The 55,458-nt window shown below is 47.8% G+C and carries 67 protein-coding genes and 2 pseudogenes (1 of these 69 running past the window's edge); 46 read left to right on the top strand and 23 right to left on the bottom strand.

Annotation, left to right across the window (positions count from 1 at the left end; genetic code table 11):
- Nucleotides 1-232, top strand: the 3' end of a protein-coding gene (locus IPL71_RS05735; protein WP_345319703.1) for an aldo-keto reductase family protein. 329 nt of this gene lie to the left of the window's left edge; 232 of the gene's 561 nt are visible here — the last part of the coding sequence; the start codon falls outside the window, past its left edge; its stop codon occupies nucleotides 230-232.
- Between the two features lie 54 nt (nucleotides 233-286).
- Nucleotides 287-709: a hypothetical protein gene (locus tag IPL71_RS05730; RefSeq protein ID WP_345319701.1), complete on the top strand. Its 423-nt coding sequence runs from the start codon at nucleotides 287-289 to the stop codon at nucleotides 707-709.
- A 47-nt stretch (nucleotides 710-756) separates the two neighbouring features.
- Here IPL71_RS05730 and IPL71_RS05725 read toward each other — a convergent pair whose 3' ends face one another.
- The gene (locus IPL71_RS05725) at nucleotides 757-969 is read right to left on the bottom strand and encodes a hypothetical protein (protein WP_345319699.1); all 213 of its coding nucleotides are present in this window, start codon (nucleotides 967-969) and stop codon (nucleotides 757-759) included.
- Between the two features lie 102 nt (nucleotides 970-1,071).
- Here IPL71_RS05725 and IPL71_RS05720 point away from each other — a divergent pair, with 102 nt between their 5' ends.
- Nucleotides 1,072-2,760 (top strand): spermidine synthase, encoded by a 1,689-nt coding sequence (locus tag IPL71_RS05720; RefSeq protein WP_345319697.1) that lies wholly within the window; start codon nucleotides 1,072-1,074, stop codon nucleotides 2,758-2,760.
- Nucleotides 2,761-2,828: 68 nt separating this feature from the next.
- On the opposite strand, the gene IPL71_RS05715 is transcribed toward IPL71_RS05720, so the two are convergent.
- Both IPL71_RS05715 and IPL71_RS05710 read right to left on the bottom strand, forming a co-directional pair.
- Nucleotides 2,829-3,548 carry a hypothetical protein gene (locus IPL71_RS05715; protein ID WP_345319695.1) on the bottom strand — a complete coding sequence of 240 codons (720 nt, stop codon included), beginning with the start codon at nucleotides 3,546-3,548 and terminating at the stop codon, nucleotides 2,829-2,831.
- A 63-nt stretch (nucleotides 3,549-3,611) separates the two neighbouring features.
- A complete protein-coding gene (locus IPL71_RS05710) occupies nucleotides 3,612-4,352 on the bottom strand; it encodes a hypothetical protein (RefSeq protein WP_345319693.1) in 741 nt (246 codons plus the stop codon).
- A 111-nt stretch (nucleotides 4,353-4,463) separates the two neighbouring features.
- On the opposite strand from IPL71_RS05710, the gene IPL71_RS05705 reads away from it, so the two are divergent.
- Nucleotides 4,464-5,750, top strand: a complete 1,287-nt coding sequence (locus IPL71_RS05705; RefSeq protein ID WP_345319691.1) for an NAD(P)/FAD-dependent oxidoreductase — start codon at nucleotides 4,464-4,466, stop codon at nucleotides 5,748-5,750.
- Between the two features lie 269 nt (nucleotides 5,751-6,019).
- Entirely contained in the window at nucleotides 6,020-7,927 is a 1,908-nt protein-coding gene (acs, locus tag IPL71_RS05700; RefSeq protein WP_345319689.1) for an acetate--CoA ligase, read from the top strand.
- Nucleotides 7,928-8,078: 151 nt separating this feature from the next.
- Here the strand turns inward: acs and ftcD are convergent, their stop codons facing one another.
- Nucleotides 8,079-9,614, bottom strand: a complete 1,536-nt coding sequence (gene ftcD, locus IPL71_RS05695; RefSeq protein WP_345319687.1) for a glutamate formimidoyltransferase — start codon at nucleotides 9,612-9,614, stop codon at nucleotides 8,079-8,081.
- Nucleotides 9,615-10,249: 635 nt separating this feature from the next.
- Here ftcD and IPL71_RS05690 point away from each other — a divergent pair.
- The 31 genes and pseudogenes from IPL71_RS05690 to IPL71_RS05540 all read left to right on the top strand — a co-directional run bounded on the left by IPL71_RS05690 (nucleotide 10,250) and on the right by IPL71_RS05540 (nucleotide 36,503).
- The gene (locus IPL71_RS05690; RefSeq protein ID WP_345319685.1) at nucleotides 10,250-11,047 is read left to right on the top strand and encodes a hypothetical protein; all 798 of its coding nucleotides are present in this window, start codon (nucleotides 10,250-10,252) and stop codon (nucleotides 11,045-11,047) included.
- A 200-nt stretch (nucleotides 11,048-11,247) separates the two neighbouring features.
- Complete coding sequence (locus IPL71_RS05685; protein WP_345319683.1) at nucleotides 11,248-11,577, top strand: DHCW motif cupin fold protein; 330 nt, start codon at nucleotides 11,248-11,250, stop codon at nucleotides 11,575-11,577.
- 38 nt (nucleotides 11,578-11,615) lie between these two features.
- Nucleotides 11,616-12,266 (top strand): HAD family hydrolase, encoded by a 651-nt coding sequence (locus tag IPL71_RS05680; protein WP_345319681.1) that lies wholly within the window; start codon nucleotides 11,616-11,618, stop codon nucleotides 12,264-12,266.
- A 170-nt stretch (nucleotides 12,267-12,436) separates the two neighbouring features.
- A complete protein-coding gene (locus IPL71_RS05675; protein ID WP_345319679.1) occupies nucleotides 12,437-13,498 on the top strand; it encodes an acyltransferase family protein in 1,062 nt (353 codons plus the stop codon).
- A 117-nt stretch (nucleotides 13,499-13,615) separates the two neighbouring features.
- Nucleotides 13,616-14,173, top strand: a complete 558-nt coding sequence (locus tag IPL71_RS05670; protein ID WP_345319677.1) for an MOSC domain-containing protein — start codon at nucleotides 13,616-13,618, stop codon at nucleotides 14,171-14,173.
- A 145-nt stretch (nucleotides 14,174-14,318) separates the two neighbouring features.
- The gene (locus IPL71_RS05665) at nucleotides 14,319-15,053 is read left to right on the top strand and encodes a DUF8692 domain-containing protein (protein WP_345319675.1); all 735 of its coding nucleotides are present in this window, start codon (nucleotides 14,319-14,321) and stop codon (nucleotides 15,051-15,053) included.
- Complete coding sequence (locus IPL71_RS05660; protein WP_345319673.1) at nucleotides 15,050-15,307, top strand: cytochrome b5 domain-containing protein; 258 nt, start codon at nucleotides 15,050-15,052, stop codon at nucleotides 15,305-15,307. The genes IPL71_RS05665 and IPL71_RS05660 overlap by 4 nt, the downstream gene beginning before the upstream one ends.
- A gap of 7 nt (nucleotides 15,308-15,314) precedes the next feature.
- The gene (locus IPL71_RS05655) at nucleotides 15,315-17,039 is read left to right on the top strand and encodes a glycoside hydrolase family 13 protein (RefSeq protein WP_345319671.1); all 1,725 of its coding nucleotides are present in this window, start codon (nucleotides 15,315-15,317) and stop codon (nucleotides 17,037-17,039) included.
- A gap of 296 nt (nucleotides 17,040-17,335) precedes the next feature.
- The gene (locus tag IPL71_RS05650) at nucleotides 17,336-17,878 is read left to right on the top strand and encodes a ribonuclease FAU-1 family protein (RefSeq protein WP_345319669.1); all 543 of its coding nucleotides are present in this window, start codon (nucleotides 17,336-17,338) and stop codon (nucleotides 17,876-17,878) included.
- Between the two features lie 396 nt (nucleotides 17,879-18,274).
- Complete coding sequence (locus IPL71_RS05645; protein ID WP_345319667.1) at nucleotides 18,275-18,634, top strand: hypothetical protein; 360 nt, start codon at nucleotides 18,275-18,277, stop codon at nucleotides 18,632-18,634.
- On the top strand, nucleotides 18,621-19,628 hold the full coding sequence (locus IPL71_RS05640; RefSeq protein ID WP_345319665.1) for a CBS domain-containing protein: 1,008 nt from the start codon (nucleotides 18,621-18,623) through the stop codon (nucleotides 19,626-19,628). Before IPL71_RS05645 ends, IPL71_RS05640 begins: the two co-directional genes overlap by 14 nt.
- A gap of 4 nt (nucleotides 19,629-19,632) precedes the next feature.
- Nucleotides 19,633-19,980 carry a DRTGG domain-containing protein gene (locus IPL71_RS05635; RefSeq protein ID WP_345319663.1) on the top strand — a complete coding sequence of 116 codons (348 nt, stop codon included), beginning with the start codon at nucleotides 19,633-19,635 and terminating at the stop codon, nucleotides 19,978-19,980.
- A complete protein-coding gene (locus IPL71_RS05630; protein ID WP_345319661.1) occupies nucleotides 19,977-20,738 on the top strand; it encodes a PHP domain-containing protein in 762 nt (253 codons plus the stop codon). Before IPL71_RS05635 ends, IPL71_RS05630 begins: the two co-directional genes overlap by 4 nt.
- A gap of 88 nt (nucleotides 20,739-20,826) precedes the next feature.
- Nucleotides 20,827-21,333, top strand: coding sequence for an NADH-quinone oxidoreductase subunit NuoE family protein (locus tag IPL71_RS05625; RefSeq protein WP_345319659.1), 507 nt, complete (start codon nucleotides 20,827-20,829; stop codon nucleotides 21,331-21,333).
- Nucleotides 21,334-21,335: 2 nt separating this feature from the next.
- Nucleotides 21,336-21,905 carry an ATP-binding protein gene (locus IPL71_RS05620; protein ID WP_345319656.1) on the top strand — a complete coding sequence of 190 codons (570 nt, stop codon included), beginning with the start codon at nucleotides 21,336-21,338 and terminating at the stop codon, nucleotides 21,903-21,905.
- Between the two features lie 12 nt (nucleotides 21,906-21,917).
- The gene (locus IPL71_RS05615; RefSeq protein WP_345319652.1) at nucleotides 21,918-22,286 is read left to right on the top strand and encodes a (2Fe-2S) ferredoxin domain-containing protein; all 369 of its coding nucleotides are present in this window, start codon (nucleotides 21,918-21,920) and stop codon (nucleotides 22,284-22,286) included.
- Nucleotides 22,287-22,311: 25 nt separating this feature from the next.
- Nucleotides 22,312-24,097, top strand: a pseudogene (locus IPL71_RS05610) (NADH-ubiquinone oxidoreductase-F iron-sulfur binding region domain-containing protein).
- A 115-nt stretch (nucleotides 24,098-24,212) separates the two neighbouring features.
- On the top strand, nucleotides 24,213-24,710 hold the full coding sequence (locus IPL71_RS05605; protein WP_345319650.1) for an NADH-quinone oxidoreductase subunit NuoE family protein: 498 nt from the start codon (nucleotides 24,213-24,215) through the stop codon (nucleotides 24,708-24,710).
- A gap of 9 nt (nucleotides 24,711-24,719) precedes the next feature.
- Nucleotides 24,720-26,084: an NADP oxidoreductase gene (locus tag IPL71_RS05600; RefSeq protein ID WP_345319648.1), complete on the top strand. Its 1,365-nt coding sequence runs from the start codon at nucleotides 24,720-24,722 to the stop codon at nucleotides 26,082-26,084.
- Nucleotides 26,017-26,367 carry an NADH-ubiquinone oxidoreductase-F iron-sulfur binding region domain-containing protein gene (locus IPL71_RS05595; protein ID WP_345319646.1) on the top strand — a complete coding sequence of 117 codons (351 nt, stop codon included), beginning with the start codon at nucleotides 26,017-26,019 and terminating at the stop codon, nucleotides 26,365-26,367. Before IPL71_RS05600 ends, IPL71_RS05595 begins: the two co-directional genes overlap by 68 nt.
- Nucleotides 26,368-26,433: 66 nt before the next feature.
- Nucleotides 26,434-28,335: a molybdopterin-dependent oxidoreductase gene (locus IPL71_RS05590; protein ID WP_345319644.1), complete on the top strand. Its 1,902-nt coding sequence runs from the start codon at nucleotides 26,434-26,436 to the stop codon at nucleotides 28,333-28,335.
- 104 nt (nucleotides 28,336-28,439) lie between these two features.
- Entirely contained in the window at nucleotides 28,440-28,982 is a 543-nt protein-coding gene (locus IPL71_RS05585; protein WP_345319642.1) for an NADH-quinone oxidoreductase subunit B family protein, read from the top strand.
- A gap of 84 nt (nucleotides 28,983-29,066) precedes the next feature.
- Nucleotides 29,067-30,494: a Ni/Fe hydrogenase subunit alpha gene (locus IPL71_RS05580; RefSeq protein ID WP_345319640.1), complete on the top strand. Its 1,428-nt coding sequence runs from the start codon at nucleotides 29,067-29,069 to the stop codon at nucleotides 30,492-30,494.
- Nucleotides 30,495-30,506: 12 nt separating this feature from the next.
- On the top strand, nucleotides 30,507-31,052 hold the full coding sequence (locus tag IPL71_RS05575; RefSeq protein ID WP_345319639.1) for a hypothetical protein: 546 nt from the start codon (nucleotides 30,507-30,509) through the stop codon (nucleotides 31,050-31,052).
- Nucleotides 31,053-31,192: 140 nt separating this feature from the next.
- Nucleotides 31,193-31,639, top strand: a complete 447-nt coding sequence (locus IPL71_RS05570; protein ID WP_345319637.1) for a CBS domain-containing protein — start codon at nucleotides 31,193-31,195, stop codon at nucleotides 31,637-31,639.
- Nucleotides 31,640-31,687: 48 nt separating this feature from the next.
- The gene (locus tag IPL71_RS05565; RefSeq protein ID WP_345319635.1) at nucleotides 31,688-32,050 is read left to right on the top strand and encodes a hypothetical protein; all 363 of its coding nucleotides are present in this window, start codon (nucleotides 31,688-31,690) and stop codon (nucleotides 32,048-32,050) included.
- A gap of 43 nt (nucleotides 32,051-32,093) precedes the next feature.
- Complete coding sequence (locus IPL71_RS05560) at nucleotides 32,094-33,362, top strand: M23 family metallopeptidase (protein WP_345319633.1); 1,269 nt, start codon at nucleotides 32,094-32,096, stop codon at nucleotides 33,360-33,362.
- Between the two features lie 41 nt (nucleotides 33,363-33,403).
- Nucleotides 33,404-33,781 (top strand): hypothetical protein, encoded by a 378-nt coding sequence (locus IPL71_RS05555; RefSeq protein WP_345319631.1) that lies wholly within the window; start codon nucleotides 33,404-33,406, stop codon nucleotides 33,779-33,781.
- Nucleotides 33,715-34,509, top strand: coding sequence for a LasA N-terminal domain-containing protein (locus IPL71_RS05550; RefSeq protein WP_345319629.1), 795 nt, complete (start codon nucleotides 33,715-33,717; stop codon nucleotides 34,507-34,509). The genes IPL71_RS05555 and IPL71_RS05550 overlap by 67 nt, the downstream gene beginning before the upstream one ends.
- A gap of 25 nt (nucleotides 34,510-34,534) precedes the next feature.
- Nucleotides 34,535-35,023 carry a M23 family metallopeptidase gene (locus IPL71_RS05545; protein ID WP_345319930.1) on the top strand — a complete coding sequence of 163 codons (489 nt, stop codon included), beginning with the start codon at nucleotides 34,535-34,537 and terminating at the stop codon, nucleotides 35,021-35,023.
- Nucleotides 35,016-36,503 (top strand): LysM peptidoglycan-binding domain-containing M23 family metallopeptidase, encoded by a 1,488-nt coding sequence (locus IPL71_RS05540; RefSeq protein ID WP_345319627.1) that lies wholly within the window; start codon nucleotides 35,016-35,018, stop codon nucleotides 36,501-36,503. Before IPL71_RS05545 ends, IPL71_RS05540 begins: the two co-directional genes overlap by 8 nt.
- A 59-nt stretch (nucleotides 36,504-36,562) precedes the next feature.
- Here IPL71_RS05540 and IPL71_RS05535 read toward each other — a convergent pair whose 3' ends face one another.
- The 3 genes from IPL71_RS05535 to IPL71_RS05525 are packed head-to-tail and all read right to left on the bottom strand — an operon-like array spanning nucleotide 36,563 to nucleotide 37,567.
- A complete protein-coding gene (locus tag IPL71_RS05535; protein WP_345319625.1) occupies nucleotides 36,563-36,988 on the bottom strand; it encodes an OsmC family protein in 426 nt (141 codons plus the stop codon).
- 16 nt (nucleotides 36,989-37,004) lie between these two features.
- On the bottom strand, nucleotides 37,005-37,370 hold the full coding sequence (locus IPL71_RS05530; RefSeq protein ID WP_345319623.1) for a TlpA family protein disulfide reductase: 366 nt from the start codon (nucleotides 37,368-37,370) through the stop codon (nucleotides 37,005-37,007).
- Between the two features lie 26 nt (nucleotides 37,371-37,396).
- Nucleotides 37,397-37,567, bottom strand: a complete 171-nt coding sequence (locus IPL71_RS05525) for a hypothetical protein (protein ID WP_345319621.1) — start codon at nucleotides 37,565-37,567, stop codon at nucleotides 37,397-37,399.
- 402 nt (nucleotides 37,568-37,969) lie between these two features.
- Here IPL71_RS05525 and IPL71_RS05520 point away from each other — a divergent pair, with 402 nt between their 5' ends.
- The gene (locus IPL71_RS05520; RefSeq protein WP_345319619.1) at nucleotides 37,970-38,425 is read left to right on the top strand and encodes a Crp/Fnr family transcriptional regulator; all 456 of its coding nucleotides are present in this window, start codon (nucleotides 37,970-37,972) and stop codon (nucleotides 38,423-38,425) included.
- 17 nt (nucleotides 38,426-38,442) lie between these two features.
- Nucleotides 38,443-38,688: a NifU family protein gene (locus IPL71_RS05515; protein WP_345319617.1), complete on the top strand. Its 246-nt coding sequence runs from the start codon at nucleotides 38,443-38,445 to the stop codon at nucleotides 38,686-38,688.
- 92 nt (nucleotides 38,689-38,780) lie between these two features.
- On the opposite strand, the gene IPL71_RS05510 is transcribed toward IPL71_RS05515, so the two are convergent.
- From IPL71_RS05510 to IPL71_RS05465, 10 genes and pseudogenes are all read right to left on the bottom strand, one after another.
- On the bottom strand, nucleotides 38,781-39,542 hold the full coding sequence (locus IPL71_RS05510; protein WP_345319615.1) for a hypothetical protein: 762 nt from the start codon (nucleotides 39,540-39,542) through the stop codon (nucleotides 38,781-38,783).
- Nucleotides 39,543-39,574: 32 nt separating this feature from the next.
- Nucleotides 39,575-40,372 (bottom strand): toast rack family protein, encoded by a 798-nt coding sequence (locus IPL71_RS05505; protein WP_345319613.1) that lies wholly within the window; start codon nucleotides 40,370-40,372, stop codon nucleotides 39,575-39,577.
- 1 nt (nucleotide 40,373) lies between these two features.
- Nucleotides 40,374-40,772, bottom strand: a complete 399-nt coding sequence (locus IPL71_RS05500) for a hypothetical protein (protein ID WP_345319611.1) — start codon at nucleotides 40,770-40,772, stop codon at nucleotides 40,374-40,376.
- Nucleotides 40,763-40,903: a hypothetical protein gene (locus tag IPL71_RS05495; protein WP_345319609.1), complete on the bottom strand. Its 141-nt coding sequence runs from the start codon at nucleotides 40,901-40,903 to the stop codon at nucleotides 40,763-40,765. Before IPL71_RS05495 ends, IPL71_RS05500 begins: the two co-directional genes overlap by 10 nt.
- Nucleotides 40,904-41,040: 137 nt before the next feature.
- Nucleotides 41,041-41,877: a class I SAM-dependent methyltransferase gene (locus tag IPL71_RS05490; protein ID WP_345319608.1), complete on the bottom strand. Its 837-nt coding sequence runs from the start codon at nucleotides 41,875-41,877 to the stop codon at nucleotides 41,041-41,043.
- A 7-nt stretch (nucleotides 41,878-41,884) separates the two neighbouring features.
- Nucleotides 41,885-42,471: pseudogene (locus IPL71_RS05485) on the bottom strand (nucleoside phosphorylase).
- A 228-nt stretch (nucleotides 42,472-42,699) separates the two neighbouring features.
- A complete protein-coding gene (locus IPL71_RS05480) occupies nucleotides 42,700-43,827 on the bottom strand; it encodes an oligosaccharide flippase family protein (protein ID WP_345319606.1) in 1,128 nt (375 codons plus the stop codon).
- 58 nt (nucleotides 43,828-43,885) lie between these two features.
- Nucleotides 43,886-44,824, bottom strand: coding sequence for a B12-binding domain-containing radical SAM protein (locus IPL71_RS05475; protein WP_345319604.1), 939 nt, complete (start codon nucleotides 44,822-44,824; stop codon nucleotides 43,886-43,888).
- Nucleotides 44,784-45,110, bottom strand: coding sequence for a hypothetical protein (locus IPL71_RS05470; protein WP_345319602.1), 327 nt, complete (start codon nucleotides 45,108-45,110; stop codon nucleotides 44,784-44,786). The genes IPL71_RS05475 and IPL71_RS05470 overlap by 41 nt, the downstream gene beginning before the upstream one ends.
- Nucleotides 45,111-45,124: 14 nt before the next feature.
- A complete protein-coding gene (locus IPL71_RS05465; protein WP_345319600.1) occupies nucleotides 45,125-45,985 on the bottom strand; it encodes a hypothetical protein in 861 nt (286 codons plus the stop codon).
- Nucleotides 45,986-46,085: 100 nt separating this feature from the next.
- On the opposite strand from IPL71_RS05465, the gene IPL71_RS05460 reads away from it, so the two are divergent.
- Genes IPL71_RS05460 through IPL71_RS05425 form a run of 8 tightly spaced genes read left to right on the top strand, consistent with a single transcriptional unit; the run spans nucleotide 46,086 to nucleotide 52,377 of the window.
- Nucleotides 46,086-46,334, top strand: a complete 249-nt coding sequence (locus IPL71_RS05460; RefSeq protein WP_345319598.1) for a hypothetical protein — start codon at nucleotides 46,086-46,088, stop codon at nucleotides 46,332-46,334.
- A gap of 1 nt (nucleotide 46,335) precedes the next feature.
- Nucleotides 46,336-47,241, top strand: coding sequence for a glycosyltransferase (locus tag IPL71_RS05455; RefSeq protein ID WP_345319596.1), 906 nt, complete (start codon nucleotides 46,336-46,338; stop codon nucleotides 47,239-47,241).
- Nucleotides 47,242-47,285: 44 nt separating this feature from the next.
- A complete protein-coding gene (locus IPL71_RS05450; protein ID WP_345319594.1) occupies nucleotides 47,286-49,442 on the top strand; it encodes a putative glycosyltransferase family protein in 2,157 nt (718 codons plus the stop codon).
- Nucleotides 49,420-49,803, top strand: a complete 384-nt coding sequence (locus IPL71_RS05445; protein ID WP_345319592.1) for an O-antigen ligase family protein — start codon at nucleotides 49,420-49,422, stop codon at nucleotides 49,801-49,803. The genes IPL71_RS05450 and IPL71_RS05445 overlap by 23 nt, the downstream gene beginning before the upstream one ends.
- On the top strand, nucleotides 49,743-50,231 hold the full coding sequence (locus tag IPL71_RS05440; protein ID WP_345319928.1) for an O-antigen ligase family protein: 489 nt from the start codon (nucleotides 49,743-49,745) through the stop codon (nucleotides 50,229-50,231). Before IPL71_RS05445 ends, IPL71_RS05440 begins: the two co-directional genes overlap by 61 nt.
- Complete coding sequence (locus tag IPL71_RS05435; protein ID WP_345319590.1) at nucleotides 50,221-51,228, top strand: glycosyltransferase family 4 protein; 1,008 nt, start codon at nucleotides 50,221-50,223, stop codon at nucleotides 51,226-51,228. Before IPL71_RS05440 ends, IPL71_RS05435 begins: the two co-directional genes overlap by 11 nt.
- Before the next feature lie 49 nt (nucleotides 51,229-51,277).
- On the top strand, nucleotides 51,278-51,541 hold the full coding sequence (locus IPL71_RS05430; RefSeq protein ID WP_345319588.1) for a hypothetical protein: 264 nt from the start codon (nucleotides 51,278-51,280) through the stop codon (nucleotides 51,539-51,541).
- On the top strand, nucleotides 51,496-52,377 hold the full coding sequence (locus IPL71_RS05425) for a glycosyltransferase (RefSeq protein WP_345319586.1): 882 nt from the start codon (nucleotides 51,496-51,498) through the stop codon (nucleotides 52,375-52,377). The genes IPL71_RS05430 and IPL71_RS05425 overlap by 46 nt, the downstream gene beginning before the upstream one ends.
- On the opposite strand, the gene IPL71_RS05420 is transcribed toward IPL71_RS05425, so the two are convergent.
- Genes IPL71_RS05420 through IPL71_RS05395 form a run of 6 tightly spaced genes read right to left on the bottom strand, consistent with a single transcriptional unit; the run spans nucleotide 52,361 to nucleotide 55,337 of the window.
- A complete protein-coding gene (locus tag IPL71_RS05420) occupies nucleotides 52,361-52,822 on the bottom strand; it encodes a DUF2214 family protein (RefSeq protein WP_345319584.1) in 462 nt (153 codons plus the stop codon). The two genes, IPL71_RS05425 and IPL71_RS05420, sit on opposite strands and share 17 nt — an antisense overlap.
- 8 nt (nucleotides 52,823-52,830) lie before the next feature.
- Nucleotides 52,831-53,070: a Rossmann-fold NAD(P)-binding domain-containing protein gene (locus tag IPL71_RS05415; RefSeq protein WP_345319582.1), complete on the bottom strand. Its 240-nt coding sequence runs from the start codon at nucleotides 53,068-53,070 to the stop codon at nucleotides 52,831-52,833.
- 13 nt (nucleotides 53,071-53,083) lie between these two features.
- Nucleotides 53,084-53,779, bottom strand: coding sequence for an NAD-dependent epimerase/dehydratase family protein (locus IPL71_RS05410; RefSeq protein WP_345319580.1), 696 nt, complete (start codon nucleotides 53,777-53,779; stop codon nucleotides 53,084-53,086).
- Nucleotides 53,780-53,799: 20 nt separating this feature from the next.
- On the bottom strand, nucleotides 53,800-54,108 hold the full coding sequence (locus IPL71_RS05405) for a DUF2306 domain-containing protein (protein WP_345319578.1): 309 nt from the start codon (nucleotides 54,106-54,108) through the stop codon (nucleotides 53,800-53,802).
- Entirely contained in the window at nucleotides 54,083-54,508 is a 426-nt protein-coding gene (locus IPL71_RS05400) for a DUF2306 domain-containing protein (protein ID WP_345319576.1), read from the bottom strand. The genes IPL71_RS05405 and IPL71_RS05400 overlap by 26 nt, the downstream gene beginning before the upstream one ends.
- A 19-nt stretch (nucleotides 54,509-54,527) precedes the next feature.
- Nucleotides 54,528-55,337: a zinc-binding dehydrogenase gene (locus tag IPL71_RS05395; protein WP_345319574.1), complete on the bottom strand. Its 810-nt coding sequence runs from the start codon at nucleotides 55,335-55,337 to the stop codon at nucleotides 54,528-54,530.
- Nucleotides 55,338-55,458: the final 121 nt, after the last annotated feature.

The raw sequence follows: 55,458 nt of genomic DNA, 5'->3' as shown, positions 1-55,458 counted from the left end.
GCAGAACCGCACCACCTGGTATCGTCCGCTGGAAGAGCAGGCCGACATTGACCTTGCCATGCATTGGGTCTTTGGCAATCCGCAGGTTTTCCTGAACACGGCCGGCGATATTAACCTCCTGCCCCGCATCCTGAATCCGCTCATCGTTTTATGTCCTCCCCCACAGATCATCAAATGCAGGCTCTCAGTCAGCGGCTTCAAATGGAACCACTTTTTGAATAGTAGAAGTTAAAATGCGGCTAACGATGGACAAACGCGGCGGGAGAAGTTGCGCCGAAGGAGAATTATGAAAACCAATAAGTCATTTATTTTAATAACGGTATTGCTGATCTCAACTGTCTCTTTCGCCTGCTCCCTGTTCACTCGTACAGAAACGACTCCCACTCCCGACCCATATATTTTTCAAGAGGTGACCACTCCGCTTAAGATCGAACCCGATGCCCTGCCGAATGCACAAACAGGTGTGGAGTATGAGGTTGAGATTCTCGTCAGTGATAACGTCACACCTCTGAACAGTGTTTTCATTTCAGACGGAATCCTTCCTGCGGGACTTGAGCTTATATTTGTAGATGGCGAAAATGGCGCAAAGATCAGCGGCACGCCGCAAGAAGCAGGGACTTTCACTTTCAAGATATTTGTATCCTGCAAAGGGACCATGGTCAGCGGGCAGACTTTGGAAAAAGAATATCAAATTGTAGTAGAGAAATAAATTTTAATAACTGAAGGGTATAAGTATTTTATTTTTTCATTACTACCTTATAATACAAGTATGATCGGAATGGCAAAAGGTTTTACCCTAAAGTAGATCATTTTTATGCCGTAAGCCAAAGATGCCGGGCTGACCGAAGCCATGGTCACAAAAGTACTGGCTGAGATCAACGCCCGCAAGTAATCGTCGCATCTCATCAAATAAATAAAAAATGGCGCAGGTCTGGTGACCGTGCGCCATTTTTCTTCATCCTTCATCATTATTCCCCATTCATCATTTCCTCATCCTTCCTCATTCATCATTCATAATTTCCCCGCCCTTCCTTGTTATAATCCGCACCTATCTTATTTAACGGGAAAACAATGAAAAAATATTTACTCTTCACAGTTTTTGTCTCCGGCATGACCACCCTTGCCTCCGAACTCGCCGCCGGGCGTTTGATCGGCAATGTCTTCGGCACCAGCAATCTGGTCTGGGCCAGCATTATCGGCTTGATCCTGATCTATCTCACACTGGGATACTTCCTCGGCGGCAAATGGGCCGACGCAAATCCAACGGCGGGCGCCATGTATCGCATCCTGGCTTGGGGTGCATTCACAATTGGGCTCGTACCCTATATCGCCGGACCAGTTCTCAGGTCCGCTGCGACCGCTTTTGAAGCGTTGAGCGTTGGCATTATGGCAGGATCATTCATCGCCGTGTTAATTCTGTTCAGCGTCCCCATCACATTGTTGGGCGCCATCTCACCCTTCGCCATCCGCCTCTCTGTCGATGACACTTCAAAGGCCGGGCAAATTTCCGGACAGATCTATGCCATCTCAACCCTCGGTTCATTTATTGGAACTTTTCTGCCCACGCTCGTTACCATTCCGACGATCGGCACAAAATTAACTTTCTTTGCCTTCGGTTTCTTTTTATTGATCGTGGCCTTGATTGGACTTGCAAGATTCGCAAGTCAACGCGAGATGATCCAATTGATCTGGATGCCGATCGTGCTGGTGATCGTGGCCGTGCTTTCTGCGGGACAGTCGCTCAAGAATAGCGCGGGGCAGGTGTACGAAACCGAGTCTGCATATAACTATATTCAAGTGCAGGAACAAAGCGGCTTCACACTTTTAAAGTTGAATGACGGGCAGGGCATTCATTCCATTTATCATCCCGACACCCTGAATTACGGCGGCCCTTGGGAGCAGTTTTTGGTCGGCCCGTATTTTTACGCCAACCGCAAAACTGCGGATGTAAAACGCATGGCGATTGTCGGGCTTGCGGCTGGCACGGCTGCGCGTCAGGCCACTGCGGTTTATGGTGATATTCCAATTGACGGATTTGAACTTGATGAAAAGATCGTTGAAGTCGGTAAAAAATATTTTGGATTGAACCTGCCGAACTTAACCGTCCACATTGGCGACGGTCGGCTTAATCTTGATCGAAGCGAATATAAATATGACATCATCGCTGTGGATGCCTACCGCCCGCCCTACATTCCGCCGCACATGACCACACAGGAATTCTTCGAAGTTATCGCTTCGCACTTAACTGACGATGGGGTGCTGACCATCAACGTTGGCTCAGTCCCCGGCGACCGCCGCCTGATAGACGGACTCGCCACCACGATGGGCACGATCTTCCCCTCCATTCATATTATGGACATCCCCGGCACACTCAACACAATGATCTTCGCCACCAAACAACCGACAGTCCGCGAGAATTTTTCAGCGAATCTGATCGCGCTCAACGCAGACCCAAAAACAAATCCATTGTTAATCGCGGCCATGTCATCTACTTATGTGAATCTCAAAGACGGCTACACCACAACTACAGTATTCACTGATGACCTCGCCCCCATCGAGTGGATCGTAAATGACATGGTTGTCAGCTTTGTCTTGCAAGGCGGCCTGGAATTTTACAGTAATCACTATCTACACCCTGAGCGGAGCCACATCCGGCGGAACCGCACTTTGCGAAGTCGAATGCATCCTGAGCGGAGCCGCGCGCACTTGCGGCAAAGTCGAATGCATCCTGAGCGGAGCCGCATGAACTTTGCGGCGTAGTCGAAGGACACACACACTTACAGCACAGCCGAATGCATCCTGAGCGCAGTCGAAGGGCACTCAACCGGTCAAACTAAAGCAACCTGGGTTTTATCTTGCGGGTTGAATTTGACAGTGACTTTTTTGCCAACCGTATATTTATGCAAACCTGCATTCATAAAAGTATTTTGAACTTCTGCTTGAAATGGCTCACCTGTTTTAGGAGTTACTTCTAATTTCAGACGCAAGACTGATTTCATTTCCTTATGGTAGGAATGTACCAATTCCAAATCTTCTACTTCGAGGATCGTGGCAATCGCTTCTTCACCTGTTTTGCGAATCACTATATTTTGTTTTTCCAGTTTCGCAAAGGCCGGGTAACCCAGATAGTATTTATGGTCTTTATCATGGTGTTCAAACAACATTTCAGTAACGTCCTCAGGGTTGTATGTGACCCAGATTTTTTTACCAACTTCTTCGGGTCTATCACCCCAGGAGACAAAATGTCTGCCAACTGGCAGCCAATCTTTAAAAGTTGTGACAAATTTTGAACGCCCCTCAGGCTGAACTTCAACCTCAAGTGTCATTTGCATGAGGCGATTCCCACTACCCGAATTTACAATTCCGTTTTTTGCAGAAACAATTGTTGCAGGTGCTGTAATTCCGCGTTTGCGAAGGTCCTTGAGTTTCAGTTGTATTCCTTGTCGATGATTCTTGTTTGAATAAAAAATCCATCCGCCTATAGCAAGTATCAATCCAATAACAAGAGGGGTATTAAAGCATCCAGAAAAAGATAACAACGATTCCATTTTATTCTCCTTATTAAGGTTTTTTACTCTTTTCTATAGAATCTTAACCTAGGGTAAATGTTATTATTCAGCAGAACGGTCAAGCGCGACCTGGGTTCTATCTTGAGGGTCAATTTTCACATACACTTTTTTACCAACCACATATTTATGAAGAGAAGCATTTGCAAACAATGCTTGTGTTTCAACTGGAAAAGTTTGACCATCCTTTACAGTCACTTCTAACTTCATACGCATAATTGTTTGTTTTAAGTGGTCTCGCTCTATTACATTGGTTATTTCCAAATCTTCTGTTTCTAAAATAACAGCCAGGCCTTCTTCACCTGTTTTGCGAATCGCATCATATCTTTTTTGCAGTTTATCAAAACCAGCCCGCCCAAGCAGGTGTTTGCGGTCTTCATCATAATATTCAAACATCATCTGGCTTGTATCGTTCAGGTCATACGTCACCCAAATTTTACGTCCCGCATCATCCGCGCGATATCGATAGCCTCTGCCTGGCACCCAATCTTGAAAAGTTGTTTGAAAAGCAGCGCGCCCTTCAGGCTGAACTTCAAGCTGAAAAGTAATCGATGTTTCCTGGCTTCCACTATCTGGACCGCTGCTAAAACCATTCTTCGCAGAAAGTACGACAGCCGGGGCGGTAACGCCTTTTTTACGAAGGGCGCTTAATTGTTCAAAACGCTTCCGGGCGCGTTTATTTTTATCAGCTTTATTTAATCGAAAAATCCATATGGCAAGTAAAACAATCCCCACACCCACAACAGGTAACGCAAAACAACCGGCAAGAGATAACAATAAATCCATTCTATTCTCCTCAATAAAAATATAAAATTTTTCAGGGATTTTATCTTGTTTTAGAATATTGTGGCACAATTGAAGTTAATGAGGTAAGTTCAAAGAAAGGCACAATACACTATGGCTACAAATCAACAAATCTACTGGCACACCACTATAAAAATGCCCGATGATTCAAATCTGACACCCATCCCTGAAAAAGTGGATGTGGCAATCATTGGCGGCGGCTATACAGGATTAAGCGCAGCGCGGACTCTGGCAAAGCGCGGCGTGAATGTAGCTGTTTTGGAAGCAGAGACAATTGGCTGGGGAGCGAGTTCCCGTAACGGCGGCATGACGTTAACCGGCCTCAAAGTGCCAATGCAGACCATCATCAAAAATTATGGGCGGGAAATAGCAAAAGAGTTATTCCAATGCTCCATTGATTCCGTAAATACTGTTGAAGAAATCATAAAAGAAGAAAACATAAACTGCGGATTTGCGCGCACAGGTCACTTACTGGCAGCCAACAAGCCCAAACATTTTGATGCACTGAAAGATGAAGTTGAATTCATGGCGAAGGAATTCAATCACAAGGTACATCTTGTTGCGCCGGGCGAACTAAAAAACGAAATCGGCACAGATGTTTATCATGGCGCTTTGGTGGATGATGTCAGCGGCGGATTGAACCCGGCTCAATATGTAACCGGCCTCGCAAACGCAGCTGAAAAGGCGGGAGCGAATCTCTGCGCGCGAGCGCGGGTCAACAGGCTGCGGCGGGGAGAGAACCGTTTTGTGCTTGAGACAGAGAGAGGCTCATTAAGTGCAGAATCCATTTTGGTGGCAACATCCGGTTATACAGGAAATGTCACACAGAAACTGCAAAAGAAGATCATTCCGATCGGGTCGTTCATTATTGCAACGGAAAGATTGTCAGACGAACTCGCACATGAACTCAGCCCGAAAAACAGAATGATCTTTGATTTCAAGCATTATCTAAATTATTTCAGACTGTGGGATAACCGCATGATCTTCGGCGGACGCGCAGCATTTTTTCCTGAAAATAAAAATACGATCGCGCAAAGCGGAGAGATATTAAGGCGCGAGATGATTCAGGTCTACCCACAATTAAAGGATGTAAAAGTGGATTACGTTTGGGGCGGCACTCTTGATTTTGCATTCGATCAAATGACACATGTCGGCGAGTTGGATGGTGTGCATTATTCACTGGGATACGCCGGCCATGGTGTGGCAATGGGCACCTATTTAGGGAAGACCGTTGCTGAAGCCATGCTGAGCGGAAACATCAAGGAACATCCATTTGCAAAATTTGATTTCCCCAATGCGCCGTTGGGATTGTATGATGGCCGTCCGTGGTTTCTGCCATTTGCGGGCATGTGGCACAAGATTTTGGATTGGGTGGAGTAAACCATTAAACACAAAGTTTTTTTCCTTAGAGACTGTTTCTTAAGTACACGGATTACACTGACGCTTCGCGCACGGAAAAGAACGGATTTTTTTAGGATTTATCCGTGATTGCCCGTGCAATCCGTCAAATCCGTGTACAAAAAAGAACTTAAGAAACGCTCTCTTAGTACCTTAGTACCTTAGTGCCTTTGTGTTTAAAGGGTGTGGCTAATTATGATAAAGCCGATTAAAATAGCCGCTACTATTCTCACCAAATTCAGGAGGCACTTATGGCAAAAACCAGCAAGCCGAAGGAAATGGAAGGCGAAGTTTATTACCCCTCAGAGGAAGTCATCTCTCAAGCACGTTTGAAAGACTGGGACGCGCTTGCTGAAAAGGCAGGCAAGGACTTGCAAGGTTTCTGGGCTGATGAAGCCTCTGAACTGGAATGGTTCACAAAGTGGGACAAAGTTTTAGACGACTCTAACAAGCCATTTTATAAGTGGTTCGTTGGCGCGAAGACCAATATCGTACACAATGCAATTGACAGACATCTCAAGACACATCGCAAAAACCAACTTGCCTTGATCTGGGAATCTGAAGACGGCAAGATCGAGCGCACATTCTCGTATTACGCCATGAACCGTGAAGTCTCGCGCATGGCGAACATCATAAAATCGATGGGCATCCAAAAAGGCGAGCGTGTCACCATTTATATGGGACGCGTGCCTGAGATCGTCTTTGCCATGCTGGCTTGTGCCAAGATCGGCGCGATCCACTCAGTGGTGTTCGGCGGCTTCTCCGTCGACTCGTTGCAAGGCCGCATTGACGACAGCCAATCCAAGCTGGTGATTACCTGCGATGGTTCATATCAAAACGGCAAGGTCGTTGAGCTAAAAAATATTGTAGATGATGCGGTCAAGCGCTGCCCGTCAGTGGAAAATATGATCGTCGTCAAGCGAACAGGCCAACCCGTCAATATGGAAGCGGGACGCGATCACTGGTATCACGATATGTGCTCACTTCCAGTCGCCAACGGCAAATGCGCCACAGAAGTCCTCGATGCGGAAGATCCGCTTTTCATTCTTTACACATCCGGTTCAACCGGCAAACCAAAAGCTATTCTGCACACGCACGGCGGATATATGGTCGGCACGTATTCCACACTTAAGTATGTCTTCGATGTGAAAGATGAAGACCGCTGGTGGTGTACCGCTGACCCCGGCTGGATCACCGGCCATTCATACATTGTCTACGGCCCGATGATCGCCGGCGCGACTTCGATGCTCTTTGAAGGCGGACCAACCTTCCCCTATCCGAATCGCTGGTGGCAGGTAGTCGAACGCTATGGGATTACGATCTTCTACACAGCGCCGACTGCCATTCGTGGACTCATGCGCTTTGGGGAAGCGTGGCCCAACAAACACGATCTTTCTTCCCTGCGCCTGCTCGGCTCTGTCGGTGAGCCGATCAACCCTGAAGCATGGAAGTGGTACTACCGCGTGATCGGGAAGGAAAAGTGTCCCATCATGGATACCTGGTGGCAGACCGAGACCGGCGCATTCATGATCGCGCCGACTCCTGTGGTGCCGCTCAAGCCCGGCTCGGGCACTCGCCCATTCTTCGGTCAGGAAGCTGAAATCGTTGATGAGCAAGGGAATCCTGTTCCAGATGATACCGAAGGTTATTTGACCTTGAAGAATCCGTGGCCGGCCATGCTGCGCACGATCTACGGCGATGATGAACGCTATGTAAGTCAATACTGGTCAAGATTCCCTGGAAGATATACAGCGGGTGATTCTGCCAAACGTGACCCGGATGGCTATTACTGGATCATTGGCCGCGTGGATGATGTGATCAAGGTTTCCGGTCACCGCCTCGGCACCGCGGAAGTTGAGTCTGCGTTGGTGAGTCACCCGGCTGTTGCGGAAGCCGCCGCGATCGGGCTGGCGCACGAAGTAAAAGGACAGGCGATTTATACCTATGTAATTCTGCGCTCAGGATTTTCTCCCTCTCCTGAATTGGCCGAGGAATTACGTCAGCATGTTTCCAAACACATGGGACCCATCGCCCGCCCCGAAGATGTCAAGTTCCTTGATAAACTTCCCAAGACCCGCTCAGGCAAGATCATGCGCCGTGTGTTGAAAGCCAGAGCGCAGGGATTGCCCGAAGGTGATATTAGTACGTTGGAAGAGTAGTGACTTGAGTGACGAGTAATAAGTGAGAAGTAAAAAGGAAGAGCCGGGTGATTGCGTCACTCGGCTCTTCCTTTTTATGGAGTCAGGCGGCTTGCCGCCGTTTTTTTATGTTAAAAAAAAGTGAAACAGCAAGCTGTTCCACTCCATAAGGCTAAATTCCACCGCGAGATTTCATTACTGCGCGGATTTCTTTTTCGAGTTCGTCGGCTCGTTCTTCAAGTTCGGCGAGTTCCCTTAGCATCTTATCGCCAAGGGACTTATCTTCGAGGGAGTTAATATTAATCCGCACGTTGTAGCCGGCGGCGGTTAGGGCGGCGCGGGCCATGGCGAAACCAGACATCGAGTCGCTGATGGCGTTGAGATTGGCGTCTTTGGCACATTTCAGAGCGAGTTCCATGACCTTGACCGAATCACCGGCCACGTGCAATGGGACATGTGCCGCGTTCAACGTGGCTTGCGCAATGGCGGCGGAACGCAAGAGTTTCTGCTCGTCGGTTTCTTTTGGCATCTTGAATGTGACCATCAAGACTTCAAACGATGATGCGTCATCGTCCACGGCTTGTGTTAATTCCTTGCGTAAACTTTCAGCCATGACGCGAATGGCCTGCATTTCGGCTTCCACTTCGGCGTATTTCTTTTTGCCAATCGTCAGCCCTGCAACCATCGCAACGAGACCTGCGCCCATCGCGCCGGCGTAGGCTCCGGCAGAACCGCCGCCGGGGGTTGGCGTGGGAGCGGCTAAATGTTCAATGAAAGAGAACCCGTTATCAGCGGAGTCTGATGCGGCTGCGGCGGGCGTAGAGAAAAGTCTGGATTCAAGAATCTGCTCTTTGTCAAATTGATCCAGTTGGGTGTACCAGACCGCAGCATCCACCAAAGCTTCCTGTGGAATCAGCCCAACAAGTTCGCTGTGATGAATTCCCACGCCGTAACGTTGAGCTTCACGCCGGATAAATTCAACTACGCGGGCAATGGGCGTTTCGCGGAAGTTGGTGAGGTTCATCGAAACTTGTGCGCGGCCATCCACCAGCAGGCCGAGTCCCTTCACGTAACGCAGCCCGCCCGATGACTGGCGCACGGCCTTGGCGATCTTCTTGGCAATATCAACATCTTCGGTGGTGAGATAAACATTGAAGGCGATCAGCGGATTGCGCGCACCGATGACGGTTGCGCCAGCCGCACCAAGTTTTGCGGGACCAAAATCAGGTTTGCGGTTTGGGTCTTTTTCAACTTCGACTTTCAATCCTTCATACTGGCCCTTGCGGATATTTTCAAGATTGGCACGTTCGGGACGAGTGGCCGCCGCTTCATACAAGTAGACGGGGATGCTGAGCTCGCCTCCGATGCGCATTCCCAACCTTTGGGCAATCGCAACACATTCTTCCATGCTGACATCACTCAGCGGCACAAAAGGTACAACATCCGTTGCGCCAATGCGCGGATGTGCGCCGGTGTGCTGGTTGAGGTCGATCAATTCGGACGCGGTCTTGATGGCACGGAAGGCGGCTTCTTCCACTCCGGCGGGCGTGCCTGCAAAGGTAAGCACGGTGCGGTTGTGATCGAGATCGGAGGAGCGGTCGAGCATTTTTACTTCGCTGACCGATTCAATGGCAGCGACGATCTGATCTATCACTTCAGGTCGTCGCGCTTCGGAGAAGTTGGGGATGCATTCGATGAGTTGGGTCATTTGATTTCCGATTTTTGGATTTTTGATACTTCGACAGGCTCAGTACAAGTTTTGGATTTACAATTGACGATTTTTGGTTGGTATTGTCAAAGTATAATCCAATTCATTGGTTGGGCAATTTTCAAAAACATCATTTCTAACAGGGAAAATACATAATGAAAAATCTTGCAAACAAATTACATATTACGCCGCCGGTTGTATTTATTTTTATATTTATTCTTATTCAAAACTTCTGGCTTACCTTATATGCTGTTTTTAGCAGAGAGACTCCGTCTGCTTTCACTTTCATGGATGGGATCATATTTATATGGTTAATAACCTGGTGGGTAAAAGAAGATAATAAAAAATACGACCTAATTGATTGGACTTTATCGGAAATAAAATCGGGACGCTGACCACTTCGCGCGCAGAAAACGCAGATTTTTCTTTTTTACGCAGCCCCCCCGGTATTACTGATAAGGTCTAATGGATAAGGAATATTCACCGCCCCCCAAGTTTTAACCTTTAAATTCGCAAAATTCGTTCATTCGATAAATTCGCGTTAAAGGTTTTCTGACCTTAAACCAATATGGGACTTTTGTCTTCCCTGCCGCGTTGCACATCAACTTATAATCGCGCCACAGGAGACAGTCAAAATGAAACTCTACAAGTTCTGGGCTACTCACAAACAAAAAATTTCGATCCACGGAGAAACAGTGGAAGTCCGCTGTTATGGCGGATCCAATCTCTCACCCGAAGATGCCGCGCAAAACGCCGCTCAAAAGATGGGACTGATCGAGCGCAAAATCAATGGCGAGCACGGAGTCTTTGAAGATTACGAAGTGGAGATCCGCGAAGAAATATTGGAAGAGATACACAGTAACGCGGTCATCACCAGAAATCGCTACGGGGCCAGAGTTTTGAATGTATCCAATTTATTAATTCTCGATATAGATAAGCCCAAAACCAGCTTTATCGGCCTGTTCAGCAAAAAGGACCCGCAGCAGGATAAAGCCAAAATATTTGAAATGGTCAGAAAGCTTGCTTCCAGCTCCAAATACAGCGGACTGGGCTTTAGAGTGTACGAAACCTTTCAAGGCGCAAGAGTGATCGTCAGCGGCAGGGACTTTGACCCGCGTGACTCTGACACAACAAAACTAATGAACGAATTCAACTGCGATTCTCTTTACACAACCCTCTGCGTAAAACAGGATTGTTTCAGAGCCAGATTAACACCCAAGCCCTCACGCATCAAGATGCGCAAACAAAAAGTAAACTTCCCGCGCGAGACCGACCCGCAAGTGGAGCAATGGATCGAAGCCTACGAAAAAGAAAGTCACAACTTTAGCGTCTGTAAATTCATTGAGCAGATCGGAGCAAACGCCACAGGCAGCGACCTGATCCGCTTGCATGATGAATTAACAAAGGCACATACCAATCTACGCCTTGCTTGATAATGCTGGCTGCATATCAAGCATTCCGTATCAACTTGCTCGCGAACACTTTGCACCGAGCGCCAGTCGCGCTGTTGCGCTAATTTACACGGATTTTTTAAAAATTCGCGCTCATCTGTGAAATCTGCGGCAAAAAAGAAGAGGGCAGGTCGTCTGGCTATACATGGCAAAGAGAAAATAGAAACCCAGAGGAAACCATCATGGAAATGAAAAACATCCCATTTGGAATAACAGACTGGTCAGAGATCACTCCCACCGAACACAAAGGCGAAACCGGAACCGCACTCTGGCACACGCAGCAATTTGACACGATCCGCGTGCGCATGGTGGAATACAGCGCCGGATACCTGGCCGATCACTGGTGTTCAAAAGGTCACATTCTGTTTTGCATTGCAGGCGAGTTACATACCGAGCTGGCCGATGGTAGAACCTTCATCCTCACACCGGGCACAAGCTATCAAGTGGCCGATCAGGCCGAAGCCCATCGTTCCTACACAAGCACCGGAGCAAAGCTTTTTATCGTTGACTAAAAATAGGAGCAGGGAATTCATGTATAATCCCCGCTCCTATGAACACAAACCCATCCTATGATCTTGTCATTTTTGATTGCGACGGCGTTCTCGTCAACAGTGAACCGCTTGCCAATCAAGTCTATGTAGAAATGCTCGCAGAACACGGCTTCCAGGTCAACGCAGAAGAATATCTTCAGAAGTACTCCGGCGCTGCCATCCACAAAAGACTCGAAACCACTTCACAACAACTAAACTGGGTCCCGCCCGCAGATTTTTATCCGGTCTTTAATTCGCGGCTGGCCGTGCTCACCGAAAAAGAGCTCAAACCCTTCCCCGATATTCACGCGCTGATCGAAAGCCTGTCCGTTCCGGTTTGCATCGCATCCAATGGCAGCCGCAGCGAAGTCATCCTGCGCCTGAAAATTGCCAGACTCACCCAATACTTCGGCGAAGCCATCTTCAGCGGGCTGGAATTACCGCATCCCAAACCCGCCCCCGATGTCTTCCTCGCCGCCGCCCAATCCTTCAACATCCCACCCGCCCGCTGCATCGTGATCGAAGACAGCATCCTCGGCGTCACCGCAGGCGTCCGCGCCGGAATGCGAGTCTACGGTCACGCCGCATTTACACCCGTAGACTCCCTGCGGGAAGCGGGCGCGATTCCCTTCGCAAACATGGCGGAATTAAAAACCCTCATCGCGCAATAGACATAAGAACCGCATCCTTCTTAACCTCCAGCCTGACAGCCCAATTCTTTGAAATTCCCCACCCTGTGACTGTCAGGCTTAAAAAGCATCCAAAAATCTCTATGCTATAATTTTCAAATTCAACGACAGGCCGCGCAGTTCACCCGCCGTATGGATCAGGTCAGCTATTGATGAAAGATACCCCGATCACCAAACACGATTATATTGACGCACTAAGAGGGTTTGCGATTCTGGCTGTCGTCTTTTATCACTCCCTGCAATGGGTCGTGCCAACATCAGGACTACTTAATGTCATTGCAGAACAGGGTGCGCGAGGTGTGCAATTCTTTTACGTCGCCAGCGCATTGACCTTGTTCCTGTCACTCGGCACCCGCAAAAAAATTGAAACTCGTCCGGTTCTTAATTTTTTCATCCGCCGCTTTTTTAGAATTGCCCCGCTCTTCTACCTCGCGATCATCCTCTACACCTGGTACGACGGAAACGCCCCGCGCTATTTTGCGCCGAACGGTATTCAATGGTGGTACATTCCTCTCACGGCTTTCTTCTTAAACGGCTGGCTGCCCGAAACGATCAACTCCGTAGTCCCCGGCGGATGGTCTATCGCGGTTGAAATGATCTTTTATTTAACCGTCCCCTATCTTTTCTCAAAGCTGAAAGATGTATCCTCCACCTTGAAATTTATCTTCATTTCACTGGTTGCTTCAAAAGTATTTTCTATCCTCGCAGTCAATTTCTTTAATCCCTTTCTTCAAACAGACCAACAATATCTGGTGACAAGCTTTTCAAATTTCCCCCCCTGGTTCTTTTCACAACTACCTGTCTTACTTTGGCATGGGCATTCTGCTTTATCAAGTTGTCACTCAATATCCCGAACAAAACTCGAAACTGGCATGGCCCTCCCTCTCCTGCTCTCCTTTTTTCTTTTTTTCTCTTTTCTAAAAGCTGAAACTTATCAAACTTTCTACCCCATTACTTCCTGTACGGAACTGTATTTTCCTTTTTTCCTTGTCCCTGCATTTTTCCCCGCTAAAATATTTGTCAACAAAATAACCACATTGATCGGCAAGTTAAGTTTCAGTATCTATCTGGTCCATTTTATTGTCCTGAAAGTCGTAGGGGCATATATTCGGCAAACCGCTACACCCTGCAGGAAATTCCGGTTTCCTGGCCGCCTTTTTGATTATTACGATCCTGTCCATTGCCGTTTCATTTATCACCTATCAAGTTATTGAACTCCCCGGGATCAATCTCGGAAAAAAGGGTTAAAATTTTCCAGAAAAACACCAGCAACAGGTATAAAGTAACAGAAGTTTGGCAATCGTCCCAGTAACCCTAAACCGGAGCAGACAATGAACGAGATCAAATATCTGGAAATGCATGAACTCGAAGAAGGACTTGAAACCATACGCCAATCGCCAAAGGATCATGGGATATTAAATCTCATCGTCCGCAGACCGGATATTGAGCAGCGCGAAGTTCTAAACGAAGCGCAGCTCGATCTGCACGAAGGACTGATCGGCGACAACTGGAAACTCCGTCCCAGCTCCCGCACCGAAGATGGAAGTCCGCACCCGGAGATGCAGCTCAACATTATGAATTCACGTGTGATCGCATTGCTGGCACAGGATGAAGAACGCTGGCAGCTGGCAGGCGATCAGTTATTTATCGACCTTGACCTGAGTGAAGAGAACCTGCCTGCGGGCACACAATTGTCCATTGGCGAAGCGGTAATTGAGATCACCGCCCAACCTCACACCGGCTGTAAAAAATTTGCAGCCCGCTTCGGAAGAGACGCGATCCTTTTCGTCAACTCACAGCAGGGAAAGGAACTTCACCTGCGCGGCATCAACGCCAAAGTAGTAAAAGCAGGAAGCATTCACAAAGGTGATATTGTCATAAAAATATAACTGCTCGCGCGCACTACCCGATGCGCATCAATCCCATCACAAGAGAAGTCTTTATGAAATCAATCTATGTAAATGGGCAAAAAAAGGTAATATCAGCTACACTGAAATGCCCATCAAACTTACACTGAAATTAAAGGAATAATAAATGTCAAACTCCACACCTGTCGTCAAGATCAACCCTACAAAGGTATTGATCGTTCTGGGCGGTATGATCGTTCTCCTTGTTGCGTTCAGCATTTGGGGTCAATACTTGAGATTCAATCCGGGGGCGTTTGATATCAACGGACCCATCGACGAGTTTATGATCGACTTGCTCATGCGCGCCTTTTATGTTGACCTTGAAGCCAACGTCCCAACCTACTTCAACACGATCATCCTTTTTATCCCCGCCCTGCTAATGGGAATTATTGCCGCGTGGAAGTATTCGATAAAGGATAAGTTCAAATTTCAGTGGATCGGACTGTCGCTCATCTTCTTATATCTATCCATGGATGAAGCCGCCGTCCTGCATGAACGCTTGATCAAACCTGTGCGCGCCATGCTGAATATTTACGAAGGCTGGTTCTACTTTGCATGGATCATCCCCGGCATGATCGCTGTTGCGCTCTTCGGCCTGGCTTACATCACCTTCTTTCTGCACCTCAACACAAAATTCAAGTTGTTATTTTTTGCTTCCCTTGCCATCTACATCGGCGGCATCATTGGCGGAGAACTGGTCAGCGGGCATTTCGCACAAGCCACCGGCCTCAACAATTTCAGATACGCCATGTTCACCAGTCTTGAAGAATCGCTGGAGTATATTGGCTGCTCCCTTTTGATCTACTCCCTGCTGACCTACATAAAAGAGTACCTGCCCGAAGGAATTACAATTTCCGCATGAACATACCTGATAAAATTATTTCAATGCTAGAAGTAAAACGCAACACGGGCGAACGCGGCACCCGCATGTGGATCGCGCACGCAGGGATCGTCTACGATGTAACTGACTGCCCCAAGTGGCGCACCGGTATGCATGAATTCCTGCACTTCCCCGGTCAGGATCTTACCGGTGAACTTTCTGACGCTCCGCATAAAAACGAAGTCTTCACACACGACTGTATCAAGATCATTGGAAAACTAGAATCTCAAAATTGAGGAAAAAATGTCAAATTTAAAATGGTGGCAAACTGCTGTTTTCTATCAGATATATCCGCGTTCCTTTGCCGATGGCAACGGTGATGGTATCGGAGATTTCAAAGGCATCACTGAAAAATTAAACTACATTGCCGCCCTCGGCGTGGATGCCCTCTGGCTTTCTCCACACTTTCCCTCGCCCAATTGGGATTGCGGCTACGATATTTCGGATTACTGCAACGTTGCGCCGGAATACGGCACAATGGAAGATTTCAAAGTCTTTTTGGATGAATCTCACAAACGAAATATCCGCGTCATTCTGGACCTGGTACTGAATCACACATCCGATGAGCATTCGTGGTTCGTTGAGTCAAGATCCAGCCGCGATAATCCCAAAGCAGATTGGTACGTCTGGGCTGATACTCCCCCGAACAACTGGCAATCCTGTTTCGATGGCGAAGCGTGGACTTACGTCCCCGAACGCAATCAATACTATTATCACTACTTCATGAAGCAACAGCCGGATCTAAACTGGCATAATCCAGAAGTTAAAAAAGCCATGTGGGACGCAGCCCGTTTCTGGCTTGATCTCGGCGTGGATGGTTTCCGGCTCGATGCGCTGGGCACTATTTTTGAAGATCTCAATCTCACACCACACACCGTCCCCATGACACTGGCTGAATTGCGCCGCTTCTCAGATCTTGCCAAAACTCCTGAAGAGCTGGAGCTCAAAGATAAATACTGGCATGATATGTTCAAGAACCAGTGGGGACAGTTGGGCGTTCACGACCTGATGAAGGAATTACGCGCGATCCTCGATGAATATGAAGGCGACCGTATGCTGGTCGGCGAAGACGACAATATCGACTATATGGGCAGCGGCAATGATGAACTTCATCTTGTTTTCAACTTCCCATTGATGCGCACAGAAAAGATCACACCAGACCATGTACGCGAAAACCAGACAGAGCGATTAAAACAACTGGATGCATTGTCTGCTAAAAAAGGCTGGCCGTGTAATACGCTCGGAAATCACGACTGCTCACGCATCTACACCCGATACGGCAATAAACTTTATCACGCTGAGCTGGCACGCCTGCACGCCGCTTTGGTGTTGACCATGAAAGGCACCGCTTTCCTTTATAACGGTGAAGAGATCGGCATGACCGACCACATGCTGACCGATATTTCACAGGTCAAAGACACCATGGGAAGTTGGTATTACCACGCCATCGTGACTGACATGGGCGTTCATCCCGATGAAGCCATGGCGCGTACCGCCGAAATGACACGCGACAAGAACCGCACCCCCATGCAATGGACAAGTCACCCCAATGCAGGCTTCTCTCCGATGGAGGTGTCCACCTGGCTTCCTGTCAACCCAAACTATAAAAATGGAATCAACGTCAGGGATCAGGAGCAAAACCCAAGCTCCCTTCTGCATTATTACAAACATCTTCTGCGCGTACGTACATCATCTTCCGCGCTCAAAGAGGGAGAATATATCCCATTACACACCGAGCAAAAAGATTATTTTGCATTTGTGCGCCAAGCAGATAAACAATCAGTGCTGGTAATTTTAAATTTTTCAAACAACCACCTTGAATTAAATTTCTCCACGACAAAAGAAGTGGGCGGCTCAAACTTGAAAATCTTATTCTCCAGCGCCGAAAGACGTATAGAGGAGATTTCATCCACTCTTAAACTCAACCCCTTTGAAGTATTTATCGCAGAAGTGGTCCATTCAAAGTAAATCATGGCAAAAGCAGAAAGCGCCGCAAAAGTTCACAAAAAATTCGTCACCCTTTGCGGGCGAATCTTCCGTGAAACTGACCCTGCTTATTTTCCGCGTGCTCAATATCGAGGCAGGACAATTTTTCTTTGCACAGAGTCCTGTCTCGGCGCATTTCTGGCAGACCCCGATGTTTTCTACAAAGTCCACCGCAATTCAGAGAAAAGTAAAGGCCGGCCATAAATGAGAAAAACAGATTTTGGAACGAAGGCGAAACCATACTCCTGCGCGGCGTATATGATGGTCGTCCAGTTTATATGCAATCAGCGCGGGTCATCAAAGACACTGCTGAAGAGACCGCCCTGCTCGTCTGGCCGGGTGCGGAATGCATGGTTCCCGATGGTTACATCCATCATGCGCATGATGCATCCAAATGGGATCGCTGGCAGGAAACAATGACCAACACAATACGGCTGGAAAAGTTCATCTGGCACACCAATCGTTTCCTGATCCTGCTGGAACCGGAAAAATTCTATTCAACAATATATATCTGGAATGCAGCCTCTGATGAATTCGTATCTTATTACATTAATTTTCAACTTCCCATTCAACGCACCCGCCTGGGATTCGATACTCTTGACCTTGATCTGGATATGGTGATCGAAGATTCACACGCCTGGCAATGGAAGGACATGAATGAATATGAGCGCGGAATCCACACAGGTGGAATACAGCCAGACTGGGTAAAAAATATTGAACAGGCTCAACAGGAAGTATTCATCTGCATAAAAGAGCGCGTTTATTTGCTGGATGCATCCTGGTTAAATTGGCGTCCTGACCCAGCCTGGGATTTACCGTGATTACCTGAAAACTGGGATCAAACCGCTTAACCCTCCTTACAAAAAAATCAGATTGCAGACTTCAATCCGCTTCTTACTTAAAAATAGACAAGCTGTTCAAAAAGCATATGGTAAGTAATTAATATCAACGCAACCATCGCTGAAAATTTACACTGTACACAAGAACTTGAAAAAATAAAAAAGAAACTCCCTGCATATTGCAAAGATTACAAAACAAAATAGACCGCCTGCTCAAGGCAGTATTTTCTGTTATACTTAATTGTGAAAATTATCACTATGTAAAGGACAATCATCCCTGCAAAGTATGAAGAATGAAACTTACCTAAATAGACAAACTAAAGAATAATTAGCACATCAAAAAATCTTAATAATGGTTATAAAAGGAAATCTCAGGTTATGAACTTAAGAGAAATTATAAAATTAGCAAATGGCGTTCTACTCACACCAGATGTGGAGACCAACATACAGATCAGTGGCGGCTATGGTGCAGACCTAATGAGCGATGTACTGGCCGCCAGCCAACCAGGCGCAATTTTACTGACCGGCCTCACCAACCCGCAAGTAGTACGCACGGCAGAAATGGCTGAATTCCGCGCGATCATCTTCGTACGCGGAAAACAACCACAGGCTGAAACCCTGTTAATCGCAGCGCAGGAAAATATTCCATTGATTACCAGCCCACTGGGAATGTTTGAATTAAGTGGCCGTCTCCATCAAGCAGGCCTGCCGAGTTTTGAATCCAATGTGCCCAACTAGAACACCCACCCGTCAGGAAACCCACGGCAGACAAGGCCGCTCGATCACAGATCACGATGCGAATGAGATTAACCGCGTCGAGGAGCTTTCGTATGATCTAAAGATCCAGGAAGTGATGACGGTAAAACTACAGACCGTCAGCCCGGAGATGCCGCTCTCCAAAGTGTTGGAGATACTGCGCATACACCGCATATCAGGTGTGCCAGTGATAGAGGATGGTCAACTCATTGGCATTCTCAGCCTGGAAGATATCGTCCGCGCCATGGAAAAGAACGAACTCTCGGCTACTGTCAGCCAATACATGACCCAAAAACTTATCACAGTTTCAAGTCACGACTCCATAGTGAGAGCCATCCAAACATTTACAGAAAGCAGACTGGGACGACTGCCTGTTATCAATGAAGATAACAAACTGGTGGGCATGATCACCAAAGGGGATATCACCCGGGGAATTCTGACCGCCCTGCAAAAAGATTACAAAGAAGAGGAAGTGCGCAAGTACAGAGCCAGTCATCTCTTTGAAGATATTATCTCCGACCGCACTACACTCGTACTACGTTACAACATCAAAGCGCACGATTTCACACGCGGCGGCAATGCATCCAGCCATATCAAACGCGCACTCTTAAGACTCGGCGCAGACCCGCAAATTGCACGGCGCTGCGGAATTGCAGTGTACGAAGCAGAAATGAATCTCATCATCCACACCACCAACGGCGGCATTCTCAAACTCGAAGTTGAGTCACACCGCATCACCATGTCCACCACTGATGATGGCCCCGGAATTGCAGACATCGCACAGGTCCTTCAACCCGGATATTCAACCGCCACAGAGCAAGTACGCGAGATGGGATTTGGCGCCGGCATGGGATTGGTCAATATTAAACGCTGTGTCGACAAAATGGAAATCGAATCCACTGTAGGCAAAGGCACAAAACTTGTAATGCGGATTCACATACCCACTGAAAACTTTAACGGACGCAAGGATGGATAACCCAATGAACCTTCAAGAAATCATAAACCGCCTCAACCTCACCGTTCTAACTGATCCCCGCGATTTTACATCAATCCAGCCTGACGGCGGCTACACCTCAGACTTGTTATCGTGTGTCATGGCCGGCGCAAAAAACAACTATCTCTGGATCACACTGCAAGCCCATCTCAACATCGTCGCCGTAGCCGCACTGCTGGATGTCGCCGCCATCATCATCACCGAAAACGCACAGCCTGACTCTGCCACAATTTCAAAAGCCAACGAACAGGGTATCGTTTTACTTTCAACCCCCAAACCAACCTATGAAATTGACGGCAAACTTTGGGAAATGGGCATTCACATTCAGAAATGAAAAAATTTCGTGCCGACCTGCACGTACATACCGTTCTTTCCCCTTGCGCAGAGGTGGAAATGATTCCGCCCCTGATCGTGCAAACAGCGCTTGAACTTAACATTGACCTGATCGCCATCACAGACCACAACGCCAGCACAAATGTAAGCGCCGTGCAAAAAGCCGCCGCTGGCAGCAAGCTCAAAGTCTTTCCCGGCATGGAAGTACAAACCTGCGAAGATGTCCATTTGCTGTGTTTGTTTGAAAATATAAACGAGCTTGAACAGTGGCAGAACGCAGTAGATAAATCCCTGCCAGACACTTTGAACCGTGCAGAATTCTTTGGCGAACAATATATCGTCGACGAACAGGGTGAATACATCCGCACAGAACCGCGCATGTTGCTCACTTCCACTCGTTTTTCAATTGAAGATGTATTTGCGCAAGTCAACACATTAGGCGGATTGGTCATCCCGGCACACGTAAATCGGACAACCTACGGGCTCTTCCCCACCCTCGGCCTGCTATCTGACCAATGGCCGATTCTTGCCTTTGAAATTTCCCGCCACATCACCCCAGAAAAAGCCCGCGCAAATTTCCCTGCCATTGGGAGGTATCCACTGATCCAAAGCGGAGATGTTCATCGATTGGATGAATTTATCGGCACAACTATTTTCAAACTAGAAGAACCAACAATGGATGAAATCCGTATGGCGCTGAAAAACGAGGGTGACAGGGATGTTTTCATTGAAAATATGCCTGACAAGTTACACCCATAAGAACATGACATTGGTCATTGACGAATCTAAACAGCCAGATTAAACTGAATTGTGAAAAATATCACAAATTTTATCAAAGGTATCCAAGATGACAAGACTGCAACAGGAAATTCCAACCAACGACCCACTTAATATCGCAGAGCAAAAAGCAATCATTAATAACGCAATTGCCAACAATAAAGACCGGCCAGGCGCCGTGATGTTGGTGCTCAATGAAGTACAGGGCAAGATCGGACACGTCTCCACACCCATGCAAGCCTATATTGCCCGCAAATTAAAAATCCCAATGGGGCAGGTTCATGGCGTAGTGACTTTCTATTCCTTTTTCAAGACCCAGCCGCGCGGAAAACACACCATCAAGTTTTGTTTGGGAACCGCCTGTTATGTAGCTGGTGTTTCCCAATTAATTGAAAAAGCAAAACAAACGCTCAATATTGACATGGGGCATACCACTCCAGATGGACAGATCACGCTTGAGGAATGCCGTTGTGTGGGCGCCTGTAGTCAGGCGCCTGTGGTTGTCGTGGACGAGGAAATCCACGGGCATCTGCGCCCCAATAAATTTCCGCAGATCCTTAAAAAAGTACAAAGCTGATCATGAGAGAGATCTCACTGCACCTGCTTGATATTGCTGAAAACAGTGTGGCTGCTCAAAGCCACAGGGTTTGCATTGAGGTGCATGAAAATCTACAAAGTGATCTGCTAACAGCCAGTGTGACAGACGATGGGCGCGGCATGAACGAGGAAACAGCCAAACAGGTGCTGGATCCGTTTTACACCACGCGCACAACTCGCAAAGTGGGACTTGGGATTCCACTCTTGAAGCTGGCAGCAGAAATGGCTGAAGGTGGATTAAGCCTGGTCACAGAATCAGGTAAAGGCACAAAAGTCGAAGCGGTTTTTCGTCACAGTCACATTGATCGAATGCCGCTCGGCGATCTGGCTGTCACATTTTTAACATTGCTGGTTTCCTATCCGCATATTCATTGGGTCTTTATTTATCAAATAACAGACCGGGATGGGCAAAACACTAATTTCAATTTTGATGATGTTGAGCTAAAAGAAGCCCTGGGCGATATGTCCATGACTGAGCCTGACATACTGAGGTTTGTGCGCGGCATATTTGAAGAAGGCATTCAATCGCTTGCGTATCAAACAGTTAACTAAAAAGGAGAAACCATGCCCGCAATTAAATCACTCGAAGAATTAAAACGCGTGCGCGAAGAAGCGCTGCACAAAAAACAAATGAAAGCCGCCGCCGGAAATGTGCAGGTGATCGTGGCGATGGGCACTTGTGGAATCGCCGCAGGTGCGCGGGATACGATGAAAAGTGTATTGAATTTTATTGAAAAAAATAACTTAAGTGGCGTCACCGTGACTCAAACCGGCTGCATGGGTATGTGCGAACAGGAGCCCATCCTTCAAGTTGTGATCGGCGAAGGCGCCAAAGTTGTGTACGGCAAAGTGAATACGGAAATTGCCGAGCAAATCATGAAGCAGCACGTGCAAAATGGAACCCCTGTAAAGGATTACGTTTTACCGATCTAAATATCATTGAGAGTTGGAGTTTATTATGGCGTTTTATCGTTCGCATGTATTGGTATGTGTTGACCCGGAGTGCCTTGCAAAGGGCGCTCATGAAATTGTTGACGCATTACAGGATGAATTTGTAGCACAGGGCTTGATAGATGAAATTCAAGTGCTCGAAACTTCACGCATTGGCGGCTGTGCAAACGGTCCTGAGATCATGGTGTACCCGGAGGGTATTCATTATCACGGCATGACTGCTGATGATATCCCTTTTTTGGTTGAGGAACATTTTCTAAAAGGCCGTGTCGTTGAGCGTTTTCGTGAAGTGGTTAAGCCTGTTGTTGATGAAGAACTCGGGCCCTTGCGCCCGAAGGAAGTGCGGGTTGTCTTACGCAATTGCGGTCAGATCGATCCAAATAATATTGAAGACTATCTTGCAATAGATGGATATCAGGCGCTTGGCAAGGCCTTGTTTGAAATGACGCCTGAGAAAGTAATTGAAGAAGTTTTAAGTTCCGGCTTACGCGGACGCGGCGGCGCGGGCTTTCCAGCAGGCAGAAAATGGGGGCTCACCCGTCAGGTAAATGACAACCCGAAATACATGGTCTGCAATGCGGACGAAGGCGACCCCGGCGCATTTATGAATCGCCGTGTGCTGGAAGGCGATCCGCATGCAGTGATCGAAGGCATGATCATTGGCGCGTACGCCATCGGTGCAAGTTATGGGTATATCTATTGCCGCGCTGAATATCCTGTTGCAGTGGAAACTCTCAATATTGCGATCAAGCAGGCGCGTGAGTTCGGCTTCCTTGGCAATAATATTCTCGGCACTGATTTTAACTTTGATCTTGAAGTGCGTGTTGGCGCGGGCGCATTTGTTTGCGGTGAAGAGACAGCCTTGATGGCTTCGATCATGGGCAAGCGCGGTGAACCAAGTCCGCGCCCGCCATTCCCCTTCTGTAAAAGGTGTATGGGGCAAACCAACCAATAATAATAATGTTGAAACATATTCCAACGTGCCGCAAATTATCTCAAAGGGCGCAGCCTGGTATTCAAGCATGGGCACAGAACGCTCCAAAGGGACAAAAACTTTTGCCGTCGGCGGGAATGTGGTCAAGCCGGGCTTGATGGAAGTGCCGATGGGGATTACGCTGCGCGAAATTATTTTTGAAGTGGCCGGCGGAATCAAGGACGGCAAAAAATATAAAGCGGTACAAACCGGCGGCCCAATGGGCGGATGTCTCACTGAAGAACATCTTGATCTACCGCTTGATTACGAAGCGCTGAGTCAGGCTGGTTCGATGATGGGTTCCGGTGGTCTGGTGGTGATGGATGAAAATTCCTGCATGGTGGATATCGCCCGCTTCTTCATGGACTTTACACAAGCTGAATCCTGCGGAAAATGTACACCCTGCCGGGTTGGCACACGCCGCATTCTTGAACTGTTGCAAAAAATTTGTGATGGCCTCGGCGAAGACGGCGACATCGAAAAACTTGAAAACCTGTGCCATGAAGTTTCGCGCAATAGTTTATGTGGGCTGGGTCAGGGTGCGCCCAATCCGGTATTCAGTACGCTTAAACATTTCCGCCATGAGTATGAAGCGCACATTTATGAGAAACGCTGTCCGGCTAAAGTCTGCCGTTCGCTGATCCGCTACGAAATACAAGCGCCAGCCTGCACAGGTTGTATGGTCTGCGCGAGGAATTGTCCGGTGGAAGCCATTAGCGGTGAACGACGTCAAACGCATCATATCGATGCTGAAACCTGCATCCGCTGCGGAATCTGCATGCAAGTCTGTAACTTTAACGCCATCACCGTGGAATCATAGGTTTGCCATTTGTGATTTGCAGCAAGCACAATAATGATGTTTGACCCTTAGCCAAACCGCCGGGAATGGCTACACTTGAAAAACAGAATCAAAAGAATGTTTGATCGGAGGAAGTATGGTCGCTCCAACAATTGATCGTGAAATTACCGCAGTCGTTCAAGCGGCAATTGAAAAGCACGGCAAAAATTATGATGCACTGATACCGATTCTCAGCGAGATCAATCATGTATATGGATACATTCCCGGTAAAGCTTTTCATGAAGTGCGTCAACAGCTTCACGATCCGCTCAACCAGATTTTTGTCTCTGAAGGTCAGTTGTATTCTCTGGCGAGTTTCTACGACATGCTCTCCACCAAACCACGCGGAGAACATGTGATCAAATTTTGCGAAAACGCCCCCTGCCATGTCGTTGGCGGAAAAGCAGTTTGGGATGCGCTCAAGGAAAGACTTAATTTAAAAAATGGAGAAACCACACCCGATGCAAAATGGACGCTCGTCACCACATCCTGTTTGGGTCTGTGTAGTGTAGGGCCTGTGCTCTTAATTGACGATGATATGTACGGCAACGTCACACCAGAGCAAATCCCTGACATTCTGGGACGTTATGAATAGGAGCCGATGATGATGAAAACAAAACGTGCCATGATCCTGGTTTCCAATGACCCTGAAAGCATCCGCCTTGGAGCGAATGAACTCATCCATAATTTAAATGAGGCACTGGCAACCTACAACCTGCAGGACGAAGTGGATGTTTCCACGATTTCCGATATCAACTATTCAAATGTCCTGCCATTGGTCATCGTCTACCCTGAGGCCACTGTCTATGGGCCTGTCAAAGCGGCAGATGCAAGGTATCTCGTCGAAGAGCAGTTATACAAAGGACGTGTGGTCACCAGCCTGCTGGCTCCCCCAAAACAATTGACCGGTCAGATCGGCTCATTGCGCACACATAAAGGATACAACCCTGCAGAACAACGCATTGTGCTGGAACGCGCAGGCCGCATCGACCCTGACAATATTGAAGAATTTATTGCCGCCAATGGCTATGAAGCGCTTGGAAAAGTATTGACCGAGATGACCCCGGACGGAGTCATTGATATTATCGAACACTCCGGCTTGCAAGGACGCGGCGGCGCGGGCTTCCCTGCCGGACGTAAATGGCGATTTGTTCGGGCAGCCAAAAGCAAGGAAAAATATATCGTCTGTAACGCAGATGAAAGTGAGCCCGGAACGTTCAAGGATCGCATTGTGCTGGAAGGTGATCCACATCTCATCATCGAAGCCATGGCGATTGCCGGGTATGCGCTTGGTGCGGGAGAAGGATACATTTACATTCGTGGTGAATATGGACTTGCTTTTCGCCGCCTTGAAAAAGCCATCCTCCAGGCAAAGGAATTTGGTTTCCTTGGCAAGAATATCTTTGGAACAGACTTCAACTTCAATATTCATGTTCATGCGGGTGCGGGCGCATACGTTTGCGGAGAAGAAACCGCGCTTCTTGAATCTCTTGAAGGCAAACGCGGAGAGCCACGCTCAAGACCGCCCTACCCCGTTACAAACGGATTATGGAACAAACCAACTTTAATTAATAATGTAGAGACGCTCGCGAACATTCCTCCGATCTTAAGACATGGAGCAGAATGGTACAGATCTTTTGGCACCCCCTCCAGCCCGGGCACAAAAGTTTATACGATCATGGGCAATATCAACTTCAGCGGCGTGATCGAAGTGCCCATGGGCATCACTTTGCGCGAAGTAATCAATATTTACGCCAAAGGTATGAAGCCGGGTAGTACCCTTAAGCTTGCGCAAACGGGCGGAAGCAGCGGCTCTGTTATTCCTGCTGCATTACAAGACACGCCAATGGATTTTGAATCCTTCCGCAAGGCGGGCGTATCGCTCGGCTCCAGGCGCATTGTTGATTTGCGACCAGAACACCTGCATTGTAGACCTGGTCAAAGTTCTCCTGCAATTCTTCCGCTTTGAATCATGCGGCAAATGCACACCGTGCCGCGTTGGCTCACAACGCGCCTATGAGATCGTTGAACGCATCTCACAAGGTCAGGGCAGGCTGGAGGAACTGGATCAACTGCTGGACGTGGCCGGTGAAATGGAACGCGCTTCAAACTGCGGGCTTGGACAAACAGCTGCAACCCCGATCCGCGATATGCTTAAATATTTCCGTACAGAAGTGGAAGCCCATATTCGTCTAAGGGTCTGCCAGACAGGAGTATGTGAGTTAACGGAAGAGATCGAAAAAGTAGCATAAAAAAATATTTATCTCCTAATGAGTTTGAACACTGAAAAATTAGAAAGCGAAAGTACAGAGGATCTTATGGTGCAAATAACGATAAATGGAAAACAGATCGAAACTCCCGAAGGCACAACGGTTTTGCGTGCCGCAGAATCAGCTGGAATTTACATCCCCAGATTGTGTGATCATAAAGAATTGATTCCTTATGGCGGATGCCGTTTATGCATTGTGGAAGTGAATGGATGGCGTGTCCCCATGGCATCCTGTACGCTGTCTGTAAGCAACGGCATGGTGGTGAACACTGAAACGGAAGCGATCAAGAAATCGCGTGAATTTATCCTCTCGATGCTCTTCAGTGAACGCAACCATTTCTGCCCCTTCTGTCAGGTGAGCGGCGGCGATTGTGAATTACAGAATGCCGCCTACCGCGAAGAAATGACCTCATGGCCCATTCAACCGGGCTGGAGCAACTTCACGGTGGATACCTCACACCCGTATTTTATTCTTGATAATAACCGCTGTATCCTGTGCCGTCGCTGCGTACGTGCCTGCGGCGAACTGGTAGGTAACTTTACCCTTTCAGTAGCGGAACGCGGCGCGGCCAGCTTGATCGTGGCCGATACAGATGTTCCATTAGGCGAAAGCACCTGCATCAAATGCGGTACCTGCGTTCAGGTCTGTCCGACCGGCGCATTGATCGATAGAGTCAGTGTTTATCAAGGACACGATAAAGACCTGACAGAGATCAAATCGGTCTGTGTAGGATGCTCAGTGGGATGTTCAATGAACATCCTTGTACGCGACAACCGCATCGTGCGGATCGAAGGAGATTGGGAAGGCAAAGTTAATAGTGGATTGCTCTGCGAGCACGGACGATATGACCCTCTCACCGAAGCACGCCAACGCATCACCACTCCTCAAATACGCAAAAATGGCAAGCTCGAACCTGTCACATGGGAAGAAGCTCTGCGCACTGTCTCCGATAAGTTAAGTCCACTGGCCGGTGACAAAAACGGTGTGGCGGCAATTGCATCCACCCGTTTAACAGTCGAAGCGCTGTCTATGTTCAAAGAATTATTCTCCGACAGGTTCAACAGCAATATGGTCACCAGTATCGAAGAAGGTGTTCCCACAGCGGCAGCCACCCGCTTTGCAGAAAAAAATGGCGCTTTTGAAGGCAAGCTGGATATCTTAAGGACTGCTGATACCGTTTTGTGCATTGGCGCAAATATCAATCGCAGTCACATGGTCGCCGGATTCTTATTCAAGCGCAATATGCCAAAAGGCACGCACCTGATCACTATCGACCCCGATATTAGTGAATTGGACGACATGGCAAATATTGCACTTAAAACCAAAGCCGGTTCAGATCTCGCGCTCATTAAAGGATTACAGGCGATCATTGTCAAAGAAGGTCTGGGACGTGTTTCTCTGATCCTTCCCAACGCAGACGCGCTTATCGAACAAGCCGTCCAAACTTCGGGAATCTCACACGAAGAGCTTGCCCAAACAGCGCAAATGCTGGCACATTCCATCTCGCCTGTCATCCTGTTCGGTAAAGGCATTACCGCCCAACGCAATGAAAGTCTCATCGAAGAATTACATCGGCTGGCAGTATTGGTTGGCGCAGTGGACAATGAACGATTTGGACTGCTCTCAATGAAGGGAGAAGCGAACAGTCTGGCAGCCACCCTGCTCGGTTTGGATGAGACATTCAAGCTAAATGGACATCAAGCCGTATACATTGCTCTGGGTGATGATTATGCTTCCAAGTCACTCGTAGAGCGGACATCCAAAGCGCCTTATCTGGTGGTTCAGGCTTGTTATGAATCCAAACTAACCGAACAAGCAGATGTCATCCTGCCTGTCACCATTTGGTCTGAACAGGAAGGTCACTACATCAATCTGGATGGACGGACACAACAGGCGAAAAAGCCCTTCTCCCCACGAAGGTGTATACGACAATACGACCGTATTCAGTGAAATTGCCGCGCGTGCAAACATGACACTCAAAGCAGAATGGCAAACAGCCATTCTGGAACGCAAGTCAAGCGTGTCATTAAATTAATGGTGAAAGAGAGTATCTTATGAACAAACCTAAAATTGCTTCTGATTGGATGTGCGGTTGTGCAGGATGTCATATGTCCCTGCTTGATATGGACGAGCGCATTTTGAAAATTGTTGAACTGGCAGACCTGCGTTCCTCCCCCATCACTGACTTAAAAGAACCCGATGAAAGCGGAGTAGATGTTGGCGTACTGGAAGGCGGCATTAATAACAGCGCCAACGAAGAAGTTGCGCGCAAGATGCGCAGCCGTGCAAAAATTCTGGTGGCGCTGGGTGACTGTGCTGTTTTTGGCGGCGTACCCGCCATGCGTAATTTCTGCGGCGTTGAAGCTGCACTTCAACGCGCTTATGTCGACGCGGAGAGTAACGAACCCGGCAGCGAAATCCCCAATGACCCTGAGTTGGCAACCATGACCAAAACACGCGCCATTCATGAGGTTGTACCAGTGGACTACAATGTCCCTGGCTGCCCGCCCGATGCAGATGTCATCTTTTACGTACTCTCCGAGCTGGCGCAAGGACGAAAACCTGAGTTGAAGAATAACTTATTGCACTGGGATTAAAAATTTAGAAAATAATAAAAATAGATACAGAATGTTTTTTATTCATCACTTCACATTCTGCATTCAAAATTACTGGAGATCATTATGACTGCACAAAAAATAACAATTGAACCGGTTACCCGTATTGAAGGTCACGCAAAAGTCACCATTCACATGAAGGAAGACAACACCGTTGACCATGCCTATATGCACGTCAACGAATTTCGTGGGTTTGAAAAATTCTGCGAAGGCCGCCTGTATTTTGAAATGCCGCAAATCACTGCGCGCATTTGCGGAATTTGCCCGGTAAGCCATCATCTTGCTGCAGCGAAAGCGGGCGACGCGATCACAGGGCAAACCCCGCCGCGCCCCGCCAACCTTCTGCGCGAACTCATGCACATGGGGCAGATCATCCAAAGCCACGGAATGCACTTCTTTGAACTCGCAGGTCCTGATCTATTACTCGGCTTCGACGCCGCGCCAGAAATACGCAGTGTGGTCGGCTTGATCGGCGCAAACCCTGAATTAACCATCAAGGCTGTCAATCTGCGCAAATTCGGTCAGGAGATTATCAAAACCCTCGGCGGAAGACGCCTTCATCCTGTTTTTGCTGTGCCGGGCGGAGTCAACAAAGCCCTGACCAAAGCAGAACGCGATAACATCCTAACCGGCGCAGATGCAGCAATTGAAACCCTCCAGCTTGGTTTGAAGATCATGAAAGACTGGGCTGAAAAGAACATGGAAGATATTAAAAAATTCGCCGTGTTCCCAACAGGATACTTCGGATTAACCACCCCCGAAAACGGACTGGAACTGTACAATGGAGACATTAGGTTGATCGACAGTCAAGGCGTCGAAATGGAACGCTTCCAGGCTGCAAATTATCTGGATTACATTCAGGAACACGTTGAACCGTGGTCGTATCTGAAATTTCCTTTTTATAAAAAGATGGGATATCCCGGCGGAGTATATCGTGTCGGTCCGCTCGGACGCTTGAATCTTGCCCAAAAAATTGACACGCCGCTGGCAAATGAAGAACTTAAAATCTTTAAGAGCCTGAACAGTGGCAAACCCGTGGAAAATACCCTATACTATCATTACGCCCGCCTGATAGAAGCCCTATTTGCCGTTGAACGCGCGTGCATGTTATGCGAAGACCCTGATATTCTCAGCACAGAAATTCTCAACACCCGCAAAAACTATACCGGCCACGGCGTTGGCGTTCTTGAAGCCCCTCGTGGAACCCTCATCCACGATTACACAGCTGACGAAAACGGCAAACTGCTCAAAGTAAATTTGATCGTTTCCACAGGCCACAACAACTGGGCAATGAGCAACGCAGTTGACAGTGTGGCAAAGACGTACGTCAAAGGACCGCAGATCCACGAAGGAATGTTAAATCGCGTCGAAGCAGCCATCCGCGCCTATGATCCGTGTCTGTCCTGTTCCACTCACGCCGTTGGACAAATGCCTATTCAAGTGGAAGTGTTAAATCCCGATGGCTCTCTCCGCCAAACTCTAACTCGGGATTAATAGGAGTTACTCTTGAAGCGTACCCTGCTGATCGGCTACGGAAATCCAGATCGTGAAGATGACGGCGTGGCCTGGCACATCCTGCGCGCATTAAGCGTCAAACTGGGATTGCCCGCTCCCGACTCTTATGAAGATGATTTTACGCAAACCGCACAAATGGATTTCGCCTTTTACCTGCAATTGACTCCGGAAATTGCAGAGGAAATTGCCGCCTATGAATACGTCTGCTTTGTAGATGCGCACACCGGCAGCATTCCCGAACCTGTACGCCTGATCGGTGTTGACGCAGATTTTCAACGCTCGCCATTTACACATCACCTTACACCACAATCGCTTATTTCCATTTGCGAAACCATCTATAACAAAAAGCCGGACGCAGCCCTGCTTTCTGTACGTGGATACCGTTTTCTTTTCACGCGCCAACTTTCTCAAGAAACCGCCGAACTTGTCCCCCAAGCCGTTGAACGAATATGGGAATGGCTGCATCTCAAAAATATCCTGGGGCAACCGGCGGAACAAACCAACTCCTTTGCAGGTTTTAATCCATATAACAATTAAAACTTTATATAGAACCCGGCAAGCCCTGCCTGCCCCACAAAGGTTTCCGGGCACATCACAACAGATGTAAAAATTAAATCGGCACGAAGTGAGGTTGTTCCTCACATACAAATTATATAAACCCAAAGGAGAATAATCACATGACCACTGTTCGTAAACTTCTTGAAGAGAAAGAATCGGAGAAAAATTTTTCTGTCACCTCCACCGACACCGTCCTGCAAGCCCTTAAAATAATGGCCGAAGCGCACATCGGCGCCATCCTGGTGACCGAAAGCGGAAAGATCGTCGGCATTTATACCGAACGTGACTATCTTTACAAAGGCGAGATCGAAGGCCGCCTTGCAAAAGACACGCTGGTCAAAGATGTGATGATCTCAAAAATGATGACCGTCACAAAAGACACAACAGTTGAACAATGTATGGGACTGATGAAGCAATACAACGTACGTCATTTACCCGTCGTGGAAAATGAACACCTTGTCGGCCTCGTCTCCATGCGCGATGTCATGTTTGCGGCACTTGAAAACAGGGAAAGCGAGATCCGCGGGCTGGAGAATTACATCATGGGTTCAGGCTTTCAATCGTAATTTTTTTCAAATACCTAAAACTACGAGAGGCATGGATTTCAAAAGTCCATGCCTCTTACTTTCTTTTCACTCATGCGCACACGCTTTTTTCTCTCCACTGGTAAAATCGCCCACATGTCTGTTCAAAAAAATACACGGCCAACTTCTCTGATCCTGCTTTCCTGTTTGCTCATCACAGCCCTGCTTGCTTCCTGCGCACCTGCCACGGTTACGCCGGTCATATTCCCTACCTACGATCCATTCCTGCCCATTCCGCAAGACACCCTATTGGACAGCCCGTTGGCACAAACACCAGCTCGCCGCTGCCGCCAACTGCAACACGCGAAGCAACCCCTACACGCATCCATTAACAGTCTCTCCACCAGCACCAGGCGGCAATCTGCAAGCCGTAAGTTCACCTACACCAGATGAACAACGCATCCTGCCAACTCCCAGACAAGATACAGACCAATATGTGGTGCAGCCCGGTGATATTCTTGGAAATATTGCCCAACGCTACGGCATCAGCCTTGAAACATTAATGGAAGCCAACAATATTACAGATCCAAATTTAATTGATGTGGATATGGTATTAAATGTCCCTGCACCAAACCCGGGGGATGCAGGCACGCCCTTCAAGGTGATTCCCGATTCTGAACTGGTGTATGGCCCAGCTGCCATCTATTTTGATATTGACGATTTTATCCAAAGCCAGAATGGCTACCTCGCCAACTATACACAGGATGTAAACGGCGTTTTATTGTCTGGCCATGAAATCGTCTGGATCGTCGCCCGTAATTACTCAGTTAATCCACGCCTGTTACTGGCGCTGCTTGAATATCAAAGCGGCTGGGTAACCAATCCTCAACCATTCAACACCTCCTATCCAATGGGACTGGCCGACGAATACCACTATGGCTTATATCGTCAACTAACATGGGCCGCAGACAACTTAAATCAAGGCTACTATCTCTGGAAAGCCAATGCCATCTCAACCTGGGTCGTAAATGACGGCACTGTGGTTCCAGTTGACCCAACCATTAATGCCGGAACTGCGGCACTGCAATATTTCTTCGCCCAGCTTGACGACCGTCCAACATGGGAACAGGATGTCAGCGGCACAGGACTACTCCTCACTTACTATGTCTTTTTTGGCAACCCTTTTAATTACGCCATCGAGCCGTTGATCTCCCCATCTGTCACACAGCCGATCATGAATCTTCCTTTCAGCGCCGGCGAAGCATGGTATTTCACCGGCGGCCCGCATGGCGGCTGGGACTCAGGGTCAGCATGGGCAGCTCTGGACTTCGCCCCGCCCGGCGACAATGGAAGCTGTTTCGCAAGTCCACTATGGGTCACGGCCGTCGCCGACGGGCTGGTTACACGTGCATCCAATGGCGCCCTGATACAAGACCTCGATAACGATGGTTACGAACAAACAGGCTGGGTCGTTTTATACATGCATATCGCTGAAGAAGACCGCATCGAACCCGGTGAATATCTTTTTGCTGGCGAACACATCGGGCATGCTTCCTGTGAAGGCGGCGTATCCAACGCCACACATGTTCACCTCGCCCGAAAATACAATGGCGAATGGATCGCAGCAGACGGCCCAATGCCCTTCAATCTCGACGGCTGGATATCAAGCGGGAACGGCGCCGAGTATGATGGATTCCTCACACGCGGCAATGTAACCATTGAAGCCTGGGATAGCGCGAATGAGTTTAATCAGATCATGCGCTAATTCATCTTAACTTAATCAAGACAGATATAATTCAATTAATCATGTATCGCATCTTCGCAATTCTCATCTCCCTTTCTTTGACTTTATCAGCCTGCGGATCTTCACCTTCGATCTGGGGAATTCCACAAACCCCTACAGCAGACCTCCTGAACTCAAACACGATTCCTTTCGACCCGTTTGCTGTTCAAGACAACCCGATCATTTTCCCCACCTCAACCACTCCGCCGCTGATCGAAACAGAGGCAGCCTACACCCCACACCCACCCCCGATGGAGCTTCCCCGCTTATCGAGGCCACACTCACACCATCATATGATTCTGCTCCATTCCTCTATTACGCCCAAAGCGGAGACATGCTATCAGCTCTGGCAACCCGTTTCGGCGTGGAAGAATCGGAAATCACGTCAGATGCTGATCTGACCAAAACAACACTCATAGACCCCGGCACTTTACTCGTGATTCCCAACCGCATCAACGAAATCATGACACCCAACGTCCAGATCATGCCTGATGCCGAGATCATTTTCTCCTTTACCGCCGCCGACTTTGACGTCAATGAATATGTGCAAAACGCAAATGGACATCTCAGTAACTTCAAAGACTATCTGGGTTCCACAGGCTGGATCAATGGAGACGATGCCATTAAACGCCTTGCATTTGAAAACTCGATCAATCCGCGTTTGATCCTTGGCATCCTTGAATTTGAAAGCCGCTGGGTGCGCGGTGAACCTGTAGATACTCTCCACATTGATTATCCAATGGGATTCAATGACTATCACTACAAAGGCATGTCAGTTCAATTGGTGTGGGCCATCAACAATTTAGCCATTGCATATTACGGCTGGCGCGCAGGTACACTGACCCATCTCGATTTCCCCGATGGAAGCACCATGCGCATTGACCCGCGATTAAATGCAGGCACTGTTGCCATTCAATATTTATTTTCACGTACCCACAGCCAGTCGCAATGGGAACAGATCATCAATCCGGAGTCGGGTTTTCCGGCCATGTACACAGAAATGTTCGGCGACCCATGGGCACGCGCAGACGCGGTCAACCCGATCTTTCCCGCCGCGCTCAATCAACCAACCCTTGTCCTGCCTTTTGAAATCAATGTTGAATGGAATTTAACTCGGCGGACCTCATAACGCCTGGGGACAACTCAACCCCACGATTTACGGCAACAAACACAGTGTATCTGCTGCCATCGACTTTGCCCCTTCCACTGCAAATGGCGGATGTCAGCTCACACCAACATGGGTCACGGCGGCCGCTCCGGGTCTGGTTGTACGGTCAGGCAATGGAGCTGTAATGGTTGATCTTGATGGCGATGGCTACGAACAAACCGGCTGGAATTTCCTCTATATGCATATCGCCGAAAAAGACCGTATAGAAACGGGCACATGGCTTGAAGTGAATGACCGCATTGGACACGCATCCTGTGAAGGCGGTGTATCCACCGGCACACATCTCCATTTTGCAAGAAAATATAACGGCGAGTGGGTTACAGCAGATGGGCCGATCCCGTTTATCATGAGCGGGTGGCGCGTCGTCGCTGGAAAAAATGCCTACGAAGGCACACTTGTCAGAGGTGACGAAGTAATCCTCGCTGACCCGGTCGGACAAAAATGGTCAAACATTTTTCGCAAAGAGAATGACTAACTTTACAAAAACCATTCAAAAAATTTTCAAACTGGCAATAATTGCCATGCTTGCCCTCACATCCTGCAACCTTAATGTGGCATCGAATCTTGATCCAACAACGGTCACATCCACCCCCGGCAGCGACATCATACTCCCCGTACTAACCCCTCTCCCCACACGCCCCACATACAAGCCCGGTGAATTGGTGGATTACATCGCACAAACTGGAGATACCCTTCCTGCGCTTGCCGCACGCTTCAACACCACAGTAGAACAGATCTTTGAAGCCAACCCGCAGATACCGCGCGACGCAACGACCATGCCGCCCGGTATGCCAATGAAAATTCCAATTTATTATCTTGCATTATGGGCCAGTCCATTTCAGATCATCCCTGACCATGCATTTGTAAACGGCCCCACCGGCATTGGTTTCAACACATCCGCTTTTGTTGCAGCACAGCCGGGGTGGCTCAAAGATTATCGGGTATACGCGGGCGGTGAATGGCGCTCTGGCGCTGAGATGGTGGATTACGTTGCCACCAACTATAGTATTAATCCGCGTCTGCTGCTTGCAATTCTTGAATATCAGGGCGGCGCATTAACCCAATCAGAAGCGCCTGTAAAAAAGAATCTGCTCGGTTTTACACGCAGATATTGGGAGAATCATTATCTACAGCTTGTGATTGCAGCCAACACCCTCAACAATGGATATTATGGCTGGCGTGTTGGAAATCTGGTTGAATTTGAAGAGAATGACGATGTACTTGTCAGACCGGACCCCTGGCAAAATGCGGCATCTGTCTCAATTCAATATTATTACTCAAGACTTTTCACAGGCGATAAGTACGCACTCGCCACGGGACCTCAGGGGCTGTTCCAGACATACGCAAGCCTGTTCGGCGACCCATGGAGCGACCCCTTCATACTCATGCCTGGCAGTTTACTACAACCAGAATTCCAGCTCCCATTCCCTAGCGATCAGGTCTGGTCATATACTGGTGGGCCTCACACAGGCTGGGGAACCGGTGAACCTCTCGCTGGAATTGACTTTGCCCCTCCATCTGATAAATCAGGCTGCTTCATTGCCAATGAGAAAAACTACGCTACAGCAATGGCAGATGGACTGGTCGTGCGCTCCAGTATTGAGGGACTGGCGCTTGATCTTGATAAAGACGGCGACGAACGCACAGGCTGGGTTATTTTTTATCTACATCTTTCGGCTGATGAACGCGCGCCACTTGGGACAGAGTTACAGACAGGAGACAAGATCGGGTATCCCTCCTGCGAAGGCGGACGCGCGACAGGGTCACATGTACATATCGCCCGCAAATACAATGGAGAGTGGATCATGGCAGACAGCGCCATTCCGTTCAATTTGAACGGCTGGATCACACACAATGGAAGCCGTGAATACCTGGGAACATTAACCAAAGGCGGTGCAACCGTGATCGCCTGTGAATGCGGAGATGCTTACACTTCGATCAGTGGAAGTCAATGATAAAAAAGAGACAAGCGCTTAAGCGCCTGTCTCTTTTACAAAATACTCGCCTTCCCGGATCATTTTTTATTTTCATCAATGATCTTATAAATCAAGCGGATCGGAAACACCTTGCTCAACATGGCCTGTGCCGGACAATATTTCTCCGCTGACAATTCAATGGCTCGCAGCAGTGCGGCTTCATCCACTTCGCTGCCTGTGACAAGGTATTCAATCACCGCACCTGAAAAAACTTTGGGATGTTCCTCTGCTCTTTCGGCATGGATCAAAACCTGAAAATCTGCAACGGGTTGTTTCTTCTTTTGAAGAATGGAGATGACATCCATTGCTGTACAACCTGCCAACCCAAGCGCAATAAACTCCATTGGGCGCGCGGCGCTATTATCACCGCCAGCCGCTCCATCTGCATCCATCTTTTGAGAAAAGCCTGTATCTGCCGCGCCTTCAAAGGCCATCTTGCCTTTCCAATCCAGTTTTATTTCCATTGTCTACTCCTGTTGGTTACTCCATAATTATATCGGGCACATATTTTTCAAGATTATTTTTTGAAATGCCGCCGATCCACATTAATCGCACTTTCCCAGTGCGGTCGATCACGTAGGAACTAGGCAGGTTCATGGTATTAAATTCACGTTGAGCCAGATAATCAGCATCGAGCCAAATAGGGAAAGTTAACCCGAATTCTTTTACAAATGGCGCAACAACTTCGCGGGTTTCCTCCTGATCGATGGCGATCAATACAAACCCATCTGCTTTATATTTTTCATAAAATTTTTGCAGGGCGGGCATTTCCTCCCTGCAGGGCGGGCACCAGGTTGCCCAGAGATTAACCAGCACAACACTTCCGCGATAGTCATTTAAAGACACGCGATTACCAGCCAGGTCTTCGAGGATCAGCTCAGGGGCGAAAAATTCACTTGAGCAGGAACAGCTGAAAAGTCCTGAGCGGATGCGGCGTTTTTATTCAGAAGTAAAAAAAGCATGATCCCAAGGGCAACAAATCCTGTACCAATCATCATCATGGCAATAAATTGTCCCAAAGAAGGTCTTTCAGATAAAGACATTAATCACATCCATTTGTGTTGCCCGCACGGAGCAAATATTTTTTATCAGGTACAGCCTCCGCCTTCACCGTTGACAAAACCGCATACCGGGCATTCCAATTGCAGCAGTCCGTTATAGTCCAGCTTTCCGTTTTTGCATATCGGACAAAGCTCTCCTTTTCGCAGCGGAACGATGACCTCAACCTTCTCAGGTTGATCGATGCCAAGCAGAAGTTTTTCAAAAGAAGAAAGAGTATTTGTGGGTTTCATCATCATTATGAAGATATGAGGCTGTAAAAAATTACGTATTTCACAAAGTATAACCGAACATCAGCCTTGCTTTTCAAAAGAAGGAAAGATGTCACTGAGTTTAGGATGTTTGGTACTGGAAAGTTGTCCAGACGTTGGATAACATGCAATCAAATGCTTGATTCATTGCCTTTCATTCCACTCTTTCAAGATCTTAATGCAAATCAAACTGCCTTGCTCAAACCTCTATTTGAGCAGTACACATGTACGGCAGAAACCCTGGTTTTTGAACAAGGCGGCCCTGCAACGCATCTGTACCTGCTACTCAAGGGTGAAGTAGCAATTCGATTCAAGCCATATGACGGGCCGCCGATCATCTTAACCCGTTTGCATGACGGTGATGTATTTGGATGGTCTGCCGTGGTTGGAAGTACACACTACACGTCAAGCATTGTTAGTGAATCGCAAATCGAAGCCATTCGAATACGCGGAAAACATCTCTTAACCCTGGTGAGGGAATATCCTGAAACAGGAGAAATTATCATGGACCGCCTTGCACGCGTGGTTTCCTCCCGTTGGAAGAATGCTCATGCGCAAGTTCAGTCTCTTTTGAATTCGAATCAGAAATAATAAAAAGGAGTCATTCCATGGTCGCAACAGAAACTCATGATCGTGAAGCGCAATTGCGCGGTTTGCTTGATAAATTAAGTGCATACGTTGAACAATTTCACGGGGGCACTGTGGAGTTTGTTTCGTTTGACGGCAAACAATTAAAAGTGCGGCTGGGCGGTGCGTGTTTAGACTGCCCACTATTACCGTCCACTTTGCATGGTTGGGTGGAAGGGACAATTCATCAGTTCTTCCCGGATGTGGAAGTTATCGGAGAACAATAATTAATACTGCTGAAAGCAGAAAAAATAATCATCCCCGTGAGTTTCACGGGGATGATTATTTTTAGAAGGTGAAAATTAAATACTTCTCAGTTCTATCGATTTGTAAAATATCTAAAGAGCATGAAGATGCCCGCTCCGATCAACACCACAGCCCAAAGATAATTTGCAATATCCAAAAGGGATGCGATTCCCAGGAAACCCATAACACCCAAAGCCAATGCAGGCCAGTAAGCCCAACTCATCCTTGCCAATAATGCCACGAGTAAAAAGGTAAGAGAAAGGCCAAGAAAGAAGAACCCTGCTGTTTGAAACTCGCCAAAACGCTCTGCGGCGATGGTCACACCGGCAAGCGTAGCCAATACACCCGCCGGAATGAGCGCCCACCAACGTTCAGCGCGGTCTGTAAAATACACGGCAAAAAAGGAAAGCCCGATCCCGCCCAGAAAAATCGCGCCGCCAAATTCTTCAAAACGCGCAGCAACCAGAATCATCACGGAAAGCGCAGTTAATACACCAGCGGGGATCATCGCCCACCAGCGTTCGCTGCGACTGGTAAAGTATACATACCAAAAAGAAAGACCAATTCCGCCTAGAAAGATCGCGCCGCCAAATTCTTCAAGCGATTCGGGGAGCAGGATCAACACGCCCAAAGAAACCAGGGTAAAGCCGGGAATGGCGCTCCACCAGTTTCCACCAAAAAGCAGGGAGAGGAAGATCAACCCTATGGCCAGGAACATGCCGCCCCAAAAAATACCCGAGGCATTTCGTAACACCCCCATCGTCTGCGCCAGCGCAAGTCCGCCGCCGACGATCAGTAAAAAGCCAAATACAATTTGTGGATCGAACTTTTTCATTTCTTTCTCCTTATCAATCTCGCAGTGAAGAATTATTTAATTTTTATCGAAGCCGCGCCTGCATCAATGGTCATATCCACTGCGTTTGCGGCTGAGTCAAAATCGGGAGATTGATAATAGCTTCCATTTCGTGGAAAACGGGATTGATTAATGTTGAGATCAGCCGCACCGAGCGAGGCGCGGATTCGGGCAGAAAGTCCTTCGGGGATGGTCACTTCCAATGAGGCCGCACCAAAATCCAGGTCCGCATTGAAGCGGCCGCTTGCGGGCAGAGTCAATTGTATTTCACTCGCGCCCATTTCCAATTTCAAGTCAGTGATGTTCATATCACGCAGATCAATGACAGATTTATTCGCGCCAAGGTTTAAAGTCAGCGCAGTTGGGATTTGAGCATTAAGCGCGACATCCCAATCCAATTGGGAACGCGGACCGAAGAATGGAAAATCCATAACTTCTTTCGCGGGTCTCATGCGGACCTCAAGCCTGTCACCGTTTCGAGAGGCTTTTTGCTGCAACCCGCCAGCGAAAGAACCATGCGCCAACTCGTTGGCATTCGCGCCGCTGTGAATTTTTAACTCACCCGCGCCATGGCTGACCTTAAGATTTGCAGAGGTCGCGCCCTGTAGGTCAATGGAAGCATTTTCCAATTCAATGGCGCCGCGAAAGAAAGTGCCAACAAGCACCCAAACACCGCCGAGGATCAACAACAACGGCCAAAAAAGCTCGGTAAAGGAAACACCGTTGGGAAGTTTAATTCCCATTTCGTTGGCAAGCATCAAGCCGCCGACAAGAAGGAGAATCACCCCCCAGAACAATTGATTGTTTTTCATGCTATTCCTCCCGTTTGCGGAAGGAACGATAAAGGCCGCTGCCGAGCACCCACACTCCAAGCAGGATCAAGAGAATCGCAGGGCCGAAATTACCGAGCAATTCCAATCCACCGAAGAGTGATGCGAAGACAAGGAACAAGACTACGCTGATGACCATCATGTTAAGTCCACGCCTGAGGTTGTGCGCAGTGTTATCGCCAAGCAGACCTGCAAGAATGGAACCCACCCCGATAAAGCCCAAGATCAACGTCCACATATAAGACCAGGAAGAGTAATCATTGGTGACATCCTGATAGTAAAAGATGCCGCCCAATCCCGCAACGATCGAAGCAGGGACTGCCATACCGGGCTGACCTGTTACAAGGCCGATGATAAGAATACCGCCGCCGATCAAAAACATATTGAAGGGAATTCGGTGTATTTATTAAATAGTGTGTGGAAAGCAGGCACGCTTTTATCGAGCAGAAACCACGCGCCGAGCAAAATAAGGATGACGCCGAGGGCGAGTTGTGTACGACCTTGTCTGTTCATGTTAAGTTCTCCTTGAAGTTAGTTTATAACTTTTTGATTAAAAAGAAAAGTCCTTGAAAATATACGGACGGAAGAGGGAAAGGTTGCGCAAAATTTGAATTTAACGGCTGCCTACCCACAAGCCAAATTCGGCAGGTTCACGTCTGCCGCGCAGATGCGCCAGCCACGGACGCAAGCGCCAGCGAACTCCATACAATGGACGGATGTGCCGCCACACAATGCCAAGTGTTTTCCCCAGCTCTTCCATGCGCCGATACGTCAGGTAGTTCTCGCTTCTGAGCGAGTTTGGAGGCGAAGCCATAGCGCGAGAGAAAAGCAGATTTCCGCTCAGCAACCATTTGCTTGCCAGAGTCAGCGTTATGATAGATGGGCGAATCCATGATAACGACCTTTCCATTTGGCGAAAGCACTCGCAGGGATTCGGTCAATGTTTCTTCGTAATTTTCAGAATAATGAAAAGATGCGTTAAAGATCACGGTTGAAATGGCAGCATTTAAAAATGGCAGATGAATAAATTCGGATTGAGTTCTTGTGAACCGGCTTTGATAATGAGTGCATGCGCCAAGCCCATCTTCGGGATTAAGGAGCAGATCGACCGCGCAGACATCATATCCGCTCAATGACAAACGGTTCGATAACCAGCCGTTCCCTGATCCCATATCCAAAACAGTTGACTCGGCTGTGAGTATTTTCTGCAAAGCCCCAAAACTCGCGGCGCGGATCTTCCAATCTGCAGAAAATTTTCGGCTGGTATCTTTGAATGGCAGGGCACGGTAGTAGGATGCATCAGGTGAGAAACGCCCCTCGAAACGGCGGACAGTTTCATAGTCACGAATGAAGCGGGCGTAATGGGATTCGCGTTCGGGCAGGAGAAATCTCCAAATTCCATCCTCCTGTTTAAATAGGAGATTGTCTCGCGCACAAAATAACTCAAACTCAGATTTTTTTGCAGTTCCCCATGACAGCGCGGACAAATAAAATTCATGCGTCCTCGTTGAGCGCGTCAATCGCGGTGTTGTAGGCGATCTCAAAAGACTGATTGATCGCCTTCATATCTGCTGGAGATTCCCATTTGAGATTTGCAAGGCGATCTGCCACAACAAGAATGGAAGCGGCTTGCACGCCGCGAAATTGAGCCAGCGCAAACAGACCTGCAATTTCCATTTCAACAGTTTGCACACCTTCAGATTGATATTGCAAAATTTCATTCCTTGTTTCACGATAAGGGGCATCTGTTGTCCACGTTCCGCCTGAAGTGAATTTTACATTTTGTGAAATCAAACGCGCCTCAAGTTTTTCTTCAACAAATCATCAGCAGGCGCATATTTTTCGGCGGGAAGATAATGATGTGAAACGCCTTCATCACGAATGGCACGGTCATTGAGAACAATATCGCCCGTGTTTAATTCCTTTTGTAACGCACCGCCCCAGGAAAGAATAACAAAGCGCCGCACACCCCAGGCGATCATCTCCTCGGCAATAGATACGATCACGGGGGCGCCGATCCCAAAATTGGAGAGCACACCAACCCGTCCGTGCGTGCGTTTGACGAGGAACAAGTCACCCATTACCCGCCCCACTTTTTGAACGGGAGTTTTCCAGCGCAATTGATAAGGCAGGTCATTCTTCAAACATAAGACCAACCCACCGGGCGGGGGAATCGCTGGGAATCTGCCAAACTTGCGGCGCATTTCAATCGTATCTTCAGGCTTCATGATGGGCTCGCTTTGTTCTTTATCAGGGAAGTTTGGAAACGACATGTATTCTCCATTGATACCATAAAAATATCGCGTGAATTATTTCAGACAATAAAACCGCAAATGCTGCGCCGCGCAAACCAAACGCGGATGTGAAGCAGACAAACGATAGCAGCAAAACAAAAGCGCTGTTAACAAGGAAGACAGCACAGGCCTTTCATAACCAAGCGCGACCAAACCGAGCGAAGTATATGTAACCAACACATACGGAACAATGACCCAGATCATAATCTGCAATGGTTGAACGGACGAAATGAATTCAGCGCCAAATAAAATATCAACTATTGTTTGCGCAAAGGTGAATACAAAAACAGAGATCAAAAAAGCCAAACCAAGCAATGACCGAAGCCCTTTCATTTGCCTGCCAAAATCCACATCCCGCGCCATTTCAGGATACATGGCCGTGAATGCCGAAAGATGACCGAGCTTGCCCGCATCTGTCAAACGCGAAGACACCGAGAAAATGCCTGTTGCTGAAAGTCCAGCCAACTGGGGCAGAATGCCAATTATGATCTTCTCATACACAAGACGCAGCGTACCAATTACAGCCAGAGAAGCGCTGTTTTTCATTAAAGCAAAAGCGCCTGGAAGAGAAAAACGCCAGAGAATGCTGCGGGATGAGCGAAACACAAAAGCAAACAAAGCAGTGGACGTATGAGCGATCAACATGAAGATGGCAAAAGTATTCATATCCGCACGAAAAATCAGCAAAGTAAACACAGCCAGCATTTGTGCAAATACAGCCGCAAATTGCAGAAGTGAAAAAGATATCATCTCCTGCCGGGCACGCAGATTAATATTGAAAATTGTAAAAAGGGCAAACGGAAACAGGGCGAAGATATAAATCCTCAAAGATAGAGGAACAGAAATAAATAACGCTGCGGCAAAAACACCCGCAACATAAAGCAGGGAAAGCAATAATTGCAGCAGAAATCCATCGGCCAGGGTAAATAAGTTTTCACCAGAAGCAAGACTGCGGATCAAGATCATGTCTGTGCCAAAGGTGCTGAATGCGTTACCGATCAACAAAATGGATGAGATGAAGGCATATTCGCCAAAGCCTTCCTGTCCCAAATAGCGCGCCAGTAAAATATTCGATAGTACCGCCAGACCCTGAGTGCCGATACGGGAAAGGACTGTCCAGCCAATGTTTTTTAGAAGGCGCATAAAGCTTGTCCACCAGTACACCGCATCAGACACATGCGCTGATGAACTCCAAAAGTTACTATCGCAGAAACGAACGCAGACGCATTTCTGCACGCGCCATGCCAAGCAAATAATATGGAGCGCGAATCATTCCACGCAGATCGCGTTTGCGCCAGGCGCGTCTCATGCGGAATTCGTGATGAACTCGTCCATGCAAAACACGATAAAACGCCTGCGGAAATGGGCCATGATACAACATGGCGAGATCGTCTGAATCGACCCAGTTTTGTTTTTCTCCCAACTCCATTTTTACACGCTCAAAAAATTTTGTCCCCGGAAATGGATAGGAGACTGAAATACCAATGTCATCGGGCGCGCACTCGCGTACCATCTTTAAAGTTTTCTGCACATCGTCCCAGCCTTCGCCGGGATAACCGAACTGCAAAAAGAAACCAACTTCGATTCCATTTTTATGCAGTAACTCAGCAGCGCGATAAATATCTTCAACTTTATCGCCCTTATCCATCGCGTCTAAAATTTTCTGCGAACCAGATTCCGCGCCCAGCCAGACCGTTTTGCAGCCGGCCTTCGCCAGCGCAAGCGCGGTTTTTTCTGTCACCAGATCTGCGCGTTTCAAACACTTAAACGGAATCGCAGAATTGTTTTCACGCAACAACTCTGCAAATTTCTCCACCCAGTTCGGCTTCAACCCGAAAATATCATCGGCAAACCAAATGTGATCGGGCGCAAAATTTTCCTTCAACCATTTCATTTCAGCGGCCACGTTTTCCGCCGAGCGCGAGTTATAACGCTGTCCCCAGATCGGCTTGGCACACCAGTTGCAGTGATACGGACATCCGCGCGTGGTGACCATATTCATCGAATAATAGCCATGATGTTCACGCCAGATCTTTTTATATTTTTCCACATCGATCAAATCCCATGCGGGAAAAGGCAAAGCATCGAGATTGGAAATATCAGGACGACGGGCATGGATGAAGCGTATTCGCCATCGCAATCATCGTAAATGCGGCCTCGCGCATTCTCAACAGACACATCTTGGAAAGGTAATTAAAATTATCTTCAAAGATGATCGCATACTGCGGCGCATGTTCATCAAGCGCCCTGGCCCAATCCTCTTCCGAGTCTGCAAGCATGGCATCGAAAAGGGCAACATCATATCCTTTCGAGCGGATATAACTTGCCGCATACATCGTCCCCAGCGGAGGATACGGCATCATCGCATCCCAGAGTTTTGGGTCAAAGCGCAGGTAATAAGATTGTCCAAAGAGAATTTGTGTCACAGCTTTATCGCAGATTACAGTCCGCGCTCCATTTTTTCAATATCGAGAGCAGAAAGGCGCTCCCGATAAATATCATCTGTCCATTTACGATGATGGTCAAAATTACCCTGACAAACATCCGCAGTAAAAACAGTCTCTGCGCCAAAGCCAGCCTGTTTGGAAAAACGCGCGATCTTGCGTGTCATCTCCCAGTTTTCAAATTTTGATCCAAGTGTGCCGCGCAAAAAGAACTCTCCCATATTCAAACTATTGGAGGCGTTGAAAGTCTCCGGAACTGCATTTGGCAATAACGATTTTGTCCACGGGTTGACGGCAAAGAGGCGAATATAGATATCACTCCCTGTTATGGGAATCATCTGGAAAAGTTCACGCGCAGAGTACAGATCATGCAACGGCCATTCGAGTGTACGCTCTGAAATAATAAGGTTGGGACAAATCGTATCGCCGAACAAATGCGTTATTTTTCCAAATAAAATGGCAAACGCGCGCGCCGTCCACACGTAACCATGCGCGGCAACAATCATGAAATCCATATCGGGATTTTTAGAGAGATTAAGCATGGCGAGGGACCCCGTCAACGCAGCCATGCGGACAAATGGCAGTCTGCCGAGAATACGCCCATAAAACATGGCGCGGCGATAGGCTTTGCGTGAAGCAGATTCACGCCGTTTGCGAATGTCCACGATTTCGGAACGACCCGCGAGAAAATAATATCCAGCTTCGAAAAAAACATTTGGTGCGCTGGCCGCACATCGCTCCACCTCATGTCTTTCAGCAGGTGCAACAAGAAAGCGATGTAATTCCTCTGCCGTTAACGGGTAATCAAAAATGTCTGAATAGGCAAGCGTTTCAACAATGGCATTTTTAATATTCATAAGAAATTAAACTATACTTTGCGCACATCCATCTGTCAACATGCCATTCGATTAATCAAGGTTGTGTAAATCCCGTATTAATGGAATAATCCGCCTTCTTATGCATCTTGCCATTGTCAGCCCCTTTCCGCCTGCCATTACTGGTATTGGACAATACGGATATCACGTCACACGCGCCATTGTAAACACAGGGTCATTTTCACGGATCACTGTGCTCGCAGGCTCAAACACAGACTCCGGCAAAAACCCCAACCATCTTGGCGATACCGAACTTGATTATTGCTGGCAACCAGACCAATTGAAAGCTGGTCAGGCTATTCTGTCCGGTTTGGAAACGATTAAATCCTGATGTGGTCTGGTTCAATCTCGGCGCAAGCATCTTTGGCAAATCACCTTTGTCAAATCTGACAGGTATGTTCACCCCCATGTTGACCCGCCAAATGGGATATCCAACCGTCGTCACATTGCATGAACTGGTTGCACTTGCAGACTTGCGCGCGTTAAATGCCCCCGGCGGAATATGCGCACCTCTGGGAGCACACCTATTAACAAAAGTAGCTACACAAGCAGATGTCGTCTGTCTGACCATGAGCCACTATGTAGACTGGCTCTCTGCACGCGGCGTAGACTGTATGCACATTCCCATCGGCGCGTATCATGAACCGGAATTTCTGAAAGAAACAGAAGCCGCCGAATTATTATTTTTCACAACGCTCGCGCCCTTCAAAGGCCTTGAAATATTGCTGACCGCTTTTGATAATTTACGAATTGAATTCCCAAAAATAAAATTAACCATCGCCGGCGTTGAACACACGCGGTTTCCAAATTATGCGCAAGATCTGAAAACCCGTTTTAATGGCGCACATAATATTCAATGGCTCGGAAAGGTAGCGGAAGAAAATGTGATCGACCTTTTCCGCCGCGCGCAGATCGTTGTATTGCCCTACACCGCATCAACCGGCTCTTCCAGCGTTTTGTATCAAGCCGCAACATGGGGGCGCGCGATCGTCGCATCTGATTTAATCGAAAACAAAAAACTCGCCCGTGAAAATGACCTGCACCTTCAGTTCTTTGAAAATGGAAACGCGCAAAGCTTACAAAATGCTCTGCGCATATTGCTCAGCTCAGTTGAATTACGAGACATGCAGGCAAAACACAATTTCAACTCAATTCAGCGAGTCCGCCCAACTGCCACAGGCCATCATTATGTGGAAGCCTTTAACCGCGCCCTTGAAAAACATAATGGCCGAAAATAAATTCTCCATACAAGTTCAAAATTCTCTTGAATAAGGATTTCCCGATGATCCCGCGCCGCGTCTATCTCGCCGTCCTATTCGCATTTATAGGTCATGGAATTTTCGTACTTACAGCACGCTACCGCCTGAGCTACGACGCGTACACGCACATGCTTTTTGCCGATCATTATGCCCAAGATTGGTTCTCGCTTTGGAACACACGCTGGTACACAGGCTTCAAAGTCATTTCATATCCGCCGCTTATTCATCAATTGATCGCGCTTTTTGTACCTGTCATCGGCGTTGATGCGGCCTACGCGCTCATCCTGTGGCTCATTACAACTTTATATCCGCTGGGCATTTATACATTCAGCAGAATATTCACTGGCAAAACCGCCGCATCCTACGCTGCAATTGCATCTGCAGTCATGCTTCCCATTTATGTCACTGCGCACATCTTCGGTCAACTACCATTTCTTGCCGCAACACTTTTTGCATTATTCGGCGCAGGCGCAATCGCAAAATTTCTTCGTGAAGGCAAACTACACAATCTTGTTCTAGCAGTTTCCATAATCGCCACCACCATGGCCGCGCATCACGCCACATTATTGGTACAGCCATTCCTCGTCCTTGCGCTTACCATTTATCAACTCAAACAACACAACTGGAAAAAAACTTTATCAAGGCTCGCCATCTTTCTCGTATTCGCCATTCCGGCAGGCATCATTGTGATCTGGCCTTTTTGGCAATGGGGCACGCATCAACAATTACAAACACCCATTGATCATCTCTCCCGTCATAATTTCTTTACAGACGCATTGGCCTCAGCCATCTTCTTCTGGCCGTTTTATATTCCGATCGGCAGCGTTATTCCATTTTTATTTTACAAATGGCCGCGTAATTTTCTCGGTTTGCAATTTTCATTTCTCATTCTTTTTATCCTCGGCCTCGGCAGCACCACCCCGCTTCCCAGCCTGCTCTTCGGCCAAAGCTGGGAATGGCTCACCTATGACCGCTTCGCCTTTTGGGCCAGCCTGACCCTGACCCCATTCTTTGGAATTCTCTTCACCCATTTTAAAAAGTGGATGAAGAACCGCGTCTTTCTTAAACCGCTGCCTGCCTCGCTTCGAGGAACCTTGATCTCAGCCCTGACATTTTTCGTCTTCACTTTCTTCGCAATGGGATCATGGTTCACACCATTTCTTTTCCCCATCCAGCCTGACCCGGTTGACATGCAGCCCATTGTGGACTTTCTTGAAGCGGAAGATCATGATTACTGGCGCTACCTCACGTTTGGTTTTGGCGATCAATTCGCACACCTCAGCCTGTTAACCCAAGCCACCACCCTTGACGGAAGTTATCACACAGCGCGCACCATTCCAGAACTACGTGAAAGCGGCATCGGTCAAGTAGATACAGCCTACTGGGCCTTGAAAGGCATCCCTGCCATCGGACCCATCTTGCAAGCATCAGGAAAATACGGCGTCCGCTGGGGATTCGTCAACTTGAGATCATTTGTACCCGAACTAAAAAAGAATGGCTGGGTTTTTGTTAAATATCTTTCAAACGGCATTCAAGTTTGGGAAAATCCTGACTTTACTTTTCTTCCTTCCACCCCACCGCCAGCAGATCCGTTTAAATCTTTTTCATGGGGAATTTTCCCCTTGCTTTCTTTTTTCATAACGATGATATTAGGAATTGTTAATTTATGGAAAGAACGCGGCGAAAAAATTATCCGTAATACACATGCTTTCGTAGTGGGATTAATTCCCATGGCGTTGGGGTTTTGGTATTACAAAATTATATTTGAATTTAAACATAAACAGGTTTATTTCACTTACGATCATGCTCTCTTTTTCCTCAGTGATGCGTTGGTTCTCATCGCGGTTATTCTCTGGCTTGCAGCACAGGTATCAAACGAAAAATTCTTTCAACAAAAATTCACACCAACCATTAAATTCCTGTTTGTGTTTTGCTGTCTGCTCAGCCTCAGCGCATTCTGGTCAGCAGATTGGCGCACATCAACCTATATTGCCATCCACTTCTGGCTGATCTTTGGCCTGATCCTCTCCATGCGTGACTGGCACCTCTTCATGGAATACTGCAATCCTGGGGCTTTGCGCAGCACTGAGCATTCAAGCATTAACCGGCATCGTCGGCTTTATTTCACAATCCACTTTATTTCTAGGTCCGCTCAATTTGCACTGGCCCGGCCCGATTGACATCGCCACGCGCGCCGCAAGCATTGTCAAATTACCTGATGGGCAGGTCTTCCTGCGCACCTATGGCACACTCCCGCATCCCAACATACTGGGAGGCTTCGCACTCATTTGCCTGACTGGCCCAATCGCTCTATTTCTTCGAAAGGAAAAATCGAATCCTTTAGCGATCGTGATATTTGCACTCGGCATATCCTTGCTTGCCCTCACATTTTCCCGCTCCGCGTGGATTGCAGTTACGCTATTTTTATTTATTCTGATCTACAATTCAAAATCCTTCCATCCTAAAAAGGCAGCCATTATATTTTTTACGGCAATTACCGCCTTCGGATTAACCTATTTCCGCTTCGCGAATTATTCTTAAATCGGGTAAACGCCCCAGCCACAACCACCGAAGAATTCTCACTCGTGGGGCGTGCCTGGTTAACAGAACAGGCCTTTACAGTAATAAAAGAACACCCGCTTTTAGGTGTAGGTTCAGGTTCCTTCATTATTCAGCTTGCAGAACGCGCAGGGGAATTTAATTTTGTTGAACCGGTTCACAACATTCCCCTATTGATCACATCTGAGCTGGGTGTTTTCGGTTTGATCTTGATCCTTATGATTATTTTTTCAATTGGAAAAAATTTCCTGTCTACAAAGAATTCAAACGCAATCATCATCGGCGCATTACTAATGGGCTTGGGAGCAATCAGCCTCTTCGATCACTACCTATGGACACTTGCTCCGGGACGCCTCATGCTCGGCTTCGTGCTTGGCTTATGGGAAGGACAAATAGCCCGTGACAAATAAAATTTCGGTTAATGGCAGATGCTTCACACGCCGCATCACCGGCGTGGAACGATATGCGCATGAAATCAGCATGCGTATGAAGCCAAATCCGCGCATCATTGTGCCTGATAAAGCATTGGGACAAGTCTCGGGACATTTATGGGAGCAGTTCATTCTCCCAATGCAAATTCAGAAAAACGAAATTCTATGGTCACCCGCCAATGCCGGCCCGTGGACAATTTCCAATCAAGTAATCACCATACACGACGCGAGCGTCTTCGATCACCCTGAATGGTTTCGCCCTGCCTTCGCGGCATGGACCAGACTCTCATGGAAGATTTTAGCAAAACGAGTAAAGTTAATTATTACAGTTTCTAATTTTTCACGGGATAGATTGAAAGTCAATTTGAAAATCTCTGATGAAAAAATTTGCGTCATTCCAAATGGCGTTGGAAAACCTTTCGAAGCACAAACACAGAACTCCATAAATGCTGTTCGTGAAAAGTATAGGATTGGCAAACCATACTTTCTTTTTGTCGGGACTCATGAACCGCGAAAAAATTTAGGCATCTTAGTTCAAGCATGGAAGCAGGCGATGATTATCACAGGCACAAAAGGAATTGTTTTCGCCGAAGCAATCAGTAAACCTGAAGAGTCAGATAACATCAAATGGCTGGGTTATATTTCCGACACAGACCTGCCTGCGCTTTACGCGGGTGCAAGCGCCGCCATCGTCCCGTCACTTTATGAAGGCTTCGGCTTGACAGCACTCGAAGCCATGGCTTGCGGTGCGCCGGTCATCGCATCAAGCACAACTGCATTGCCAGAAACAGTTGGAAACGCGGCGCTGTTGTTTGATCCGCACAATGCAACTGAATTAACCAAGGCTGTAAAAAATCTTGTGGAAAATAAATCCCTCGCAAACACGCTGCGCGAGCGCGGATTACAAAGAGCAAAAATTTTTACATGGGATGAATCGGCGCGAAAAATTTCAAGAATTCTTTCAAGAGTCTCATGATTATAAAATTTTCAGACAGATTCCCAAACTTAAAAATCAAGATGGCATTATGAATCTTGCAATTGTCCACGAATGGTTAAATATTTATGGCGGGGCTGAAAGACAGCTTGTGGAAATTCTCAGCTTGTATCCACAGGCAGAATTACACGCGCTGATTCACAATAAAGAGAATCTAACTGGCACGCCGCTAGAAAATCGAAAAGTAAAAACTTCGTTCCTGCAAAAATTCCGCGCGTTGAGCATCTCTATCGTGGATTGCTGCCCCTCATGCCGCTTGCCATCGAAAGCATGGATGTGCGCAAATATGATGTAGTGCTATCCATTTCGCACGCGGTGGCGCATGGCATCAAAACTCACAAGAATCAAATTCATATTTCGTATGTTTGCACGCCAATGAGATATGCCTGGCACCTACAGGATGACTATTTACATCTGCATCATTTGGACAAGCCCCTGATCGTTGCCGCAGCCCGCTTAACCCTGAGCCTGTTGCGCCGCTGGGACAGAGAATCAGCATCCCGGGCCGATCACCTGCTCGCCATCTCACAGTGGACAGCACAGAAAATTCAACAAGCCTGGGGGCGCGATTCGCATGTGATTTATCCGCCGGTGGATGTAGATAGATTCTCTCCAGCAAAAGAACGCGGCGATTTTTATCTGCATGTTTCACGGCTTGTGCCGTATAAGATGACGGCTGAAATTGTCCGCGCATTTAATGAGTTGCAACTTCCCCTGGTCATCATTGGCGACGGGCCTGAAATGCCGCACCTGCAAAAACTTGTAAAAGATAATATCAAATTATTAGGATATCAGCCTGATGAAGTTGTGACTGACCTGATGAATCGCGCAAAGGGATTTATTTACATGGCTGTCGAAGATTTTGGCATTGCGATGGTCGAGGCACAGGCGGCGGGATGCCCTGTCATTGCACATGGCAAAGGCGGCGCGGCAGAGATTGTTCAAGATGGAATGAGCGGCTTGTTGTTTCAGGAGCAGACGTCCCGTAGTTTGATCGAGGCGGTTCTTCAATCCGAAAGAATAAAATTAAACAGCAAGGCCGCGCAAGAGAACGCGGCCCGCTTTTCATCCAAAAGATTTCGGGATGAGTTTTCAAATTATATGGAAGCAGCGATCAATTCATCCCGATAGCGCGAGCCATTGCCGGAGCAAAGAATAGAATGAGTACCAGTCCCGCGATCTCGAGCATTAACAGCAAACGAATATTTTTGAATTCCTGCTCAGCGATCTCGGGCGCTTTATTTTCGTTCAGAAACGAATTCCATTTGATGTAGCGAATGGTGGGATAAACAGACAGCAGCCCAACGATCACAAACAACGTCATCTTGATCCAAAACATTGAGCTGGCGCCATAATAGTTTGGACCTTTTTCAAAGAAGAAGACACGCAGCAATCCGACGACAACAAGCAAGCCGGCGGAGATTCCATACCAGCCATCCACTTTTTGAATGCGGCGTGCTTCTTCAACGCGCAGCCCTTTACGGAAGGCAATCAACTCATATACAAGACAAGCCGTTAAAGTAAATGCGCAAATATGATGCAGCGTAGCCATTAAAGAATTTATAAGTACCATCATCATCGCTCCTAGTGTTTTCCGGGGTCGCTCTTGCACCATTCAATCGTAGCCTGCATGGCTTCTTTGAGCGGTGTGCCTTTCCAGCCAAATGCTTTTTCAGCTTTGCTTGAATCCATGATGAAGGGTTTATCCCATTCGTAAAGCATTTCAACAGATTCGCGCATGGCTGGCACGAACAATCCGAGCATACTTAACATGGTCTTACCGGCGGCCATTACTTTAACTTTTTTACCGAGAACATCTTCCATAATTTTAACCAATTCATTTTGTGTGACCGGTGCGGGGAGACGGCGCGAACCAGATCTGTCCGAGTGTATCTTCGCGTGTGCCGAGGGTTGCCAGTAATTTTCCAAAATCGGCGATATAGGAAAATGTGTGCGGCTGGTCTGTTCTGCCAAGTAAGTTAATTGCCTTGCCTGCCAGCGCAGGGCGAATGGCGAAGGAGGTTACAGCGTTATCATCGGGGCCGAAGAAATTGGAAGCCCGCCCAATCGCAGCGCGGACTTTGCCCGCACGATGCGCTTCCATCACTGCATCTGCCATCGCACCGCGGACTTTTCCTTTTTTGGTGTGCGGCTGATATGGCATATCTTCGCGGATGGGTTGTCCGTTGGTATCGCCGTACATATATAGATTGTCACCGGAAATATATTTTGCGCCATTGGTTGCAACGGCATCCAAAATCGCTTTTTGCATGGGCGGGAATTTCTCAGCCCATTCGTGATATTGCGGCTGGGCGCATTGATAAACAGCTTCTGCGCCTTTGGTGACCTCGATATTATTTTTGGTATCGTAGGCATCGCCTTTGACAACTTCCACACCGGCGGGAATACGCGCATCCGCTTTGCCTGAATGACTGATCATGCGGACGGGCTTGCCCAATTTGACCAACTCACGCGCTGTCCACTTGCCGAGTGCGCCTGTACCGAAAACTACGTGCAAATTATTTTGAGTCATGATGATTTTTCCTTTTTGATTTATACATTTTGAGTTTGCGGGCTATTTTGCCCAATTGATGAAATCGTTTGTGGCTTACGGCGGCGCTGGATAATCATTTCAGCGACGATCAGATTTGGAACCCAACTCAACCACATCACCACGCGATAGACTTCGACAAAAAGCGCATCAAAATCGCCCGAATACCTGGTCTGCAAAAATGGCAGTTGTGTGGCTATGAGAGTGCCGAGCCAAAGACGAAGCGTAGCGGCGGCAAAGGTCAATGCAAAACTGCGGATCATCCACTCGCGATGAGATTTAACATTACCCTTGCGGATGCTGCCAGGCATTCCAACCTGTCCATAGCCAGAGGACAGCAAGGGATAACAAACCCACTTCACCGACGAGTCCTGAGATCATGCCGGGGGCGATGATAAATGCCGATAGTCCGCCGATCAGAATCGATACGAGATAGATGCGTCCCATCCAGCGATGGACGACGGGGCGGCGTTTGCGAAATCCATCAAGGAATTGAAACGGGCCGAGCAGCAGCGCAATCCCGCCTGCAAAAGCGTGGACAAATAATCCGACATAGCGCAGTGTGGATTCAGTTGCATAACGCGTTGTGGCGTTATTGAAGTTTTCAGAGTTGAAGGTGATATAGGGCGCCAGAGCCACGATCGTGACACCAACTGCCAGAAATGCCATTATTCCCCAGGGAAGATTTTTTTGAAACAAGTTTTTTTTCATTTTGTTTTTACCATCCTTTTTAATTTATAGATGAGAGTTCATTTGCAAGTAACACGATTTTTCCGTTAACGCCGCGCGCCTCAAGAAGTTGATGAGCTTTCGCGGCATCGGTTAACGATAATTTTTTTGAGATGACCGGTTTGATCTTTCCCTGTTCCAGCAGGTGCATAAGTTCCTTGAGATCATCTGCGAACCAATCAGGGTGCTTTTCTTTGAACGGCACGATGCTGTATATCGAAGCCGATTTACCCGGCGTCAGGGAACTTCGAATCATCAGGGTTGTATAACTGAGCATGGCGCTGCCCTCTTTGCCGATCGCAGAATTGTATGAACCGTACGCAACCAGAATTCCACCGTTTCGCAGACATTGGAAGGATCGCTTGAAGTTCGCTCCGCCAATCGCATCGAACACGACGTCAACACCTTTGGGATCAAGGTTTTCAATCCGATAGACGAAATCTTCTGTTTGGTAGTCGATGTGGATCCCTCCAAGGCTTGAGATCAGCTCGCCAGATTTGGCAGATGCGGTTCCGTAGATTTCCAATCCGTGAAGCGCTCCCAATTGAATCAATGCCGTGCCGACTGCGCCGCCTGCCCCATGAACAAGGATGCGAGCGCCGCGTTTCACTTTTGCGATTCGATGCAGCATTTGGTAAGCGGTCATGTAAGTTAGAACCATGCTTACCGCTTCTGAGGCATCCACGGTTTCAGGGACAGGAACGCAATTGGCTGCCGGTATGCACAGATACTCAGAGTACGCTCCGGTGACTGTCAATTCAGCAATCCGCTGCCCCACCTGAAGATGGGTTACGCCTTCTCCGGAGTTCATTAACCACACCCACAATATCGTAGCCGGGGCAAAAGGCGGCTTTTGTTTTACGCCGTAATAAATCCCTTTCTTATCATCGTATCGGTAAAGCAGGCGCTGGTGGCTAGAGTTTTATTCGTAC

Source organism: Candidatus Villigracilis proximus, assembly GCF_016717045.1.
GTDB classification, from domain to species: Bacteria; Chloroflexota; Anaerolineae; order Anaerolineales; family Villigracilaceae; genus Villigracilis; species Villigracilis proximus.
This window is presented reverse-complemented; position numbering and strand designations above follow the sequence as displayed.

Bases quoted from the DNA above. Each gene is read 5' to 3' on its own strand.
- IPL71_RS05730 (WP_345319701.1), top strand. From the start codon at position 287: ATGAAAACCAATAAGTCATTTATTTTAATAACGGTATTGCTGATCTCA.
- IPL71_RS05725 (WP_345319699.1), bottom strand. From the start codon at position 969: ATGATGAAGGATGAAGAAAAATGGCGCACGGTCACCAGACCTGCGCCA.
- IPL71_RS05720 (WP_345319697.1), top strand. From the start codon at position 1,072: ATGAAAAAATATTTACTCTTCACAGTTTTTGTCTCCGGCATGACCACC.
- IPL71_RS05715 (WP_345319695.1), bottom strand. From the start codon at position 3,548: ATGGAATCGTTGTTATCTTTTTCTGGATGCTTTAATACCCCTCTTGTT.
- IPL71_RS05710 (WP_345319693.1), bottom strand. From the start codon at position 4,352: ATGGATTTATTGTTATCTCTTGCCGGTTGTTTTGCGTTACCTGTTGTG.
- IPL71_RS05705 (WP_345319691.1), top strand. From the start codon at position 4,464: ATGGCTACAAATCAACAAATCTACTGGCACACCACTATAAAAATGCCC.
- acs (WP_345319689.1), top strand. From the start codon at position 6,020: ATGGCAAAAACCAGCAAGCCGAAGGAAATGGAAGGCGAAGTTTATTAC.
- ftcD (WP_345319687.1), bottom strand. From the start codon at position 9,614: ATGACCCAACTCATCGAATGCATCCCCAACTTCTCCGAAGCGCGACGA.
- IPL71_RS05690 (WP_345319685.1), top strand. From the start codon at position 10,250: ATGAAACTCTACAAGTTCTGGGCTACTCACAAACAAAAAATTTCGATC.
- IPL71_RS05685 (WP_345319683.1), top strand. From the start codon at position 11,248: ATGGAAATGAAAAACATCCCATTTGGAATAACAGACTGGTCAGAGATC.
- IPL71_RS05680 (WP_345319681.1), top strand. From the start codon at position 11,616: ATGAACACAAACCCATCCTATGATCTTGTCATTTTTGATTGCGACGGC.
- IPL71_RS05675 (WP_345319679.1), top strand. From the start codon at position 12,437: ATGAAAGATACCCCGATCACCAAACACGATTATATTGACGCACTAAGA.
- IPL71_RS05670 (WP_345319677.1), top strand. From the start codon at position 13,616: ATGAACGAGATCAAATATCTGGAAATGCATGAACTCGAAGAAGGACTT.
- IPL71_RS05665 (WP_345319675.1), top strand. From the start codon at position 14,319: ATGTCAAACTCCACACCTGTCGTCAAGATCAACCCTACAAAGGTATTG.
- IPL71_RS05660 (WP_345319673.1), top strand. From the start codon at position 15,050: ATGAACATACCTGATAAAATTATTTCAATGCTAGAAGTAAAACGCAAC.
- IPL71_RS05655 (WP_345319671.1), top strand. From the start codon at position 15,315: ATGTCAAATTTAAAATGGTGGCAAACTGCTGTTTTCTATCAGATATAT.
- IPL71_RS05650 (WP_345319669.1), top strand. From the start codon at position 17,336: ATGCAATCAGCGCGGGTCATCAAAGACACTGCTGAAGAGACCGCCCTG.
- IPL71_RS05645 (WP_345319667.1), top strand. From the start codon at position 18,275: ATGAACTTAAGAGAAATTATAAAATTAGCAAATGGCGTTCTACTCACA.
- IPL71_RS05640 (WP_345319665.1), top strand. From the start codon at position 18,621: ATGTGCCCAACTAGAACACCCACCCGTCAGGAAACCCACGGCAGACAA.
- IPL71_RS05635 (WP_345319663.1), top strand. From the start codon at position 19,633: ATGAACCTTCAAGAAATCATAAACCGCCTCAACCTCACCGTTCTAACT.
- IPL71_RS05630 (WP_345319661.1), top strand. From the start codon at position 19,977: ATGAAAAAATTTCGTGCCGACCTGCACGTACATACCGTTCTTTCCCCT.
- IPL71_RS05625 (WP_345319659.1), top strand. From the start codon at position 20,827: ATGACAAGACTGCAACAGGAAATTCCAACCAACGACCCACTTAATATC.
- IPL71_RS05620 (WP_345319656.1), top strand. From the start codon at position 21,336: ATGAGAGAGATCTCACTGCACCTGCTTGATATTGCTGAAAACAGTGTG.
- IPL71_RS05615 (WP_345319652.1), top strand. From the start codon at position 21,918: ATGCCCGCAATTAAATCACTCGAAGAATTAAAACGCGTGCGCGAAGAA.
- IPL71_RS05605 (WP_345319650.1), top strand. From the start codon at position 24,213: ATGGTCGCTCCAACAATTGATCGTGAAATTACCGCAGTCGTTCAAGCG.
- IPL71_RS05600 (WP_345319648.1), top strand. From the start codon at position 24,720: ATGATGAAAACAAAACGTGCCATGATCCTGGTTTCCAATGACCCTGAA.
- IPL71_RS05590 (WP_345319644.1), top strand. From the start codon at position 26,434: ATGGTGCAAATAACGATAAATGGAAAACAGATCGAAACTCCCGAAGGC.
- IPL71_RS05585 (WP_345319642.1), top strand. From the start codon at position 28,440: ATGAACAAACCTAAAATTGCTTCTGATTGGATGTGCGGTTGTGCAGGA.
- IPL71_RS05580 (WP_345319640.1), top strand. From the start codon at position 29,067: ATGACTGCACAAAAAATAACAATTGAACCGGTTACCCGTATTGAAGGT.
- IPL71_RS05570 (WP_345319637.1), top strand. From the start codon at position 31,193: ATGACCACTGTTCGTAAACTTCTTGAAGAGAAAGAATCGGAGAAAAAT.
- IPL71_RS05565 (WP_345319635.1), top strand. From the start codon at position 31,688: ATGCCTCTTACTTTCTTTTCACTCATGCGCACACGCTTTTTTCTCTCC.
- IPL71_RS05555 (WP_345319631.1), top strand. From the start codon at position 33,404: ATGTATCGCATCTTCGCAATTCTCATCTCCCTTTCTTTGACTTTATCA.
- IPL71_RS05550 (WP_345319629.1), top strand. From the start codon at position 33,715: ATGCTATCAGCTCTGGCAACCCGTTTCGGCGTGGAAGAATCGGAAATC.
- IPL71_RS05540 (WP_345319627.1), top strand. From the start codon at position 35,016: ATGACTAACTTTACAAAAACCATTCAAAAAATTTTCAAACTGGCAATA.
- IPL71_RS05535 (WP_345319625.1), bottom strand. From the start codon at position 36,988: ATGGAAATAAAACTGGATTGGAAAGGCAAGATGGCCTTTGAAGGCGCG.
- IPL71_RS05525 (WP_345319621.1), bottom strand. From the start codon at position 37,567: ATGTCTTTATCTGAAAGACCTTCTTTGGGACAATTTATTGCCATGATG.
- IPL71_RS05520 (WP_345319619.1), top strand. From the start codon at position 37,970: ATGCTTGATTCATTGCCTTTCATTCCACTCTTTCAAGATCTTAATGCA.
- IPL71_RS05515 (WP_345319617.1), top strand. From the start codon at position 38,443: ATGGTCGCAACAGAAACTCATGATCGTGAAGCGCAATTGCGCGGTTTG.
- IPL71_RS05510 (WP_345319615.1), bottom strand. From the start codon at position 39,542: ATGAAAAAGTTCGATCCACAAATTGTATTTGGCTTTTTACTGATCGTC.
- IPL71_RS05505 (WP_345319613.1), bottom strand. From the start codon at position 40,372: ATGAAAAACAATCAATTGTTCTGGGGGGTGATTCTCCTTCTTGTCGGC.
- IPL71_RS05500 (WP_345319611.1), bottom strand. From the start codon at position 40,772: ATGTTTTTGATCGGCGGCGGTATTCTTATCATCGGCCTTGTAACAGGT.
- IPL71_RS05495 (WP_345319609.1), bottom strand. From the start codon at position 40,903: ATGAACAGACAAGGTCGTACACAACTCGCCCTCGGCGTCATCCTTATT.
- IPL71_RS05480 (WP_345319606.1), bottom strand. From the start codon at position 43,827: ATGCGCCTTCTAAAAAACATTGGCTGGACAGTCCTTTCCCGTATCGGC.
- IPL71_RS05465 (WP_345319600.1), bottom strand. From the start codon at position 45,985: ATGAATATTAAAAATGCCATTGTTGAAACGCTTGCCTATTCAGACATT.
- IPL71_RS05460 (WP_345319598.1), top strand. From the start codon at position 46,086: ATGCATCTTGCCATTGTCAGCCCCTTTCCGCCTGCCATTACTGGTATT.
- IPL71_RS05450 (WP_345319594.1), top strand. From the start codon at position 47,286: ATGATCCCGCGCCGCGTCTATCTCGCCGTCCTATTCGCATTTATAGGT.
- IPL71_RS05430 (WP_345319588.1), top strand. From the start codon at position 51,278: ATGAATCTTGCAATTGTCCACGAATGGTTAAATATTTATGGCGGGGCT.
- IPL71_RS05425 (WP_345319586.1), top strand. From the start codon at position 51,496: ATGCCGCTTGCCATCGAAAGCATGGATGTGCGCAAATATGATGTAGTG.
- IPL71_RS05420 (WP_345319584.1), bottom strand. From the start codon at position 52,822: ATGATGGTACTTATAAATTCTTTAATGGCTACGCTGCATCATATTTGC.
- IPL71_RS05415 (WP_345319582.1), bottom strand. From the start codon at position 53,070: ATGGAAGATGTTCTCGGTAAAAAAGTTAAAGTAATGGCCGCCGGTAAG.
- IPL71_RS05410 (WP_345319580.1), bottom strand. From the start codon at position 53,779: ATGACTCAAAATAATTTGCACGTAGTTTTCGGTACAGGCGCACTCGGC.
- IPL71_RS05405 (WP_345319578.1), bottom strand. From the start codon at position 54,108: ATGCCTGGCAGCATCCGCAAGGGTAATGTTAAATCTCATCGCGAGTGG.
- IPL71_RS05400 (WP_345319576.1), bottom strand. From the start codon at position 54,508: ATGAAAAAAAACTTGTTTCAAAAAAATCTTCCCTGGGGAATAATGGCA.
- IPL71_RS05395 (WP_345319574.1), bottom strand. From the start codon at position 55,337: ATGAACTCCGGAGAAGGCGTAACCCATCTTCAGGTGGGGCAGCGGATT.